At 73.1% G+C, this 40,907-nt stretch carries 32 protein-coding genes; 20 read left to right on the forward strand and 12 right to left on the reverse strand.

What is annotated here, in order from left to right; translation table 11 throughout:
* Positions 1 to 105 precede the first annotated feature (105 nt).
* Entirely contained in the window at positions 106 to 2,823 is a 2,718-nt protein-coding gene (gene polA, locus IG62_RS0131505) for a DNA polymerase I (RefSeq protein ID WP_030811101.1), read from the forward strand.
* An 82-nt stretch (positions 2,824 to 2,905) separates the two neighbouring features.
* On the opposite strand, the gene IG62_RS0131510 is transcribed toward polA, so the two are convergent.
* Positions 2,906 to 3,823, reverse strand: coding sequence for a DUF4184 family protein (locus IG62_RS0131510; RefSeq protein ID WP_030811104.1), 918 nt, complete (start codon positions 3,821 to 3,823; stop codon positions 2,906 to 2,908).
* Positions 3,824 to 3,974: 151 nt separating this feature from the next.
* On the opposite strand from IG62_RS0131510, the gene IG62_RS0131515 reads away from it, so the two are divergent.
* From IG62_RS0131515 to IG62_RS0131525, 3 genes are all read left to right on the forward strand, one after another.
* On the forward strand, positions 3,975 to 5,783 hold the full coding sequence (locus IG62_RS0131515; RefSeq protein WP_037839773.1) for a lytic transglycosylase: 1,809 nt from the start codon (positions 3,975 to 3,977) through the stop codon (positions 5,781 to 5,783).
* A gap of 181 nt (positions 5,784 to 5,964) precedes the next feature.
* Complete coding sequence (locus IG62_RS46700) at positions 5,965 to 6,099, forward strand: SPW_0924 family protein (RefSeq protein WP_107052680.1); 135 nt, start codon at positions 5,965 to 5,967, stop codon at positions 6,097 to 6,099.
* A gap of 18 nt (positions 6,100 to 6,117) precedes the next feature.
* Positions 6,118 to 7,104: a DUF3068 domain-containing protein gene (locus IG62_RS0131525; RefSeq protein WP_030811111.1), complete on the forward strand. Its 987-nt coding sequence runs from the start codon at positions 6,118 to 6,120 to the stop codon at positions 7,102 to 7,104.
* On the opposite strand, the gene hrpB is transcribed toward IG62_RS0131525, so the two are convergent.
* On the reverse strand, positions 7,091 to 9,649 hold the full coding sequence (gene hrpB / locus IG62_RS0131530; protein WP_030811114.1) for an ATP-dependent helicase HrpB: 2,559 nt from the start codon (positions 9,647 to 9,649) through the stop codon (positions 7,091 to 7,093). The two genes, IG62_RS0131525 and hrpB, sit on opposite strands and share 14 nt — an antisense overlap.
* Before the next feature lie 81 nt (positions 9,650 to 9,730).
* Positions 9,731 to 10,573, reverse strand: coding sequence for a class I SAM-dependent methyltransferase (locus IG62_RS0131535; RefSeq protein ID WP_030811117.1), 843 nt, complete (start codon positions 10,571 to 10,573; stop codon positions 9,731 to 9,733).
* Positions 10,574 to 10,947: 374 nt separating this feature from the next.
* On the opposite strand from IG62_RS0131535, the gene rpsA reads away from it, so the two are divergent.
* Positions 10,948 to 12,468: a 30S ribosomal protein S1 gene (gene rpsA / locus IG62_RS0131540; RefSeq protein ID WP_030811120.1), complete on the forward strand. Its 1,521-nt coding sequence runs from the start codon at positions 10,948 to 10,950 to the stop codon at positions 12,466 to 12,468.
* A 293-nt stretch (positions 12,469 to 12,761) separates the two neighbouring features.
* Here rpsA and IG62_RS0131545 read toward each other — a convergent pair whose 3' ends face one another.
* On the reverse strand, positions 12,762 to 13,826 hold the full coding sequence (locus tag IG62_RS0131545; RefSeq protein ID WP_078872358.1) for a right-handed parallel beta-helix repeat-containing protein: 1,065 nt from the start codon (positions 13,824 to 13,826) through the stop codon (positions 12,762 to 12,764).
* A gap of 346 nt (positions 13,827 to 14,172) precedes the next feature.
* Between IG62_RS0131545 and IG62_RS0131550 the strand changes: the two genes are divergently transcribed.
* The 4 genes from IG62_RS0131550 to IG62_RS0131565 all read left to right on the forward strand — a co-directional run bounded on the left by IG62_RS0131550 (position 14,173) and on the right by IG62_RS0131565 (position 17,124).
* Positions 14,173 to 15,126: a PAC2 family protein gene (locus IG62_RS0131550; RefSeq protein WP_078872359.1), complete on the forward strand. Its 954-nt coding sequence runs from the start codon at positions 14,173 to 14,175 to the stop codon at positions 15,124 to 15,126.
* A gap of 127 nt (positions 15,127 to 15,253) precedes the next feature.
* Positions 15,254 to 15,844 (forward strand): dephospho-CoA kinase, encoded by a 591-nt coding sequence (gene coaE, locus IG62_RS0131555; protein ID WP_030811128.1) that lies wholly within the window; start codon positions 15,254 to 15,256, stop codon positions 15,842 to 15,844.
* Positions 15,845 to 16,017: 173 nt separating this feature from the next.
* Entirely contained in the window at positions 16,018 to 16,470 is a 453-nt protein-coding gene (locus tag IG62_RS0131560) for a cupin domain-containing protein (protein WP_234326819.1), read from the forward strand.
* 195 nt (positions 16,471 to 16,665) lie between these two features.
* A complete protein-coding gene (locus IG62_RS0131565) occupies positions 16,666 to 17,124 on the forward strand; it encodes a tetratricopeptide repeat protein (RefSeq protein ID WP_051798862.1) in 459 nt (152 codons plus the stop codon).
* A 191-nt stretch (positions 17,125 to 17,315) separates the two neighbouring features.
* On the opposite strand, the gene IG62_RS0131570 is transcribed toward IG62_RS0131565, so the two are convergent.
* Positions 17,316 to 17,651 carry a DUF6343 family protein gene (locus IG62_RS0131570; RefSeq protein ID WP_420711139.1) on the reverse strand — a complete coding sequence of 112 codons (336 nt, stop codon included), beginning with the start codon at positions 17,649 to 17,651 and terminating at the stop codon, positions 17,316 to 17,318.
* 30 nt (positions 17,652 to 17,681) lie between these two features.
* A complete protein-coding gene (locus IG62_RS0131575) occupies positions 17,682 to 19,238 on the reverse strand; it encodes a UvrD-helicase domain-containing protein (RefSeq protein ID WP_078872360.1) in 1,557 nt (518 codons plus the stop codon).
* A gap of 252 nt (positions 19,239 to 19,490) precedes the next feature.
* Between IG62_RS0131575 and IG62_RS0131580 the strand changes: the two genes are divergently transcribed.
* From IG62_RS0131580 to IG62_RS49705, 3 genes are read left to right on the forward strand one after another with little or no spacing between them, the layout of a single operon-like run.
* The gene (locus IG62_RS0131580; protein ID WP_030811142.1) at positions 19,491 to 22,346 is read left to right on the forward strand and encodes a DEAD/DEAH box helicase; all 2,856 of its coding nucleotides are present in this window, start codon (positions 19,491 to 19,493) and stop codon (positions 22,344 to 22,346) included.
* Positions 22,343 to 23,773 (forward strand): SWIM zinc finger family protein, encoded by a 1,431-nt coding sequence (locus IG62_RS49700; RefSeq protein WP_030811144.1) that lies wholly within the window; start codon positions 22,343 to 22,345, stop codon positions 23,771 to 23,773. Before IG62_RS0131580 ends, IG62_RS49700 begins: the two co-directional genes overlap by 4 nt.
* Positions 23,770 to 25,692, forward strand: a complete 1,923-nt coding sequence (locus tag IG62_RS49705; protein WP_030811146.1) for a helicase-associated domain-containing protein — start codon at positions 23,770 to 23,772, stop codon at positions 25,690 to 25,692. Before IG62_RS49700 ends, IG62_RS49705 begins: the two co-directional genes overlap by 4 nt.
* A gap of 56 nt (positions 25,693 to 25,748) precedes the next feature.
* On the opposite strand, the gene IG62_RS0131595 is transcribed toward IG62_RS49705, so the two are convergent.
* Complete coding sequence (locus IG62_RS0131595; protein ID WP_030811148.1) at positions 25,749 to 26,825, reverse strand: RNA ligase (ATP); 1,077 nt, start codon at positions 26,823 to 26,825, stop codon at positions 25,749 to 25,751.
* A 132-nt stretch (positions 26,826 to 26,957) separates the two neighbouring features.
* The gene (locus tag IG62_RS42530; RefSeq protein WP_030811150.1) at positions 26,958 to 28,538 is read right to left on the reverse strand and encodes an FAD-dependent monooxygenase; all 1,581 of its coding nucleotides are present in this window, start codon (positions 28,536 to 28,538) and stop codon (positions 26,958 to 26,960) included.
* Between the two features lie 723 nt (positions 28,539 to 29,261).
* Between IG62_RS42530 and IG62_RS0131605 the strand changes: the two genes are divergently transcribed.
* From IG62_RS0131605 to IG62_RS0131620, 4 genes are all read left to right on the forward strand, one after another.
* Positions 29,262 to 30,206: a quinone oxidoreductase family protein gene (locus IG62_RS0131605; protein WP_030811153.1), complete on the forward strand. Its 945-nt coding sequence runs from the start codon at positions 29,262 to 29,264 to the stop codon at positions 30,204 to 30,206.
* Between the two features lie 159 nt (positions 30,207 to 30,365).
* On the forward strand, positions 30,366 to 31,307 hold the full coding sequence (locus tag IG62_RS0131610) for an IclR family transcriptional regulator domain-containing protein (RefSeq protein ID WP_030811156.1): 942 nt from the start codon (positions 30,366 to 30,368) through the stop codon (positions 31,305 to 31,307).
* A 43-nt stretch (positions 31,308 to 31,350) separates the two neighbouring features.
* The gene (locus IG62_RS0131615; protein ID WP_037839775.1) at positions 31,351 to 31,803 is read left to right on the forward strand and encodes a hypothetical protein; all 453 of its coding nucleotides are present in this window, start codon (positions 31,351 to 31,353) and stop codon (positions 31,801 to 31,803) included.
* Positions 31,804 to 31,844: 41 nt separating this feature from the next.
* Entirely contained in the window at positions 31,845 to 32,483 is a 639-nt protein-coding gene (locus IG62_RS0131620; protein ID WP_030811161.1) for a uridine kinase, read from the forward strand.
* A 27-nt stretch (positions 32,484 to 32,510) separates the two neighbouring features.
* On the opposite strand, the gene IG62_RS0131625 is transcribed toward IG62_RS0131620, so the two are convergent.
* Complete coding sequence (locus tag IG62_RS0131625) at positions 32,511 to 33,941, reverse strand: WGR domain-containing protein (protein ID WP_030811164.1); 1,431 nt, start codon at positions 33,939 to 33,941, stop codon at positions 32,511 to 32,513.
* Between the two features lie 215 nt (positions 33,942 to 34,156).
* Between IG62_RS0131625 and IG62_RS0131630 the strand changes: the two genes are divergently transcribed.
* Positions 34,157 to 34,549, forward strand: a complete 393-nt coding sequence (locus IG62_RS0131630; RefSeq protein WP_078872362.1) for a type II toxin-antitoxin system PemK/MazF family toxin — start codon at positions 34,157 to 34,159, stop codon at positions 34,547 to 34,549.
* A gap of 21 nt (positions 34,550 to 34,570) precedes the next feature.
* On the opposite strand, the gene IG62_RS0131635 is transcribed toward IG62_RS0131630, so the two are convergent.
* The 3 genes from IG62_RS0131635 to IG62_RS0131645 all read right to left on the reverse strand — a co-directional run bounded on the left by IG62_RS0131635 (position 34,571) and on the right by IG62_RS0131645 (position 36,772).
* Positions 34,571 to 35,113, reverse strand: a complete 543-nt coding sequence (locus IG62_RS0131635; RefSeq protein WP_030811170.1) for a DUF1697 domain-containing protein — start codon at positions 35,111 to 35,113, stop codon at positions 34,571 to 34,573.
* A gap of 78 nt (positions 35,114 to 35,191) precedes the next feature.
* Positions 35,192 to 35,791, reverse strand: coding sequence for a methylated-DNA--[protein]-cysteine S-methyltransferase (locus IG62_RS0131640; RefSeq protein WP_030811173.1), 600 nt, complete (start codon positions 35,789 to 35,791; stop codon positions 35,192 to 35,194).
* Positions 35,792 to 35,881: 90 nt separating this feature from the next.
* Positions 35,882 to 36,772 carry a glycerophosphodiester phosphodiesterase gene (locus IG62_RS0131645; RefSeq protein ID WP_030811176.1) on the reverse strand — a complete coding sequence of 297 codons (891 nt, stop codon included), beginning with the start codon at positions 36,770 to 36,772 and terminating at the stop codon, positions 35,882 to 35,884.
* Between the two features lie 536 nt (positions 36,773 to 37,308).
* On the opposite strand from IG62_RS0131645, the gene uvrB reads away from it, so the two are divergent.
* The 3 genes from uvrB to IG62_RS0131660 form a co-directional block, all read left to right on the forward strand.
* Complete coding sequence (uvrB, locus tag IG62_RS0131650; RefSeq protein ID WP_030811179.1) at positions 37,309 to 39,441, forward strand: excinuclease ABC subunit UvrB; 2,133 nt, start codon at positions 37,309 to 37,311, stop codon at positions 39,439 to 39,441.
* A gap of 166 nt (positions 39,442 to 39,607) precedes the next feature.
* On the forward strand, positions 39,608 to 40,186 hold the full coding sequence (locus tag IG62_RS0131655; RefSeq protein WP_030811182.1) for a TerD family protein: 579 nt from the start codon (positions 39,608 to 39,610) through the stop codon (positions 40,184 to 40,186).
* 104 nt (positions 40,187 to 40,290) lie between these two features.
* On the forward strand, positions 40,291 to 40,907 hold a 617-nt coding region (locus IG62_RS0131660; protein WP_030811186.1), incomplete at its 3' end, for a TerD family protein.

Consider the following 40,907-nt stretch of genomic DNA (forward strand, 5'->3'; position numbering starts at 1 on the left):
GGCGAGGGGTGCCGGGGGCGTGCGGGGCGGGGGCGGGGGCCGTCGCGGCGGGGATTGTCAGTGGGCCGTGGCAGGATCGGGGGCGTGGCAGCAAAGGCAGCGAAGATGAGCGAAGCGACCGGCACCGAGGCGGCGGCGGGTGGTCGTCCCCGCCTGCTCCTCATGGACGGGCATTCCATGGCATACCGGGCGTATTTCGCCCTGCCCGTGGAGAATTTCACCACCGTCACCGGTCAACCGACCAATGCGATCTACGGCTTCGCGTCGATGCTCGCGAACACCCTGCGTGACGAGGCGCCCACGCATTTCGCGGTCGCCTTCGACGTCTCGCGCAAGACCTGGCGCTCCGAGGAGTATCCGGAGTACAAGGCGAACCGTTCCAAGACCCCCGACGAGTTCAAGGGCCAGGTCGAGCTGATCGGCGAGCTGCTCGACACGATGCGGGTCAAGCGCTTCGCGGTGGACGGCTTCGAGGCCGACGACGTCATCGCGACGCTCACCGAGCAGGCCGTCGCCCAGGGCTTCCACGTCTCCATCGTCACCGGCGACCGGGACTCCTTCCAGCTGGTCTCCGACGACGTCACGGTCCTCTACCCCACCAAGGGCGTCTCGGAGCTGACCCGGTTCACTCCCGAGAAGGTCTTCGAGAAGTACGGCCTGACCCCCGCCCAGTACCCGGACTTCGCCGCGCTGCGCGGCGACCCGTCCGACAACCTCCCCGGCATCCCGGGCGTCGGCGAGAAGACCGCCACGAAGTGGATCAACCAGTTCGGTTCGTTCGCGGAACTGGTGGAGCGGGCCGACGAGATCAAGGGCAAGGCCGGGCAGAACCTCCGCGATCATCTGGAGTCGGTGAAGCGCAACCGCGTGCTGACGGAGATGGTGCGCGATGTGAAGCTGCCGTGCGGCCCCGCGGAGCTGACCCGCGAGGCGTACGACCGCGAGGCCCTCAAGGTGTTCCTCAACGCCCTGGAGATCCGCAACCAGGGCCTGCGCGACCGGCTGCACGCCGTCGACCCCGGCTCCGTGGAGACCGCCGAGGAGGCCGCGCCGGCCCCGGGCGTCGAGGTGGACGGCACGGTCCTGGCCACCGGCGAGCTCGCCCCGTGGCTGGCCGAACACGCCACCGGACCGCTGGGCGTGTCCACCGTCGACGTCTGGACGCTGGGCAGCGGCAGCGTGGCCGAGGTGGCGCTCGCCACCCCGCAGGGGCCGGCCGCCTGGTTCGACCCGGCGCAGCTGGACGAGGCCGACGAGCAGGCGTTCGCCGCCTGGAGCGCCGACCCCGAGCGCCCGAAGGTGATGCACAACGCCAAGGGCCTGATGCGGGTCTTCGGCGAGCACGGCTGGCGCATCGAGGGTGTGACGATGGACACCGCCCTCGCCGCCTATCTGGTCAAGCCCGGCCGCCGCTCCTTCGCGCTGGACGCGCTCTCCATCGAGTACCTCGGCCGGGACCTCGCCCCGGCCGCGGCCGGCGACGGCCAGCTGGCGTTCGGCGCGGACGAGCAGGCCGAGGCGGACGCCCTGATGGCGCAGGCCCGTACGGTCCTCGACCTGGGGACGGCGTTCCAGGCGAAGCTCGCCGAGGTCGGCGCGGCCGATCTGCTGCGCAATGTGGAGCTGCCGACCAGCGATCTGCTGGCCCGGATGGAGCGGGCCGGGATCGCCGCCGACCGGGGCTGGCTGGAGCGGATGGAGCAGCAGTTCGCCGGGGCGGTCGCGCAGGCCGTCAAGGAGGCGCACGCCGCCGCGGGCCATGAGTTCAACCTCGGCTCGCCCAAGCAGCTCCAGGAGGTCCTCTTCGGCGAGCTGGGCCTGCCGAAGACCAAGAAGACCAAGACCGGTTACACCACCGATGCCGACGCCCTGGCCTGGCTGGCCGCGCAGACCGACAACGAACTCCCGGTGATCATGCTCCGCCACCGGGAGCAGGCCAAGCTGCGCACGACCGTCGAGGGCCTGATCAAGACCATCGGTGCGGACGGCCGGATCCACACCACCTTCAACCAGACCGTCGCCGCCACCGGCCGGCTGTCGTCCACCGACCCCAACCTGCAGAACATCCCGGTGCGGACGGACGAGGGCCGGGCGATCCGCCGCGGCTTCGTCGTCGGCGAGGGCTTCGAGTCGCTGCTGACCGCCGACTACAGCCAGATCGAACTGCGCGTGATGGCCCATCTCTCCGAGGACGAGGGCCTGATCGAGGCGTTCACCTCCGGCGAGGACCTGCACACCACCGTCGCCTCCCAGGTCTTCTCGGTCGACAAGACCGCGGTCGACCCGGAGATGCGCCGCAAGATCAAGGCGATGTCCTACGGCCTGGCATACGGGCTGTCGGCGTTCGGCCTCTCCCAGCAGCTGGGCATCCAGCCCGACGAGGCCCGCAAGCTCATGGACACCTACTTCGAGCGGTTCGGCGGGGTGCGCGACTACCTCCGCCGCGCCGTGGAGGAGGCCCGCGCCACCGGCTACACGGAGACGATGCTCGGTCGCCGCCGCTATCTGCCGGACCTCAACAGCGACAACCGCCAGCGCCGCGAGATGGCCGAGCGGATGGCGCTGAACGCCCCGATCCAGGGCACCGCCGCCGACATCGTCAAGATCGCGATGCTGCGGGTCGACACCGCCCTGCGGGCCGCGGAGCTCAAGTCCCGGATGCTGCTCCAGGTCCATGACGAAATCGTCGTCGAGGTGGCCCCCGGCGAACGCAAGCAGGTCGAGGAGCTGGTCCGCCGCGAGATGGCCGACGCCGTCGAGCTGAGCGCCCCGCTGGACGTCTCGGTCGGCTCGGGCAAGGACTGGGAGTCGGCGGCGCACTGACGGGAGCGCGGCGGGGCGCACCGACCGGACGCGGCGGGGCGGAGCCGCGGCGGGCCGGGGCCCGGTGCCGCGCGGACCTGCCTCAGTCGGTGGCGCGCACCGCCTCCCGCGGATCCGCCGCCGCACCGGTCCGCGCGGCGGGCAGCGGGCCATCGGCCGGCCGCCCGCGGCGCGCCCGCCGGTCCAGCAGGCGTACCGCCAGGCCGTGGAGCAACAGCCCGACGGTGAGGCCGGCGCCCGCGCCGAAGAGTGCGGACGGCAGATAGTCGAACCACACCGCCGCGTCCCCGTAGTCGGCGCGCGCCCGCAGGACACGGTCCACCGCGCCGGCCAGCACGCACGCCGACAGCGTCAGGACGAGCAGCAGCCGCAGCCGTACGGACAGCGTGGGCACGGCGGCCGCGGCGGCGGCCCGGACCGCCGGGTCGGCGGCCCCGGCGGCCCGTAGCGCCGACCACCCGAAGCACACCAGCGCGGTCATCGCCAGCGCCGAGGTGCCGTACTGCAGATACGTCGGCACCGGCCACCCGCCCACGAACCGGTCCAGGCCGGGCACCAGCCGTGTCCCCCAGCGGCCCGGGTGGGTGAAGGCATCCCACACCACATGGGTCGCCGAGCCCAGCACCGCGGAGAGCACGAACCAACCGGTCAATGCGGCGAGTTCACGGGGTCCGCGCGCACGCCACGGGCGGCCCCGGAGGCACAGCGCCACCCGCCCCCGAAAGTCCCCCGGCACCAGCGCCAGCAGCGGGTCGCGCACCACCAGCCAGCCGCCGACCAGCGCCGCGGTGATCAGCACATCGACGGTCAGCACCCCGGACGGCGCATGGGTGACGGCGCCGAACTCCATCCCGCCCGGCACCAGCGTGTCCGCGTAGTACGTCATGTCCGGCGCGAACGACCCCGCCACCAGCGCCGAGGCGACCAGCCGGCCGCGGGCCGTGCCGGTCCGCCGGACGGCCGGCAACACGGCCGCGGCATGGCTGAGCGTGAACGGCATGGCAGCACCCCTCGATCGATTCAGATCATTATGTGTCCGATGAGGTGGTAGATGCCGGGCCCGAGTTGTCGTAGTGTCGCCTGAGTTGGAGCGCCGGGGAGCGCGACACCGCGTCAGAAAACGCGGTGCGTCAACGCGGAGGGGACCACGTATGGCAGCCACATTCCGGCGGCGGCTTCGCAGGGGAGCGGCCTCGACGGCCGTGGCGGCGTTCGTCCTCGCCGCCCTGACCGCCTCCCAGTCGCCGGACGCCACCGCGAAGGCGGCCAAGGAACAGGAACCCTCCCCGCCGGTCGACACCCCCATCGACGGCGGCACGACGTACTACCCCGACCTGCCGCCGCACAACAGCCCTGCGCCGCCCCGCCGTTCGTCCCACTCCCACCCCGACGGCGGCACCCGCGTCATCACCGGGCCCGCCCAGGCCGGCATCCCCGCCACCGTCCTGGCCGCCTACAAGAAGGCCCAGTCCCGCGTCGACGCCGAGGACCCCGGCTGCCGGCTGCCCTGGCAACTGCTCGCCGGTATCGGCAAGGTCGAATCCGGCCAGGCCGGCGGCGGCGCGGTCGACGCCGAGGGCACCACCCTCCGGCCGATCCTCGGCCCGCAGCTCAACGGCCACGGCTTCGCCCGCATCCTCGACACCGACGGCGGCCGCTACGACGGCGACACCACCCACGACCGCGCCGTCGGCCCGATGCAGTTCATCCCCTCCACCTGGTCCGAGGGCGGCCCGCAGTACGGCGGTTGGGGCGCCGACGGCAACGGCGACGGCAAGAAGGACCCCAACAACGTCTACGACGCCGCGCTCGCCGCCGGCCGCTACCTCTGCGCCGACGGCCGCGACCTGTCGGACCCGCGCGACCTGGACCGCGCCGTCCTCGGCTACAACAACTCCGCCGACTACCTGCGCACCGTGCTGTCCTGGTACACGTTCTACCGCAAGGGCACCTACGAGGTGCCCGACGGCCACGGCGTCCTCCCGGCACACCACCGCGGCAGCCACACCACCCACAACGGGCACGGAACCGGGCACGCAGGCGGCCGCCCCGGCGGTGAAAACGGCCAGGGCCGGTCCCACGGCAAGGGTTCCGGTACGCCCGCCAAGCCGCGGCCCGAGCCCAACGGGCCCGCCCGACCCGGCGGTTCCGGTTCCGGCCACACCCCGGGCACCCCCACCCCGAAGCCCACCCCCGGCACCCCCAGGCCCGGCACCCCGGCGCCCGCCGAGCCCGGCCCCGTCACCGCCCTCTCCCGCGTCGGCGACCAGGACCTGACCGCCACCGCCGGCACCGACTTCGCCACCGCGCCCCGGGTGCGCGCCAAGGACGCCGCGGGCAAGTCCGTCGCCGGCGCCCGGATCCGCTTCACCCTCCCCGCCGGCACCGACGCCCGCTTCCCCGGCCACGCCACCACCGCCACCGTCACCACCGGCAAGGACGGCCTGGCCACCGCGCCCACCCTGCACGCGGGCGAACAGGCCGGCGACTTCCGCCTCCGGGCGACGGCCGTCGGCCGCCCCCTGCCCGCCGTCACCTTCGACGCCACCGTCAAGGCCAAGCCGGCGCCGAAGGCCGACACCCTCACCCGCACCTCGGACAAGGAGCTGACGGCCACCGCCGGCCAGGCCTTCGCCGAGGACGCCGTCGAGATCAAGGCGAGCTACCAGGGCAAGATCGCGGCGGGAGTGCCGGTCACCGCGACCATGGTCACCGACGACCCCGACAAACCGGTGGAGAACGACCGGGGCCCCTACTTCAAGGACCCGAAGGCCACCGGCGACAACAAGGACAAGCCGGTCCGCACCCTCGCCGGACTGACCACGGACGCCGACGGCCTGCTGAAGCTCCCGAAGATCTACACCGACTCACACACCGGGACGTTCCTGCTGCGGCTGACCACCGACGACGGCGCCGTCCTCACCGTCAAGCTGAAGGTCGCCGCCCCGGCCGGCTCCTGACCACACCGGCGGCCGCAGCCCCCGGCCGCAGCCCCCGCCCGGCCCGCACCGCCGCCCTGCCCGCCGTCCCGGGCAGGGCGGCGGTGCCCCATGCGCTCGGGCGGCGCCTGTTCTCATCTCGGCCGCCCGTTGCTACGGTGCCCCCGCCCTGACGCCGTATCAGATGTGCCGGGAGGCGACCATGCGCGCCCTGATTGCCGCCGCGGCCGGACTGGCCGCCGCACTCGCCCTCGTCCTCACCGTCACGGCCGTCGGCGCCCCCAGCGGCACCACCTCACCCAAGCCGCTGCTCACCACCGTCCCCGCACATCCCTGAGGGAGGGACGCCCCCGCCATGCGCCGCACCGCCAGCCTGGTACTGCTCGCCTTCGCCGTCTTCTTCACCGCACTCTCCCCGCTGCTGCGGTGGTACGTCTTCCCGCGGCTCGCCAAGATCCCGCCCGGCCAGTACCAGGACATGGTCCTGGAGGCCCGGCCCGCCACCCTCATCGACTACGGCACCATGAAGGCCAGAACGGTCCCCAAGGTCACCATCGTCCAGACCCTCAAGGGCGACGTCGCCGCCTCCGACCGGATCGAGCGGACCGCCGGCCGCGACGTCGTCGTCTGGGACACCCTCTCCTACGTCGCCGGACCCGACGGCAAGATGGTCTCCGAGGTCCCCGAGCGCTACATCTTCGACGCCCACTCCCAGGAACCCGTGCACGCCACCGGCGAGACGGTCGACGGCGACCCCGTGCACCGCACCGGCATCGAGTACAAATGGCCGTTCCTCACCGAGAAACGCGACTACACCTACTTCGACGCCCAGACCCGCACCTCGGCCCCCATCCACTACAAGGGCACCCGCGCCTTCCGCGGCCTGGAGGTCTACTACTTCGAGCAGACCATCCCCTGGACCAAGGTCCCGCTGCCCAAGAAGATGCCGGTCAAAGGCATCACCCCGGCGGCCGTCGAGAAGATGGGCACCACCCGCTGGTACACCACCAAGCGGATGTTCTGGATCGAACCGGTCACCGGCGCCCCCGTCAACGGCGAGGAGATCCACCGGGAAGAGCTGCGCGGCGGCGACCTCCTGCCCGGCGGCGGCAAGGTCACCGCCTTCGCCGGCCACGTCAGGATGCGCGCCGACTACGTCGACGCAACCGTCGCCCTGGTGACGTCCCAGCGCACCCTCGTCCTGCTCCTGACCAGCTACCTCCCCTGGGGGTTCCTGACCCTCGGCGCCGCACTGCTCGCCCTGAGCCTCCACCTCGAAGCCCGCAGCCGCCGCCCGGCCGCCCCGAAGGCGGACCCGGAACCCGCCCTCAGCCCCGCCTGAGCCGCGCGGTGGTGTGCCGGGTCGGCTCGGCCGCCGAAGGGTCCTCCGGCCAGGGATGCTTGGGATACCGGCCGCGCAACTCCGCGCGCACGGCGCGGTACCCGTCCCGCCAGAACGACGCCAGATCGGCCGTGACGGCGGCCGGGCGCCCCGCCGGCGAGAGCAGATGCACCAGCACCGGCACCCGCCCGCCGGCTATCCGCGGCGACTCCTGCCAGCCGAACAGCTCCTGCAGCTTCACCGCCAGCACCGGCTGCTCCCCGCCGTAGTCCACCCGCACCCGGGAACCGCTCGGCACCTCGATGCGCTCCGGCGCCAGTTCGTCGAACCGGGCCGCGTCACCGGTCGCCCAGGGCAGCAGCCGGGCCAGCGCCGCCGCCGTGTCGGCCCGCTCCAGATCGGCCCGCCGCCGCGCCCGGCCCAGCTCGACCCCGAGCCAGTCCTCCACCCGCGCGAGCAACGCCGCGTCCGAGACGTCCGGCCAGGGCGCGCCCAGCTCGCGGTGCAGGAACGCCATCCGCTGCCGCACCGCCACCGCGCTCGCCGGCCACCGCAGCAGCCCGAGCCCTTCCCGGCGCAGCCCCGCCACCACCGCCTCCCGCACCAGCTCCGGGTCCGGCGCCGACAGCGGCCGCACCGCCAGCTCGATCGCCCCCAGCCGCTCCACCCGCCGCGCCACCACGTCCCCGTCCGACCAGCGCACCTCCTCACCCGAGGAATACAGCGCCCGCGCCGCCGCACACGCCGTGTCCTCGTCGATCACCGCCGCCAGCCGCACCCGCGCCGACGCCGCGGCCACCGGCCGGTCCGCCACCGCGACCGCCAGCCACCGCGCGTCCCGCAGCCGCGAACCCTCCCCGCCCGGCTCGGCACCGGTGCCCGACGCCATCAGATAGCTGCCGGCCCCGCGCGCCCGGGCCACCCGCTCCGGGAACGCCAGCGCGGCCACCAGCCCCGCCACCGCGTCGTCCGGCGCGCCCCGCCCCGGGCCAGCGCCACGGGGCGCCTCCCCGGCCCCGGCCGCGCCGGGCTCACCGACCGCCCCCGCCAACCGCTGCGCCTCCTGCCGCCACCTGGCGGCATAGCCGTCCCCACCCCGGCGCGCGGTGCGCCAGGCCTCCGCCAGATCGTCCCCGTACGCCCGCGGCGGCTCCTCGCTCAGCAGGGCGACCACCTCGGCCGCCCGCCGCACCCCGACCTCGGCGGAGCCGTCCAGCAGCGCCCGCGCCAGCCGGGGATGCACGCCCATCCGCGCCATCCGAAGGCCCCGCGGCGTCGCCCGGCCCTCCGCGTCCACCGCCCCGACCGCCGTCAGCACCTCCCGGGCCGCGGCCAGCGCCCCGGCCGGCGGCGCGTCCAGCAGCGCCAGACCGCTCGCGTCCGGATCGCCCCAGCACGCCGCCTGCAACGCGAACGCGGTCAGATCGGCCACCCTGATCTCCGGATCGGGGAAGGCCGGCAGCCGCCCGTCCTCGCCCTCCGCCCAACAGCGGTAGACCACACCCGGCGCCTCCCGCCCGGCCCGGCCCGCCCGCTGCCGGGCCGCCGCCCGGGACGCCCGTACGGTCGTCAGCGCGCTCAGCCCCCGTGCATGGTCCATCCGCGGCACCCGCGCCAGCCCGCTGTCGACCACCACCCGTACTCCCGGCACGGTCAGGCTGGACTCCGCCACCGAGGTGGCCAGCACCACCCTGCGGACGCCGTCCGCGCCCGCCAGCACGGCGTCCTGCACCTCGGCCGGCGCCCGGCCGTGCACCTGCAGCACCTCGGCGTCCACCCCGGCCAGTTCCCCGGCGACCCGCCCGATCTCCCCGACACCGGGCAGGAAGCACAGCACATCGCCGGTCCGCTCGCGCAGCGCCCGCCGCACCACGCCCGCCACATGCGTCAGCAGCGCCGGATCGACCCGCAGGCCGTGCGCCGGCCGCACCGGCCGCTCCGGCGGCGCCCACACCGTCTCCACCGGATGCGACACGCCCGCCGCCTCCACCACCGGGGCCGGCCCCGACGACCCGCCCAGCAGCCCGGCCCACCCCTCGGCGTCCGTCGTCGCCGACGCCGCCACCAGCCGCAGCTCCGGGCGGAGCGTCTCCCGCACGTCCAGCAGGAACGCCGCGGAGGTGTCGGCGTCCAGATGCCGCTCATGGCACTCGTCGAGCACCACGACATCCACCCCGGCCAGCTCCGGATCGCGCTGCAGCCGCTGCAGCAGCACGCCGGTCGTCACGACCTCCACGGCCGTACGCGGCCCGGCCCGCCGCTCGCCGCGCACCGTGAACCCCACCCGGTCACCCACCTGCTCACCCAGCAGCCAGGCCATCCGGCGCGCCGCGGCCCGGGCCGCGATCCGCCGCGGCTCGGCGACCAACACCCGCCGGCGCGGCCCGGCGCCGGTCAGCCCGGCCAGGTCCAGCGGCACCAGCGTCGTCTTGCCGGTGCCCGGCGGGGCGCACAGCACCGCGCTGCCGGCCCCGTCGAGGGCGGCGCGCAGCGCGGGCAGGGCGGTCCGTACGGGCAGCTGGGCGAGGGCGTCACGGGCGATCACAACCCCCAGTCTGCCGCCCGCCACCGACAACGCCGCCGGCCGCCGGCGACGCCGCAGCGCCCCGGCCGCCGGAAGGGGCGGCTACGCCTCCGCCTCGCACACGAAGATCGCCGTGCCCGGGATCAGCTGCCCGCGCAGCGGGGACCAGCCGCCCCACTCCTGGGTGTTCCACTCCGGCCATTCCGGCTCGACGAGGTCCAGCAGCCGGAACCCGGCCGCGACCACGTCCCGCACCCGGTCGCCCAGCGTCCGGTGGTGCTCCACATACACCGCCCGCCCGGTCCCGTCCTGCTCGACGTACGGGGTGCGGTCGAAGTAGGAGCCCGCCACCGACAGCCCCTCGGGCCCCGGCTCGTCCGGGAAGGCCCAGCGGATGGGGTGGGTGACGGAGAAGACGAACCGCCCGCCCGGCTGCAACACCCGGCGCACCTCGCGCAGCACCTGTACGGGATCGGCGACGAACGGCAGCGCCCCGTACGCCGAACAGGCGAGATCGAAACTGCCGTCGCGGAAGGGAAGCGCCCCGGCGTCCGCCTCCACCAGCTCGGGGGCCGTGACCCCCGGCGTCCCCGGTGTCCCCGGCGCGGCATCGGCGATCCGCAGCGCGTGCTGGAGCTGCCGGTGGGAGAGGTCCAGCGCCACCGGGCGCGCGCCCTGCGCCGCCAGCCAGCGGGAGCACTGCGCCGCGCCGGCCCCGATCTCCAGGATCCGGCGGTCCTTCAGCTCGGCGACCGGCCCGAGCAGCGCCGCCTCCGCCTCGTCCAGCCCCTCAGGACCCCATACGAACCGGTCGTCCCCCAGGAACGCGCCGTGCTCGCTCTGGTACTCGTCCGCGTTACGGTCCCACCAGCCCCGATTGGCCCGGCTGCTCTCGGTGTCCGAGGCGTCACGGCGGGTCGCCTCCGGCTCCTGGTCTTGGTTCATCGCGCCCGTCGTCGTAGTCTTCGCTCTGCTTGTTGCTGCAGGGACTGTGAGGCCATTCGGCCTCGCGGAACATCGCGTGTGCCGGTTTTGGGGTGCTCTGCCCCGGGTGTGCGCGTTCGCGCATTGACCGTGTCCGGCTGCCCCCGTATGCTACAAGTTGCGCTGCGGGCTTGCGCGCCTCAGACGGAGCAGGCCGCGCTCGCATCTGTATGCACCCCTCGGTTTTGAGGCGTTTCGGGCGGCTCCGGATGCTCTGGCATCCACGAGCCTCACAGAAAACGTCTCTGACACTGTCCGGCTTATGCAGAGGCGATACGGGCTCTCGGCGTAGCAGTACCTACGACTTCAATGTCCGTACCGGAGCCCTTTCCCACATGACGAGCAGCACCGAGACCACCGCCACCACCCCGCAGGTTGCGGTCAACGACATCGGTAACGAGGAAGCTTTCCTCGCCGCGATCGACGAGACGATCAAGTACTTCAACGACGGCGACATCGTCGACGGCGTCATCGTGAAGGTCGACCGGGACGAGGTCCTGCTCGACATTGGTTACAAGACCGAAGGCGTCATCCCGAGCCGCGAGCTCTCGATCAAGCACGACGTCGACCCCAACGAGGTCGTCGCCGTCGGTGACGAGATCGAGGCCCTCGTCCTCCAGAAGGAGGACAAGGAAGGCCGCCTGATCCTCTCGAAGAAGCGCGCCCAGTACGAGCGTGCCTGGGGCACCATCGAGAAGATCAAGGAAGAAGACGGCATCGTCACCGGTACCGTCATCGAGGTCGTCAAGGGTGGTCTCATCCTCGACATCGGCCTCCGTGGCTTCCTTCCGGCTTCCCTGGTCGAGATGCGCCGCGTCCGCGACCTTCAGCCCTACGTGGGCAAGGAGCTCGAGGCCAAGATCATCGAGCTGGACAAGAACCGCAACAACGTGGTCCTGTCCCGCCGCGCCTGGCTGGAGCAGACCCAGAGCGAGGTCCGCCAGACCTTCCTCACCACCCTCCAGAAGGGTCAGGTGCGCTCCGGCGTCGTCTCCTCCATCGTCAACTTCGGTGCCTTCGTGGACCTGGGCGGCGTCGACGGTCTCGTCCACGTCTCCGAGCTGTCCTGGAAGCACATCGACCACCCCTCCGAGGTCGTCGAGGTCGGCCAGGAGGTCACGGTCGAGGTCCTGGACGTCGACATGGACCGCGAGCGCGTGTCCCTGTCGCTCAAGGCGACCCAGGAAGACCCGTGGCAGCAGTTCGCCCGGACCCACCAGATCGGTCAGGTCGTCCCGGGTAAGGTCACCAAGCTCGTTCCCTTCGGTGCGTTCGTGCGCGTCGACGAGGGCATCGAGGGCCTGGTCCACATCTCCGAGCTGGCCGAGCGCCACGTCGAGATCCCGGAGCAGGTCGTCCAGGTCAACGACGAGATCTTCGTCAAGGTCATCGACATCGACCTCGAGCGCCGTCGCATCAGCCTCTCGCTGAAGCAGGCCAACGAGTCCTTCGGTGCCGACCCGACGGCGGTCGAGTTCGACCCGACCCTGTACGGCATGGCCGCGTCCTACGACGACCAGGGCAACTACATCTACCCCGAGGGCTTCGACCCGGAGACCAACGACTGGCTGGAGGGCTACGAGGCCCAGCGCGAGGCGTGGGAGCAGCAGTACGCCGAGGCGCAGCAGCGCTTCGAGCAGCACCAGGCCCAGGTCATCAAGTCCCGCGAGGCCGACGAGCAGGCTGCGGCCGAGGGCGCTGCGGCGCCGGCGGCGCAGGGTGGCGGCCAGGCCGGCGGCGGCAACGCCGGTGGCGGCGGCTCCTACTCCTCGGAGTCGGCGGACAACTCCGGCGCCCTGGCGTCGGACGAGGCCCTTGCCGCGCTCCGCGAGAAGCTGGCCGGCGGCCAGAGCTGAGCTCGCGCCGGTAGGCAGTAGCTGATCGACGAAGGCCCGTTCCCCTCGGGGAGCGGGCCTTCGCCGTGCCGCCGTGCCGCCGTGCCGCCGTGCCACCGTGCCGCCGTGCCGCCGTACCGCCGTGCCGCCGTGCCGCCGTGCCGCCGTGCCCTCGTGTTGTCCTGTCGCCGTGGTTTCGCGGTTTCGCGGTTTCGCGGTTTCGTGGTTCCGCGGTTCCGCGGTTTCAGGGTGTTGGCTGGGGGCGTGCTCCGGCCACGGCATCCGGCGCGTCAGCTGGCGCGTCAGCTGGCGCGTCAGCCCACGGGGACGCCCGGATTGGTGACGCCACGGCCGCCGGTGACGGTGTTGTCCCCCGCGATGGTGACCGGGCAACCGGAGGCGTCGTAGTTGGTGATGTTGAAGCCGTAGCGGCCGGATCCGGTGGCGCCGCTCAGATCGGACCGGTTGCCCCGGAAGACCGTGCCGCAGCCCCAGCCCGGCTGCTGGCTGTGGGTCTCGTAGCCGTTGTTGCTGGTGTGCCTGCCGGTGTTGTTCTCGACGAGCACCTTGTTGCCCTTGATGTCGACCCATGAGTCGTCGAAATGGGCGCCGGTCAGCCCGCTCCCGTCGAAGGTGTTGCCGCTGATCTTCGCGCCGGTGGTGCCCTCCTTGATGTCGATGTTCTCGCCGCCGACACCGGGGCCGATGGTGTTGCCGAGGATCTGCACGTTGTCGCTCTTGTCGTCGGTGCCGCCCGCACTGCCGACGTAGACGCCCTCGCCCATCCCGCTGCCGTTCTTGCCGGTGTCCCGGATGGTCGAGTTCTTGATGACGCCGTTCTTGCTGGAATTCCGGAAGTGCACGCCCTCCATGGCCAGGTCGCGCACGGTGACGGAATCGATGACGACCCCGCTCGCGGCGTCCATCACGATCCCCTTCTGGCCGCCGGTGACGGTGATCCCCTTGACGGTCCAGTAGGAGGCGCCGTTCACATACAGCCCGTAGCCGCCGCTCGCGGTGAGCACGGCCCGGGGCGAACCGGTCAATGTGATGTGGGAGGCGGAGGTCCCGGCGGCGGTGGTCCGGAAGTTGCCGCGGTAGGTGCCGTCGGCCAGCCGAATGGTGTCCCCGGGCCGCGCGGCGGCGAGCGCGTCCTTGAGCTCCCCGGCCGTCGAGACCTCGACGACGCGGGCGGTCGCGGCCGGCCCGGGCCCGGCCAGCGGGCCGGCGACGGCCGGGGCGGCCAGCGGGACCAACGAGGAGGCGCTCAGCAGTACGGCTCCGGTTCCGCCGAACACACGGACACGTGCGCCGCTCGAACGCCGGGGCGGCAGGCTCCTCGGGGGCGGGTCGGTGCGCAACTCACTCGGTATCTGCATGGGCCCCAACTTTCTTCCCGTATGTGAACGTTGAGCGTCCTTATGAACTTCGGTTGGCGGGGCCGACGGTAGAGGTGAGGGGTGGGTGCGTCAAGGCATCGGTCGAGGGGAGGAAGGTGGCTCAAGTCGCGTGTGGAGCAGGTCAGTTGGGGTCACATTCATGGATGGCGAGAGGGAACAGGCCGGGCCATCCCGAAGTGGGACACGGCAGGGGGGCCTGCCACGAAACGGTGGGATTCGGCGGTGGCGGGAACTGTCCGGTACGGGACCGGGTCATATCCACGGGCGGGAATGCCGGCGGCCGAGTGCACGTTGCCGTTCATGAGAACGAGGAGGAGCGGTCACTGTGTTGGATCCCCAGGGTATGTACGAATGGGAGCCGAGCGGGCTCGCGGAGGTCGAGGCGCTGGCCTCCAGGGACTCCGCCGGACTGGTGCTGCTGTACCACTTCGACGGGTACATCGACGCCGGTGAGACCGGCGATCAGATCGTCCGTCGGCTGCTGGACGGCCTGCCGCACCGGGTCGTGGCGCGCTTCGACCACGACCGCCTCATCGACTACCGCGCCCGCCGCCCGCTGCTCACCTTCGAGCGCAACCGCTGGAGCGCCTACGAGACGCCGAGCATCGAGCTGAAGCTGGTGCGCGACACCACCGATGCGCCGTTCCTGCTGCTCTCCGGCCCGGAGCCGGACGTCGAGTGGGAGCGCTTCGCGGCCGCCGTGAAGGGGATCGTCGAGCGGCTCGGGGTGCGTCTCTCGGTCAACTTCCACGGCATCCCCATGGGCGTCCCGCACACCCGCCCGGTCGGCATCACGCCCCACGGCAACCGCACCGACCTGATGCCCGGGCACGCCAGTTTCTTCGACGAGGCCCAGGTGCCGGGCAGCGCGGAGGCGCTGATCGAATACCGCCTGGCGGAGGCGGGGCACGATGTGCTCGGCGTCGCGGCGCATGTGCCGCACTACCTCGCCCGCTCCGCGTACCCGGACGCCGCGCTGACGGTCCTGGAGGCCGTGACGGGGGCGACCGGCCTGGTGCTGCCCGGCCCGGCGCATGCGTTGCGTACGGAGGCACTGCGCACCCAGGAGGAGATCGAGCGGCAGATCTCCGAGGGTGACGAGGAGCTGGTCGCGCTGGTCAGCGGGCTGGAGCACCAGTACGACGCGGTGGCCGGGGCCGAGACCCGCGGCAGCCTGGTGGCCGAACCGGTGGAGCTCCCCTCGGCCGACGAGATCGGCCGGGAATTCGAGCGCTTCCTGGCAGAACGGGAGGGCGACGGCGGCGGGTCAGGTGCCTGACGCCCCGCTCCCCGGCTCCCTCCGCGTCTCCGGGCCCTTTCCCGGTCCTCCCCAGGCATCCCCGGGCCCGTCCCGGATGTCGCTTCCCGCGCAGCGGCCCGCTCCGGGCACCGTATAGCGTGGGCCCATGGTGAAGGTGGGGCTGACCGGCGGCATCGGCGCGGGCAAGAGCGAGGTTTCACGACTGCTGGCGTCGTACGGCGCGGTCATCGTGGACGCGGACAAGATCGCACGCGAGGTCGTCGAGCCGGGCACGCCCGGATTCGCGGCGGTGGTCGAGGAGTTCGGGGAGGACGTCCTCGCACCGGACGGCACGCTTGACCGCCCCAAGCTGGGCGGCATCGTGTTCGCCGACCCCGGGAAGCTCAAGGCGCTCAACTCGATCGTGCACCCCCTGGTGGGTGCGCGATCGGCGGAACTCGAGGCATCGGCGGGCCCGGACGCGGTGGTCGTGCACGACGTCCCCCTGCTCACGGAGAACGGCCTGGCGCCGCTCTACGACCTGGTGGTGGTGATCGACGCCGCCCCCGAAACCCAGCTGGACCGCCTGGTACGGCTCCGCGGTATGGCCGAGGACGAGGCGAAGTCCCGGATGGCCGCCCAGGCCACCCGCGAACAGCGACTCGCGATCGCCGACCTCGTCATCGACAACGACGGCCCCCTGGAGGCCCTGGAACCCCAGGTCCGCAAGGTATGGGAACGCCTGCACAACGCTTGAGCCCACCGCAGTCACGGGCCCGGAGGCCGCAGGGGAGATGGGCGCGGGGCCAGCTGGGGGACCGGTGTCGGGGCGGCGGACGGGAGCGGGTACCGGCGCCGCTGGGGGGCGGGTCCCGGCGGGGCGGGGGAGTGGCTGCCGGGCTCGAACGGGTGGGCGGTACCCTCGCCGCCATGACTGCTGCTTCCGATCTTGACGCCAAGGCCCCGGCCGACGAGCCGGTGGCTGGGCTGGTGGCCGAGCCCGACTCCTCACCTTCCGCCGCCGAATCGGCACCTCCTTCCTTCGTCGTGAACATCCCTGGCATCGCGGACGCCGACCTGGAGCCGGATCCGCTGGATCCCTCGCAGATTGTCTCCGGTGCTCCCGAGGTGACGGGGAAGGTGCTGTGGGAGTCTCCGGACGGCCGGCAGATCCGCGGTATCTGGCAGATCACGCCGGGTGTGGTGACCGACACCGAGGCCAATGAGCTGTTCGTTGTCGTCAGCGGACGCGCCACCATCGAGGTGGAAGGCGGCTCGGTCCTCGAGGTGGGCCCCGGTGACGCCTGCATCCTCCGCGAGGGTGACCGGACCCGCTGGACCGTCCACGAGACGCTCCGCAAGGCGTACCACATCAGCCTCTAGCGGCCCTCTGGCGGCATGGCCATGGGGGAGCGGAGGGGGTGCTCCCGGGCGAGCGTCCCCGAGGGGCTGGCTCGGCTCCGCCGGCACCGGGGAATGCCGTGAGCGGCAGGGTTGTTGTGGCCCCTGGTAACGCCGTACGGTCCCTGGCGGACGGATGCCTGCACCGACGGCGACGCCGGTGGAGAGGAGTAGGCCGTGCCCGAGAGCAGCCCCGAGACACACGTCATCGACTTCCGTGCCGCGGAACAGTTGCTGGCTGCCCGCGATCCCCGCGGCGCGATCCGGTTGCTGGACTCGGTCATCTCCGCGCACCCGGAGAACACCGCGGCCCGCCTGTTGCGCGCCCGTGCCTTTTTCCTCGCCGCCCAACTACGGCCGGCGGAGCTCGAGTTCCAGATCGTGCTGGAGCGCGAGCCCGACAACGCCTTCGCGCACTTCGCACTCGCCCGCACCCTGGAGCGTGCTGCCCGTCCTGACGAGGCGCTCCGACACTTCCGGCTGGCGGCTGCCCTGGACCCCCGCCCGGAGTTCATCCAGGCGGCCCGCTTCGCCCGGGACGCCACGGACGCCACGGACAACGGTGACCGGGCTCCTGGTGACACGGCTCCGAAGAACGCTCCCGGCCGGCCGGACGGCGACGCGGGACCGGAGTAGGTAGGGATCCGATCGGGACCGAGTAGGCAGGCACGGAACCGGAGGAGGGGACGCCGGCCCCCCGCCGGCAGCGACGTTCGGCTGCCCCGCCTCCTCACGTACGGCTTGCGACCGACCGCCTCGCTGCGACCGCTCCTCTTGCAACCGACCTCTTCCCGACGGCTGCCTGCCGCGTCACACCGGCTGCCGTGTCACGGCCTGCTTCCCCGTCGGTGGTCCCTGTCGGTGCGTATGCCGAAGGCGTCGTTCCGGCCCCGGTCGGGCTCGTACGGGGGCACGTCCTTGCCCGGTTGGTAGTGCGGTCCCTGGCGGATGTGGCGGATGACCATGATCAGGTCTGCTGCCGCCACCATGGCGAGTGCGGCACACGCGGCCGCCCATTCCGGCCGCCCGAAGTCGGCGAAGGCCACGGCCCCGGCGACGGCCCACAGCAGTCCCCACAGCGCCAGTCCGCAGCGTATTTTCAGCGGGCTGCGTGCCTGCAGGGGCTCATTTCCCGTACGCATCGGCATCATCTCCCACTTCACCCTCCAGGATCCTCCTGATCCGTGAGTCAGTCACTGGTCTTCCTCTCCTTGACAGGTCTTCGTCTCCTTGCAGGTCTTCGTCTGCGTGGTCGTCCTGTCGGTGGGGCGGGGATCGCCTGCCGGGTGGCCGTTGATCCAGGACAGCCCGCCGATGTCGAGCTGTGAACGGGCGCGGGTCACGGCCACGTACGCCAGGCGTGCCTCGTCCACGTCGATGGATCCGGGGAGCGGCCGGCCGGTTTCGTCGCACTCGTCGAGGTCATCGGGGCCCGTGAAGTCGTCCGCGATGCGTACGCTCGGCCACTCCCGGCCCTTGGCCCGATGGGCCGTGGACACCGTCACCTCGGCGGAGTCCTCGGGTGAGAGCCGGTCCAGGGCCTGAAGCACGGCGTCCGTGCCGTGCTCGTCGACGAGTTCCACCAGTGGCAGGAGGTCCCGTCCGGCCGGATCGAACTCCGCGTACTCGCGCAGCTCGGCCCAGGTCTCGAAGAGCGTCAGCTCCGGATGGCTGGTCCGGCGTCCGGCTTCGAGGTCGTGAACGGCACGAGCCAGGGCGCTCAAGGTCTCGCCGCCACCCGCGAGGGTCACCCGGCGGTCCGCCTCCAGCTGTCGTATCACCTCCACCATCGCTCCCACGTTGGTCCGGCACAGAATGGCCTCGGGGGAGCGGACCGGGCACAGCTCCGTCTTCCGGTCCGGCGAGCCTCTGAGCCGGATCGGTGCGTCGACGATCGTGAGCCAGCGGTTGGCCTCGGCCGCCAGCGCGGGTCCGAAGCGGAACGAATGGGAGAGGGTGAGCTGGCTGCCGTCGAAGCCGGTCATCACGTCGCGGGCACCGCGCCAGCCGTAGATGGCCTGGGCGGAGTCGCCGACCAGCACCAGCTGGGCGTGGTCGCGCTGCGCGGTGAAGACCTGCTCGACGACGGGGTTGGTGTCCTGGGCCTCGTCCAGGAGCAGGAAGTCGGCCGGAATGACGGGCTCGGTCAGGGCCCACATCTTGAGGTAGTGGTCGTGCTCGAAGCGGACCACGCCGTGATCGGGGCGCTGCAGATCGGCCCACGCCTTGCGGGCGTACGGCAGAACGACCTCGGCGAGGTGGGCGTGCAGCGGCGGGGATTCGGCGCCGCGCAGGGGCGGGACGTGCCGGGCGCGGATCTCGCGGTCGGCCGAGTGGCAGAAGCGGGTCACGGTGCGCAGGGCCGTATAGGAAAGTGCCTTGTGGGTGACCGTGCGCGCACCGATGCGTAAGGACATGCCGTCCTCGATGCCCAGGGCTGCGCCGGTGCGCCAGCCCGCTTGCCGTGGGGCGTTCATCCGGGACCGATAGCGCCTGCCCACGGCGGTGTAGGCGAGGGCGTGGGCGGTTCCGCAGGCGACCTCGCTGGGGAACGTCCGGGCGGCGTGGCGGGCGACGGCCCTGTTGAAGGCGATATAGCGGCCAAGCCGGCCCTGCCGTCGCGCGGAGCGCGCGAGCATTCCCAGCGTCGTCGTCTTGCCGGTGCCGGCACCGGCCTGGATGACGAGGTGGGCGCCCGTCGGAAAGACCTCGGCGGCGGCGCGTTGTTCGGGAGTCGGAGTGTGGTGCATCGGGCTGCCTTTCGGTGTGGGTGGGGGCGGAGACGGGAGGGCCGTCCACCAATCGTCATTTCTCGATCACTGAGAGTGATGATGTAACTGACTGTAGCCGATCGCGGCGGATCCGCGACGAGATTTTTTCTGCCTGTGGATAACTCCGCCCGCCCAGCGCCGGCCGTCCCCGCCGGCCGTCGGCGTTGTCAGTGCCGTCTGCTTTCATCGGGAGACGGCAGGAGCCGGAGGATTCGGACGTCAGGAGACGGCATGAGCGAGCGGTGGGAGGACGGCGGGTATGCCGCCGCGGCCTGCTGTGCCGCGGTCTTCCTGCCCGCGCAGCCGCCCCGCGCCGGACGGATCGCGCTCTGGCGGCCCGACGGCGGGCCGCTCCCGGAGCCCGGCACCGATGCCCGCGGCGACGGCGCGCAGCAGACGGTCGCAGAGGTGACGCAGCTGACCGTGGCCCGCCGTCACGGCAGCGGCGCCCGGGCGCGTACGGTGCCGGCCGTGCTGCTGCCGGTGGCCGAGGCCGTCCCTTTGCTCGTCCGCGCCCGGCACGATCCGGCCGCGGATCCGGCGGCCGCCTGTTGGGGAGCTGCCACCCTGCACGCGCTGCATCTCGCCGCGCGCGGGCGGCTGCTGCCGGGGCTGACGTCCGAGGACACCGACGCCTGGCGGGCCGGCCCGCTCGACCCGGACGACATCGCGCACCTCCGGGCGATCGCCGCCGCCATGCCCGCCGAGGCCTACGCCGTCCCCCTCCCCGGCAGCCGCCCGCTGTACCTGCCCGACCCCGTGGACCTGGTGCGGCGCTATGTGGACGCGGTGGTGGACGCGCTGCCCCGTACCCCCGCCGCCGAGCTGGTGGCCGGCGCCCCCTTCGCCGCGTACGCACCGCAGCGCCTCCCCGGTGCGCGCGACTGGGCCGCCGAGGTCGCGGCCGGCGTCGATGCGGGGGTACGGCTGTCCCTGCGGCTCGATCTCGCGCCGGACCGGCTCTTCGACGTCACGGGGGAGAGCGAAGACGGCGGCGAGGGGAGTGCGGCGGTGGTGCTGCAGGTGCAGAGCCTCACGGACCCGACGCTGATCGCCGACGCCCGGCAGTTGTGGGACGGCGAGGGACCCGACCACTTCGGTCCGCGCTCCCGCGTCGACACCCTGCTCGCGCTGCGCCGTGCCGCCCGTGTCTGGGCCCCGCTGACCCGCCTCCTGGAGCTCCCGGTCCCCGACGTACTCCCCCTCGGGGAGGACGAGTTGTACGAGCTGCTGGGCGATGCCGCGCCCCGGCTCGGCGCCGCGGGCATCGCCGTCCACTGGCCCAGGGAACTGGCCCGCGGGCTGACCGCGGCCGCGGTGCTGCGCCCGGCGCCGGGCTCCGCCGCGGACGGCTTCGGGTTCTTCGACACCGGCCAACTGCTGCAGTTCCGCTGGCAGCTGGCGATGGACGGGCTCCCGCTGACCGAGGCCGAGATGGACGAGCTCGCCGACGCGCACCGGCCCGTCGTCCGGCTGCGCGACCAGTGGGTCCTGGTGGACCCCGGGCTCGTGCGCAAGGCCCGTAAGCGGGAACTGGGCTACCTGGAGCCGGCCGACGCCCTCGTCGCGACGCTCAACGGCACCGCCGAGGTGGACGGGGAGCAGGTCGAGGTGGTGCCTCTGGGGGCGCTCGCCGCGCTGCGCGGCCGCCTCACCTCCGAAGCGCACCCCCTGCCCCAGCCGTCCGGGCTGCGCGCGACCCTCCGCGACTACCAACTACGGGGCATGACCTGGCTCGACACCATGACCACCCTCGGCCTCGGCGGCTGCCTGGCCGACGACATGGGCCTGGGCAAGACCATCACCGTCATCGCCCTCCACCTGCACCGGCGCCCCACCGACCCCGTCCTGGTGGTCTGCCCGGCCTCCCTCCTCGGCAACTGGCAGCGCGAGATCGAGCGCTTCGCCCCCGGCACGCCCGTACGGCGCTTCCACGGCACCGGCCGCAGCCTGGAGGGCCTGACGGGCGGCTTCGTGCTGACGACGTACGGCACGATGCGCAGCAGCGCCGCCCAACTGGCCGCCCGGCGCTGGGCCTGGGTCGTCGCCGACGAGGCGCAGCACGTGAAGAACCCCCGCTCGTCCACGGCCAAGGCGCTGCGCGGCATCAAGGCGCCGGCCCGGATCGCGCTCACGGGCACGCCGGTCGAGAACAACCTCTCCGAGCTGTGGGCGCTCCTCGACTGGACCACGCCCGGCCTGCTCGGCCCGCTGAAGACGTTCCGGGCCCTGCACGCCCGCGAGGTCGAGGGCGGCCAGGATCCACAGGCCGCCGAGCGGTTGGCGCGACTGGTGCGCCCGTTCGTCCTGCGCCGCAAGAAGTCCGACCCGGGGATCGCCCCCGAGCTCCCGCCCAAGACGGAGACCGACCACCCGGTCGCCCTCGGACGCGAACAGGCCGCCCTGTACCAGGCCGTGGTTCGCGAAACCCTCGCCCGGATCGAGACCGCCGAGGGCATGACCCGCCGCGGCCTGGTCATGAAGCTGCTCACGGCCCTCAAGCAGATCTGCAACCACCCCGCGCAGTACCTCAAGGAGACCGCCCCGGGCCTGGCCGCCCGCTCCGGGAAGCTCGAACTCCTCGACGAGCTCCTGGAGACGATCCTCGCCGAGGGCGGCTCCACCCTGGTCTTCACTCAGTACGTGAGCATGGCCCGGCTCCTCGAACGCCATCTGGCCGCCCGCGGCATCCCCGCGCAGTTGCTGCACGGCGGAACCCCCGTCGCCGAACGGGAGAAGATGGTCGACCGGTTCCAGTCGGGGCACGCCCCGGTCTTCCTGCTGTCGTTGAAGGCCGCGGGCACCGGGCTGAACCTGACCCGCGCCGGACATGTGATCCACTACGACCGCTGGTGGAACCCGGCGGTGGAGGAGCAGGCCACCGACCGCGCCTACCGCATCGGCCAGACCCAGCCCGTACAGGTCCACCGGCTGATCACCGAAGGCACCGTGGAGGACAACATCGCCCAACTCCTCGCCGCCAAAAGGGCACTGGCCGACGCCGTGCTCTCCGGAGGGGAGACCGCGTTCACCGAGCTTTCCGATGCCGAGCTGGCCGATCTGGTCTCCCTGAGGAGGGCCGGATGATCCCCCGTCGCCCCTCGGGGCGCGCCGCCGCGGACCGGCTGGCCCGCGCCGACCGCACGCGCACCTTCCCGCCGCTGCCGCCCCGGCCCGGCGCCCGCGGCCTGTTCGCCGAATCCTGGTGGGGCAGCGCCTGGCTGGCCGCACTGGAGACCACCGCGCTCGACAGCGCCCGGCTCGCCCGTGGGCGGACCTACGCCCGCGACGGCCATGTCGACACCATCAATGTCACCCCGGGCCGCATCCTCGCCACCGTACGGGGCAGCAGGCCCCGCCCCTACAGCGCCGAGATCCGCCTGCGCACCCTCAGCGACCACCAATGGGACGGCCTCCTGGACGCCGTCGCCGCGGAACCGGACCAGCTCGCCGCCCTGCTGGCCAAAAAGCTCCCGCGGACCCTGGCCGAGGGCGAGGTGCGCCTCCTTCCCGGGCCGGGCGATCTCGTCCCCCGCTGCTCGTGCCCCGACCACGGCAGGCCCTGCAAACACGCCGCCGCGCTCTGCTTCCAGGTGGCCAGGCTGCTGGACGCCGACCCGTTCGTGCTGCTGCTGATGCGCGGCCGCGGTGAGCGTGAACTCCTCGACGCGCTCTCCCGCCGTAACACCGCCCTCACCGCCGGGGAGGCCCGCACCCGGACACCGGACGGCACGGCACCGCCCACCATCAGCAGTGACGCGGCTGACCCGAGGTCGTTCGGGTCCTCCGGGCGCCCCGGTGCCACCGGCGAGGACCCGGCCGCAGCCGTGCCGGGGACGCCCGCGCCGCGCCCCCTCCTCGCCCGCGCCGCCCTCGCCGACCGCCACCGGCCGGCCCTCCCGCCGCCCCTGCCCGCGCCGCCGCAGCCCGGCCGGCCGCATGTCCTTCCCGAGGGCGACGGCCTGCCCTTCGACCCCGCCACCCTCGAACTGCTCGCCGCCGACGCCGCGGCCCGCGCCCACGCCTGCATCACCGCAGCCCCGGATCCCGGCGGACGGCCTGCCCCCACCGGCCCCTTCCCGGAACTCCCGCCCTGGGAGGACGCCGTACGCCTCGCCGTCACGGCCCACCCCACCGCCGGACTGACCTCCGCCACCCGCACCCTCTACCGCGATCTCGCCGCGGCGACCGGACGCACCCCCACGGACGTGGCCCGCTCCGTCGCCGCCTGGCGCCAGGGCGGACCCGAAGGACTCGCCCTCCTCCACAGCACCTGGAACCCTCCGGCCGGCGACTTCGACCGGGCCCGCAGCGCCCTCCGCGCCGCGGACCTCCCGGCCCTCCGCCCCCACCACAACCACCTCACCGACCCGGCACGCGGCATCCAGCTCCGCTTCGGCCACGACCACCGCTGGTACCCGTACGAAGCCGAACCGGGCACCGAGGACTGGTGGCCCGCCGGCCCCGCCGACCCCGACCCCGTAGGCGCCCTCACCACCCTGCTCGCACGATGACTAACCTCAAGGCCGTGGAAGGTCTCGACACACTCACCCGCTCCCTCGCCCGCCGCACCCCCGAGCAGCTCGCCGCACTCCTCACCCGCCACGCCGAGCCGCTCGCCCGCCGCCCCGCCCCAACCGAACTCCGGGGCCTGGCAACGGCGTTGTGGTCCTACGAAACCCTCCATCACCTGGTACTGCACCTCGACCACCCCCGGCTCCAGGTACTCGCCACCACCGCCCGGCTCAGCCAAGAACGCACCGGACGCACCGCTCCCGCGCCCGGCGCCGACTACCAGTCCCTGATGGCGCACCGGCTCTCCTTCGCCCACCTGGCAGACGCACCGGTCCCGCCCCAGGACGTGTTCGCAGCGCTCGGCGCGGACCGGCCCGGACCGGCGCGTTCCGCCGCCGAGGCGGCCCTGCGCGCCCTCTACGACGACGGCCTCGCCGCGCCCACCGAAGACGGCGCCGTCGTCGTCCCGCCGCGCGTCCCCCAACTCCTCGGCGCCCACGACCTCGGCCCGTTCCGCCCCGACGCCCCACGGCTCGCCCCGGACCCGAGCGCCGACCCCGGCATGCCCGCCGCACCGGTGCCGGCGACCTCGCCGTACGACGAGTCCCGGGCCGCCGCGGCCGCCTTCGCCGCCACCCTGGAGCGCCTGCTGGCGTCTCTGGCCACCCAGCCCGCCGCCCTCCGCAAGTCCGGCGGGCTGGCCGTACGGGAGATCAAACGGCTGGCCAAGGCCGCCGGCGCCACCGAACCGCACGTCCGCCTGCTCCTCGACCTCGCCCTGGCCGCCGAGCTGATCGCCCTCACGCGCACCCCGGCGGGCATCACCGCGCTCCCCACCGGCGCCTACGACGACTGGCTGGAGCGCCCGCCCGGCGCCCGCCTCGCCCCCGTCCTCGCCGCCTGGTCCGCCCTGTGGGCCGTCCCCACCCACACGCCGTTCGGAGAGACCCCGAGCGCCCTCGTCCGCGGCAGCGACCGGCACGCCCCCGCCCTCCGGCATGCCCTCCTCGCCGCCCTGGACACCGTCCCCTCCGGCGCCGGAGCGCCCCTGCCGGCCACGGGAGCGTCGGAGCAACGGGAGCCCGTCGAGGGGCCGTTGGCGGACCTCCTCCGGGCGGCGGACTGGTACCGCCCGCTCGCCGTCACCCGGCAGCCGATGGCCGAGGAACGCGCCGTCCACACCCTCCACGAAGCGGCCTACCTGGGCCTCGTCGCGCACGGCACCCTCACCCCCCTCGGGCGGGCCCTGCTCAACGGCCCGGACGCCCTCGCCGAGCCGCTCGGCGACCTGCTGCCGCCACCGCTCGAACAAGCCCACTTCCAGGCCGACCTGACCGCCGTCGTACCCGGCCGCCCGTCCACCGCGCTCGCCGGGCTGCTCGCCTCCGCCGCCGACCGGGAATCCGAGGAACACGCCGTGACCTGGCGGTTCACCCCCGCATCGGTCCGCCGCGCGCTGGACGCCGGACACTCCGCCGACACCCTCCTGACACAGCTCACCGGGGCCTCGGCGACCGGCGGCCTGCCGCAGCCGCTCCACTACCTCGTCCGGGACGCCGCCCGCGCCCACGGGCGGATGCGGGTGCTGCCCGCCGCCTGCTGCATCCGCTCCGACGACGAAACACTCGTCCGGGAACTCGCCGGCCACCGCGCCCTGCGCGACCTCGGCCTGCGCGCCATCGCCCCGACCGTCCTGGTCAGCGGCCGGCCGCCGACCGCCACCCTGGACGCGCTGCGTGCCGCGGGCTACGCACCGGCCCTGGAGTCCGACACCGGTACGACCACCGTCGAACGCCTTCCCTCGCACCGCAGCCAGGCCCCCGCCCCGGCCCGCGACCCGCACGCCCCGCTCCACCTCGCCCGGCGCCTCCTGGGACAGGAGCAACCCCAGGAGGCGACCCTGAGCGGGCGGTCCTGACCGGGGGCGGAAGCGGGCCGCGGCGGACGGCGTACGAGAGTGGCTCGGGCGGCCGGCTACTCGTACTCCGTGCCGCCCTTGCGCGTCAGATAGGCGCCGCCGACCACCTTGGCCACGGCCCGGCCGCCCAGTTCCGCGCTGTAGCGGTCCCGGAGCGGGCGGACGACCACACCCTCCCGGATGTGCGCCGCGCGCCCCGACAGCGTCTCGCGGCCCTCGGCAAGCTCCATCACCGCGCGCGCCTCGTAGGGGCCGCGGTACAGCGTCGGCACCAACGGAAGCCGGCCGGCCAGCGCTCCGGTCAGCTCCTCGGGGTCCAGCCACCGCAGCTGCCCGCCGGCCTCCACGGCGACGTCGAACACCGCGTACCCCGGCTCCCCACGCCGGCTGTCCGCGCCGTAGCCGAGGTCCTGGACACCGGCGCCGTAGACCTCGCCGTACACCCCGATCCGCGACGCGCCCAGCTCACCGGCGAGCTCCGCGGCCACCCGCGCGACGTCATGGCCGCGCACCGCCCGCCAATACAGGTTCTTCGGGTCCTCCACCAGGGCGAGCCGCTGGGCGCCCAGCCCCTTGGACGTCACCTGGAGCCGCCCGCCCTCGGCGTGGTACGTCACACAGCAGGCCGTGCCGTGCACCTTCTCCGTCACCGCCACCGGCTCGCCGTCCGTGAACGCCGCCGGATGACGCTTGAGGTTCTCGATGTCGATCCACGGCAGCAGATCGGGTGCCGGCTCGACCTCCCCGCTCATCGAAACCGGGACCGGCGGAACCCACTTCACGATCCCCAGCTCCGCCGCGAAGTCGACGCCGTCCGCCCGCGCCTTCGCCAGATCCACCCCGTCCAGCGCCGTCGGGCGGCAGACGATGCCCTGCGACAGTTCGCCCCGCAGCCGGATCGCCTTGACCCGGTTGGCCGCCGAGCCGGCCAGCTTCCCCGTCAGCCCCAGCTCGGCCACCAACTCCCCGGGCAGCACGGCCTGTTCCGGTATGTAGACCGCCAGATCGCCCGTCCGGTAGACGCCCTTGGCGACCACCGCGCGATACAGGCCCACCTGGGCGAGCTCCAGCGCATCGGCCTGCGGATGCTCGTGGATGGTCAGTTCCTCGGCGGTGACGCGCAGCGTCGACATACCGTTCCCCGTTCCTGGCATTGCGGCGGGCGGCGCCCGGTGCGCCGCCCCGCCCCACTGTGATCGACCCCGAGGTCGCCGGGCGACCGAATTTCCCCCTGGCCGGGTACGTCCCTGCGGGCGGCCGCGGGATCAGCCCTCGGCCGGTTTGCGGTGCCCCGTACCGCCGGTGCGGCGCAGTGCCGTCGGCCGGAAGCCGCGCGGGCGGGGGAGGCGTCGGGTGGCGGGGGCGGCCGAGACCGAGGACGGTGCGGCGGCCGCGGCCGGCGAGACCTCGGGCGGGGCGCCGGACGCGGTGGGCGCGGCGGGCGGAACGGGCAGCGGGGGCGCCTCCCAGTCCGTGGCGCCGGTGACCGGACGGGCCCGGGCCGTGTCCCGCAGCATGGCGAGAGCGGCCGGGCCGCGCAGGAACGGTGCCGGACGCGGGCCGCCGGTGACGACGTCGATGTAGGCGCGGCAGACGGTGGTCCGGCCGGCGGCGGGGGAGTGGCCGGGCGCACCGGTGGCCACGGACCAGAGCTCGTCGACGAGGCGCCCGATGGTGCGCTGGACCCTCCGGGCGAGCGCCGGATCGTCCATGCCGTACCGGCCCAGCGCCTCGCGCAGCGCGGCGGCGCCGTGGGCGGCGAGCGACAGGCCCTGGCCGAAATCGGGGCTGAGCGCGGCCACCGCGCCGCCGAGCGCGAGGAATCCCGAGGGCCAGGACGGCAGTTGTTCGAAGCGCCGCCGCCGGTTGACCGTCTCGCGGGACAGCCGCACCTCGCTCAGCGGCTCGGCCTCGGCGATGAGGTCGCCGATGCGGGGGTCCCCCGCACGCCGGGCGAACGGCACGAACCGGCCGGCGTGCTGGGTCGGCCGGTCCTCGCCGGTGCCGGTGAGCGTGACCAGCCAGCGGCCGCCCTCGATCGGCACCAGCGTCGCCGTCCGCTCCGGGACGGCCCGCACCCGGAAGGCACGCCCGGCGACGTTACGGGCGGCGCCGGAACGACCGGGCGGCGGCGCGACAAGGCCTGAACGGGAGGTCAGCACCGGGAAGTTGTCGCCGCCCTCGGGGGCGCGGAAGATCCGGGTCGCCGAGACGGTCGCGGAGTCCGCGAGGTCCTCGGCGACCCGCGGCAGTCCCAGGGCGAAGAGGCGCGCCCGGCTGGTGGAGTGGCGGCCGGTGGCGTCGACGACCAGATCGGCGTCGAGCCGATACGTTTCGCCGGTCGTGGTGTCGCGGACCCGTACCCCGGTGACGTGCTCCGCGGTGCCGGTCAGCTCCTCCGCTTCGGTGCCGTCGATGACGGCGACCCCGGGGCGGGCGGGTACCTGTTGGCGGACGACCCGGTCGAGCAGGTCGCGGGAACAGGCGATCAGATGCGGCGGACAGCGCCGGTCCGACCGGCCCAGCGGGCCGCGGCCGGCCAGCTCCGCCGGCACCGGAACCCGGCGGGCGCCCTCCGCCAGCCAGCGCTCGATGCTGCCGGGCACCAGGGCCTCGACCATCCGGGCACCGTCCGCGGCCAGCAGATGCGCGTGCCGGGCGTGTGGCAGGTCGGTCGGCAGCGCCGGGGTCCGCGGCAGCCGCTCCCGCTCGACGACGATGACCTCGGCGTACTCGGACAGCGCCGCCGCGGCGAGCATGCCCGTGAAGCCGCCGCCGAGCACCACGGCGAGGTAGGGGTGGGTGAACTGCAGCCCGGTGCCGGGCGTACTGCTGGAGGCGTTCATGGGCAGTCCCGTTCTCGTCGGCGGCGCACGGTCCCCCGGCGGGGGCGGGACGCGTCCAGGTAGAGCGGTGCCGCGTACGGCCGGGAGTGGCGGCGCGCGGCGGCGATGACGGCATCCGTGGCAGCCGCGACGGTGGCCGTCAGCGAGGGCGGCAAGGACGCGGATGCGGTCCGCAGCAGGCGGAGAGGTGCCGGTGGAAGTGGCAGTGCGCGTTGTGGGTCCCGGCAGGCCGGCGCATACGCCGGCCTGCCGCCCCCCGATTTCCCCATCATGATTCCCCCTCAGGCCGTGCCCGCGCTGCCCTGCAGGCGGCCAGGCCCTCCGCCACCCGCCCGTATCACCGGGTGCGGTGGGCGAGCAGCGCTGCCTCGCGGAGCGTGCTCGGCCCCAGGGGACGCGGCCGTCACCAGTGGTCAACGGCGGACACAATTCGGGATCGTAGGCGGCGGCGATCACATCCGGTAGCCGAGTTTGAGCGAGGGATGCGAGGCAGCCACCTCGGCCGTACCGCTGGGTATATCCACAGCAAAACGACGCAATGGGTGGAAAACGCGCTGGCATTTTCTCGCGTCGCGAGAAAGCGGGCGGGAAAATCTCGTCAGAAGAAAGGCAAGGGCGGTCCGAACCTCTCATGGTTGGCGCGAAATGATCGGGTATCCGCCCGACAACGGACGCCCCGCCTACCCTGTGCGGGCACCGCACTTGTGAACCTGAGGGAGAGTCGTGCGCGCGATTGTGATGCGAGAATTCGGCGGTCCGGACGTGCTGCGGCTGGAGGACGTGCCCGAGCCCGCACCCCGCGGCGGCCACTCGCTGGTGCGGGTGACCCTGGCCGGCGTCAACTACGCGGACGTCCATGTCCGGGGGGACTCCTACCTCGCGCCCGTGGAGCTGCCGTACATACCCGGCAACGAGGTCGTGGGGACCGTGGACGGCGGCCGCCGGGTCGTCGGGCTGTGCCGCGGCGGGGGCTACGCGGAACGGGCCCTGCTGCACCGCCGCGTCACCTGGGACGTACCCGACGCCGTCAGCGACGAACAGGCCGTCGCACTGGCCCTCCAGGGCAACAGCGCCTGGCACCTGCTGTTCACCGTACTGCGGATCACCAAGGGCGAGACCCTCGTGGTGCCGGCCGCGGCCGGGGGCGTCGGCTCGCTGGCCGTCCAGCTCGCCGCGCACGCCGGGGCCAGGGTCATCGGCCTCGCGGGCTCGGCCGAGAAGCGCGAACTGGCCACCGAACTGGGCGCCGAGGCCGTCATCGACTCGCACGCCGACGACCTGACGGAGCGCATCCTGGACGCCGCCGGCGGCCCCGTCGACGCCGCTCTGGAGATGACCGGCGGCGCCACCTTCACCCGCACCCTCGCCGCCGTCGCACCGCGCGGCCGGCTCGCCGTCTACGGCTTCGCCGGCGGCGACCTGGCGAACGTCCCGACCCGGGACCTGATGGAGCGCTCCCTGACCGTTTCCGGCTTCTGGCTGCCGCAGCTCTACGCGGACCGTACGGCACTGCCGACGTCCATGCGGGCGCTGTTCGACGCCGTCGCCGACGGCACCCTCAAGCCGCTCACCGGCGCGGCCTACCCGCTCGGTGAGGCGGCCCGGGCGCACCACGACCTCGCCGCCCGCACACCGACCGGGAAACTCGCCCTCGACGTCACCCGATAATGCGGGTGACCCGGGGCCGCGGGCGGGCAGAACGGCTCCGGGAGCACTCCCGGGCGCCGACTGCCGGAGGGTGCGGCCGCGGATGACGGGGGCGTCGGCTTCCACCGGACACGCCGGGCGCCTTCGGGCGCGGAACACTGCCAGGGGAGAGAGCACACGATGGGCAACAGCACCACAGCACCGGGTTCGCCGGCCTCGGCCGCCACGCCCGCCTCCGCTTCGGGCACCGCCGTCACGGCGCCGGGCTCCCCGGGGCGCAAGAGCGGACGCCGGACGGCCAGGAACGGTCCCTCGGCGGGCACCCGGGCATCGGGATCCAGCCATGCCGAGCGGGTTTTCCTCGTCCAGACCGCCTTCGCCGAACTCGGCGGATCGGCCCACGGCCCCGGCGAGATAGCCGAGTTCACCGGCCTGGACGACTCCGTCGTCTACCGCATCCTGCAGTCCGGCATCTACCAGCGCATCTTCGAACGGGTCGACCGCGGCCTGTACCGCCTGTGCACCTCCGCCGCCCAACTCGCCTTCACCGCGCTCGACCACCGCCTCGACGGCACGGTCACCCAGACCGTGCTGCAGGAACTGCGGAGGGCCACCGACGGCGGCCTGGCCTTCCTCTACATGGTGGCGCCCTTCTCCGGCGCCCAACGGCAGTGCGTGGACATGGCCGTCGGCGACTCCGACCTGGCCGAACTCGGTATGACGCCGCGCGATGTGCTGTCCGTGACGCGCTCCCTGCGGACCGGCGCCTCCGGGCGGACGATCCTGGCCTACCTGCCGGAGGTGCTTCAGCAGCGGGTCCTGGCCGAGCCCGTACCGGACCAGGCCGGACCGGGCGTCTACCGGGACAACGACGCGCTGGTGGCCTCCCTCGCGGAGGTCCGCGACCTCGGCCACGCGCTCGGCTACGAGGAGTGCATGGCCGGATGGAACTCCTGCGCCGCGCCCATCATGTGGGACGGCTCCATCATGGGGGCCGTCCTGCTGCTCAAGCTCAAGTCCGTGATGCCGGTGGCCCCCGAGAACGTCATCGAGGCGACGAAGGAGGCGGCGGCCGAACTCAGCCGCTACGGCGCCGCCGGCCCGGAAGCGGGCCAGGCCTGAACCACAGCCGGACGGAACCACACCCGACACCCGAGGGGGACCGATGGAAGCGGAGTTGGTGGCACTCGCCGCGACAGGGGCGACCACGCTCGTACAGCAGATGGCGACGGATGGCTGGGCCGGCGTCCGGCGCCGCATGGCGGCCTTCCTCGCCCGTCGCCGGGGCGCCGGGGACGAGGCCGCGCTGGAGGGCGAGCTGGACGACTCGCGCGCCGATCTCGTCGTGGCACAGGAGGAGGACGACCAGGACGGGGTGGCGGGCGTGACCGCGGCCTGGCGGCTGCGGCTGCGCCGGCTGCTCAGCGAGGACCCGGCCGCCGCGGCCGAACTCCGCGCCCTGCTCGACGAGGTCGCGCCCGAAGCGGACCGCGGGACCGTGCCGGAGGTGCACAACACCATCAGCGGCGGGGTCCAGCACGGCGCGGTCATCCAGGCCGGCGTCGTCTCCGGCGGCCTCACTTTCCACGCCCCGCCCGGCGGGCCCTTCCCCGGCTGATGCCCCGCGCGCCGCGCCCCGCCGCCCGGCACAATGGCGGGGTGCGGCTCGAAGCGATCACCTGGGAACGGCTCACCGACGCGCTCGCCGAGCGGATCCTCACCACGGAGGCCGAGGACGGCAGCCCCTGGCGGAGAGTCGCCCTCGACGGAGCGCCCGCCGCCGCACCCGGGGAGCTGGCCGGGCGGCTCGCCGAGGCACTGCGGCTCCGCGGCCGGGCGGTGCACAAGGCCGGCGCCTTCGGCTTCCTGCGTCCCGCCTCGCTGCGGCTGGAATACGGCCGGGAGGACCCCGACGCCTACCACGACGAGTGGTTCGACCGGCAGGCGCTGTGGCGCGAGGTCTTCCAGCCGCTCGACCCGGGCGGCACCGGACGCGTCCTGGCGGACCTCTGGGACCCGGTGGCCGACCGGGCCACCCGCAGCGCGTATGTGACGCTGCCGCCCGGCGGTGTCCTGCTGCTGCACGGTCCCCTCCTGCTCGGTCACTGGTTCCCCTTCGATCTCACCGTCCACCTCACGCTGTCGCCGGCCGCGCTCGCTCGCCGCACCCCGCAGCACGAGCACTGGACGCTGCCCGCCTTCGCGCGCTACGAGGCCGAGACCCGGCCCGAGGAGGCCGCGGACATCGTCGTACGGGCCGACGACCCGCGCCGGCCGGCCTGGAGCGGACCCGCCTGATCGGGGCCGCAGAACGGTCCGGCGGCCTCAGACGAGCTGCCGGATCTCGCCGCGCACGCGGTAGAACCCGCCCGCGGCCGCCGAGAGGTCGTCGACGACATACCGCGCCCCGGGCTGCCGTATGTGACGGGGGAACTGAACGTTCCAGGACGGCTCATAGCCCGCGGAGACCACATGGACCCGCAGCCGGCCGCCCTCCTGGACGCACTCCACCACGACCCCCGAGGCGGCCGCGGAGGCCACCGTCCGCACCGTGGCCGACGGCGTGTACGTCGGCAGCGCGGCGGCCGACTTCACATCCCGGGCCACCGGCACCGTGCCCGCCCGGGCGGCGGCCACGGCCGCCTCGCTCGCGTCCACGCACACCAGCGATCCGTCGGTGGTGACCATGTAGAGCTTCTCGTCCAGATACTGCATCGACAGCGCCGAGCCCCCGCCCGTGCCCAGCTTCCACAGGCGGGTGCCGTCGGCGGCGAAGCAGTACACCGAAGAGGCCGAGTCGCCGGCGAAGACGTAGCGGCCGCCCGGTGCCGTCGCGCAGGAGTAGACGACCGTGTCGCAGGCGTAGGTCGCCTCCAGCGCCCCGGAGTCCTTCGCCAGCCGCTGGACCACCCGCCGGTCGGTACCGGCGTACACCGAGTCGTCCTCCTGCCAGCCGAACAGCACCGCGCCCTGGGTCGGCGTGTGCCACAACTCGCCGCTGCCGTCGGTGGAATAGGCCGTCACGCCGCGGCGGTGGCCGTGGTAGACGGCGCGCTCGTCCCGCCGCACCATCCAGGCGTGGTCGCCGGTGCTGCGCCGCGACCACTGGTACTCGTCCTCGTGGTCGATGACCGTCAGACCGCCGTTGCGGTCCGCGACGTTGAGGATCCCCTCGCGGATGTCCAGCCAGAAGATGTCGACGTCGGGGGCGATGTCGTAGGCGGCGAACGGGAGCTTCGAGGAGAGGTCGTAGACCGTGCCGTCGTCACAGCCGGCGTAGATCCAGAAGTCGTCCGCCACCAGGCACTTGACGCCGGCCGGCAGCCGGTAGTGCGCCAGCACCTCGCCGTCGTGGCCGAGGGCGTGCACATCGCCGTTCTGGTTGGCGACCCAAGCGCGGTCCTCGTCGATGTGGATGCCGAACGCCGCGGCGCCCGTGCGGAACCGCCACAGCACCGGCGCGACCGCGCGGGCCGTCGACGGCGCCGAGGACACCTGACGGCGCGTCACCGGGCGTGCGGTGCGCTGCCCCTGGACGGCCGGGGCGTAGCCCTTACGGACCTTCTCGCCGATCTTCTTCGCCGCCGCGGCCTGCGCCTTGTCCCGCGTCGGGAACGTCGAGGTCTGCTGCTGGCCGGCCGCGCCGATCCGGCCGTAGCGCACCGAGACGACCGTGTCCCGCACCGTCACCTCGTAGAACTTGTGGGCGCCGCCGCCCTCTTGGGACAGTTCCAGATACGTCGTGGTCTCGGACATGGTGCTCCCCCTCCCGGGCGGCCCCGACGGCCGTCCCCCGCTGTGAAAAACCGTACGGCCGACCACTGACAACGGGCCGTGGAGCGCGGCTCGGGGCCGCTGAACGCCCTGCTCAGGGCGGCGGTTAGCGTGGGGGCGTGACCTCTTCCTTCACCGCATCAGACCCCTCCGGCGCGGCCGACGCGCTGCCCGGCAGCCAGGGACCCACCGCAACCATGGAAGCCCGCCCGGGCTCCGTCGGCACCGTCAGGATGACCTACGCGCCCGACCCGGACGGCGACCCGGACCCGGGCGAGATCGTCTGGACCTGGGTGCCCTACGAGGAGAACGACGGCCGGGGCAAGGACCGGCCGGTACTGGTCGTCGCCCGGGAGACCGGCGGCACGCTGCTGGCGGTCCAGCTGTCCAGCAAGCGGCACAGCGGCGACCGGGAGTGGGTGGCCATAGGCGCAGGACCCTGGGACCGAGCGGGCCGCGACTCCTGGGTGGCGCTCGACCGGGTCCTGCGGGTGCACCCCGAGGGCATGCGGCGCGAGGCGTGCGCCCTGGACCGGGGCCGCTTCAACCTCGTCGCCAACCGGCTGCGGGAGTTCCACGGCTGGCGCTGAACGCCCGGGGCCCGGGCGGCGTCAGGCGTCCGCCAGCGCCAGGAGCTTGGTGACGGTGTTCCAGTTACGGGCGGTGGCCGTCACCCCGAGCGGGATGCGGCTCACCAGCGCGGCGAGCTTGGAGCGGCCGATGCCGTCCGGGCAGCACAGATACAGTTCGCGTCCGGCCAGCCGGAACCGGTCGGGCGCGAACGCCGCCTGGTCGATCGCCTCCAGGCGCGAGGTGTCGGCCGGCACCTCCGACAGGAACGTCAGGTGCAGGCTCTTGGGCTCCGCCTCGGCCTCGGGAAACGGATTCGCGGCGACGGCGGCGGCCAGCTCGTCGCGGGTGCGCACGACCACCGGCACCGTGAGGCCGAGGTCGGCGGCGATCCGGTCCTCGATCCTCCGGGCCGTCTCGCCGGGCGGGGTGCCCGGATCGGCGAAGACGAGGTTGCCGGTCTGCAGCAGCACCGTGACGTCCTTCAGGCCCAGTGACTCCGCCAGCTCCCGCTGCTGGGCCTTGGGGAAGGAGTTGTGGCCTCCGACGTTGATGCCGCGGAGCAGGGCGATCTGACGGGACATGGCACTGCCCTTCGGGGAGCCGGCCTCGGTGAGGACGGACGACGGACGGAACCGGGAGCCGGAACCGGAGGGACGGGATCAGAAGAGCGGCGCGGGCAGCACGCCTTCGAGCGCGAGCAGCTGCCGTTTGGTCTCCAGGCCGCCGCCGAAGCCGCCGATCCCGCCGTCACTGGCGACGACACGATGGCAGGGCACGACGACCGGCAGCGGATTGGACCCCATGGCCGCACCCACCGCGCGGGCGGCCCCCGGCTCCCCGACCCGGTCGGCGAGGTCCTGATAGCCGACCACGTCGCCGTAGCGGACACCGGAGGCCAGGGCCTGCAGGACCCGGGCGTGGAAACCGGACGACAGCGACCAGTCCAGGGGGACGGTGAAGGTCCGCAGCTCCCCGGCGAAATAGGCGGTGAGCTCGGCCGCGGCCGTCGTCAGATGGGGTATCTCCGCGAGCGGCGGCCCGCCGAAGAACTGCTCCAGCCGGGTCAGCGCCCGGCGGGCCGTCCGCTCGTCGGCATGGAAGGCGACCTGCACCAGACCGTCCCGCGTCGCGGCGAGCAGCAGCGGACCGATGGGGGTGGCAAGGCGGGTCCACGCCCAGTCGCGCCGCGCGGCGGACCCGGTCTTCGGCGGCGCGTCCGCCCGGGCCGCCGGCCCCGGAACCTGCTCGGAATTCGTCACCTGATCAGGGTAGGACGCCCCACTGACAACGCGGCGGGAAACGGCCCCGCGACGGCCTCCCGCCGGGCCGTTCCCGCAGGTCCGCGGCGCTCAGCCGGAGTGGTCGGGGCCCTCCACGGCCTCCCGCACCACGTCCGGCTTGTTCGTGATGATGCCGTCGACGCCCAGACCGGCGACCTTCACCGCGGTGGCCGCGTCGTCGACGGTCCAGGTGTACAGGTCCAGCGCCCGCCGGTGCGGCCCACGAAGCCCGTGCACGGCGGCGATGTACTCCGGGGTGACCGCCGTGTGGACCGGATTGATCTGGTCGCAGTACTTCGCGTACTTCGGCAGGTCGGCCAGCGACGGGTTCCCGAGGAAGCCGGTCCTGATGTCGGGGCGGAGGGTGTGCACGGTCTTGATGGCGTCGGCGTTGAAGCTCTGGATGATCAGCCGGTGCCGGACGTGGTCCCTGTCCAGCCAGCCGGCCCGGCGCAGCTCCCTGAGGGTCTGCAGCTCGATGCCCGGATAGAGCTCCGGGGACTTCAGCTCCATCAGCAGGCTCTGGTCGTTCTCCTCGACCTCGTCCATGTAGTCCTCGAGGGTCGGCACCCGCTCGCCCTCGAACTTCGGTCCGAACCAGCTGCCCGCGTCCAGCTTCTCGATCTCCTTGAGGGTGAAGTCCGAGACGTTCCAGGGGGAGCGCTCGGGGAAGACCTTCTTGACGTTGGTGGTCCGTGCGAGCGAGTTGTCATGGAGGATGACCAGCTCACCGTCCTTGGTGCGCTGGACGTCGTTCTCGACCCATTCGAAGCCGAGCCGGGCGGCTTCGTCGATGGAGGCCAGGGTGTTCTCGGGGGCGTACGACGAGGCGCCGCGGTGGGCGACCGTCACCGGGGCGTTCCGGTGGGGTGCGGCCGTGGCGGCGGCAGGGGAGAGGACGAGCGCGGACAGACCCATGAGCGCACCGGCGACGACGGTGGCGACGGGGCGAATACGCATACGGACTCCTCGTGACGTCGTTGAGGTGAGCTGACGAGAACGGACGGGAACCGGAGGGACGGAGAGAGGCTCGCAGCCGGGCCGTAGCGGGAGGCGGTCGTGTGGTGGCCGGGCGCTGAACGAGACGTGACCGGTGTGCCGTGTGGAGCGTCGCGCAATTGCAGGATGCCCGGATCTGTCATGCAACAGACGTACGCTTCCGCCGCCGTCCAACTTGCCGGAGCCGGGGCGTCCGCGCATCTTGGCCGATGATGCGTCACCCGTCGCGCTTCTGACCGGTTTTGGTCATACGGACAGAAAAGCGGGCCGCGAGGACCGCCCCGCGCGGGGGCTCGGGCGATCATGGAGCCGGCGCCGTCGGGCCGGCGGACGGCGATCAGCGGGGCGCGGCGCGCCGGCGGCCCCACCGCGTCCCGCCGGCGGCGCCCGCACCCCGCCGCGCCGGCAGCACCGCCGGCCCGCCGGGCCCGCTCCGAAATCGCAGGTCGGAGCAATTGCCACGTCGATTGTCAGTGGCGGGTCGTACGGTGGATCCCATGCGGCCCGTATCAAAGATCGAACGCACGGTGGCACCTTTCGAGGTCGTCAGCCCGTACCAGCCCAGTGGTGACCAGCCGGCGGCCATCGCCGAGCTGGAGCAGCGCATCCGCGGGGGTGAGAAGGACGTCGTCCTGCTGGGCGCGACCGGTACCGGCAAGTCGGCGACCACCGCGTGGATGATCGAGAAGCTGCAGCGCCCGACCCTCGTGATGGCGCCCAACAAGACCCTCGCGGCCCAGCTCGCCAACGAGTTCCGCGAGCTGCTGCCGAACAACGCCGTCGAGTACTTCGTCTCCTACTACGACTACTACCAGCCCGAGGCGTACGTCCCGCAGTCCGATACGTACATCGAGAAGGACTCCTCCATCAACGAGGAGGTCGAACGGCTGCGCCACTCCGCCACGAACTCCCTGCTCACCCGGCGTGACGTCGTCGTGGTCGCCTCGGTGTCCTGCATCTACGGCCTGGGCACACCCCAGGAGTACGTCGACCGGATGGTGCCGCTCAAGGTCGGCGACGAGATCGACCGCGACCAGCTGTTGCGGCGCTTCGTCGAGATCCAGTACAGCCGCAACGACCTGGCCTTCACCCGCGGCACGTTCCGGGTGCGCGGCGACACCATCGAGATCTTTCCGGTCTACGAGGAGCTGGCCGTCCGGATCGAGATGTTCGGCGACGAGATCGAGGCGCTCTCCACCCTCCACCCGCTCACCGGCGAGGTGATCAGCGACGACCAGCAGCTGTACATCTTCCCCGCCAGCCACTACATCGCCGGTCCCGAGCGCATGGAGCGGGCCATCGCCGGCATCGAGGCCGAGCTGGCCGACCGGCTCAGCACCCTGGAGAAGCAGGGCAAGCTGCTGGAGGCCCAGCGGCTGCGGATGCGCACGACGTACGACATCGAGATGATGCGCCAGATCGGCTCCTGTTCCGGCATCGAGAACTACTCCATGCACATGGACGGCCGTGAGCCCGGCTCGGCGCCCAACACCCTCATCGACTACTTCCCGGAGGACTTCCTCCTGGTCATCGACGAGTCGCACGTCACCGTCCCGCAGATCGGCGCCATGTACGAGGGCGACGCCTCCCGCAAGCGCACCCTCGTCGACCACGGCTTCCGGCTGCCGTCCGCGCTGGACAACCGGCCGCTGAAGTGGGAGGAGTTCCTGGACCGCATCGGGCAGACCGTCTACCTGTCCGCGACCCCCGGACCGTACGAGCTGGCCCGGAGCGACGGCTTCGTGGAGCAGATCATCCGCCCCACCGGCCTGGTCGACCCGGAGGTCGTGGTCAAGCCCACCGACGGGCAGATCGACGACCTGGTGCACGAGATCCGCACCCGCACCGAGAAGAACGAGCGCGTCCTGGTCACCACGCTCACCAAGAAGATGGCCGAGGACCTCGCCGACTACTTCCTGGAACTCGGCATCCAGGTCCGCTACCTGCACAGCGACGTCGACACCCTGCGGCGCGTCGAGCTGCTCCGCGAGCTGCGCTCCGGGGAGTACGACGTCCTGGTCGGCATCAACCTGCTGCGGGAGGGCCTCGACCTGCCCGAGGTGTCCCTGGTGGCCATCCTGGACGCCGACAAGGAAGGCTTCCTGCGCTCCGGGACCTCGCTGATCCAGACCATCGGCCGCGCCGCGCGCAACGTCTCCGGTCAGGTGCACATGTACGCCGACAAGGTCACCCCGGCGATGGAGAAGGCCATCGACGAGACCAACCGCCGCCGGGAGAAGCAGCTGGCGTACAACAAGGAGCACGGCATCGACCCGCAGCCGCTCCGCAAGAAGATCGGTGACATCGTCGCCACCATCGCCCGCGAGGAGATCGACACCCGGGAGCTGCTGGGCAGCGGCTACCGCAAGGCGGGCGACGCCAAGGACACCAAGGGAAAGGCGCCGGTCCCGGCGCTCGGCGCCAAGGCGACGAAGGGCAAGGGCGCCAAGGCGGAGGCCCCGCTGACGGACCGTCCGGCGGCCGAACTCGCCGAGCTCATCGAGGAGATGACGGAGCGGATGCGGGCCGCCGCGGCCGAGCTGCAGTTCGAGATCGCCGCCCGACTGCGCGACGAGGTCGGCGAGCTCAAGAAGGAGCTGCGGCAGATGAGGGAGGCCGGCGTGAAGTAGTGGGGGCCGGGCGGGTGGCGCACTCACCAGGACGGGTGGCGCGCCCGCCCTGGTGTTGCAGAAACGCCACAAACACGGGCCCGCGACGCCCCGGGCCCGTCGTCGTGCGTAGGGTCGAAGCTGCCGCCGGAGACGTGGGCGGGACGGTACAGAGAGGGGACGGCGCGTGTCGGTCAATTTGTCCAAGGGACAGGGCATCAGCCTGCAGAAGTCCGACGGGGGGACGCTGACCGCGGTCCGGATGGGGCTCGGGTGGCGCTCGGCGCCGCGCCGCGGACTGTTCGGCCGGCGGACCAAGGAGATCGACCTCGACGCCTCGGCGGTGCTGTTCGCCGGCAAGCAGCCGATCGACGTCGTCTTCTTCCAGCACCTGGTCAGCGACGACGGCGCGGTCCGGCACACCGGTGACAACCTGGTCGGCGGCGCCGGCCAGGGCGGCGACGACGAGGCGATCCTGGTCGACCTGGCGCGGCTGCCGGTCCACATCGACCAGATCGTCTTCACCGTCAACTCCTTCACCGGGCAGACCTTCACCGAGGTGGAGGACGCCTTCTGCCGGCTGGTCGACGAGACCACCGGCCAGGAGCTGGCCCGCTACACCCTCACGGGCGGCGGCAACTACACCGCACAGGTCATGGCCAAGGTGCACCGCGTCGGCGACGGCTGGAAGATGACCGCCATCGGCGAGCCCTCCGTCGGCCGCACCTTCCAGGACCTGGTCCCGGCGATCGTCCCGCACCTGTAAACCACCGCAGCACCACGGCAGCGCGCACCCGGGCCGTGCCGCCGTGCGCCCCGGGCAGCCGCCCGGGGCGGGCCCGGGACGAGTGACAACCAGGGGGAAGAACGATGACGGCCGAGCTGGTCCGGGGCCAGAACCATCCACTGGACCGGAGCCGGGTGGAGATCCGGATCGCGGCGGGCGTCCCCGTCGTGGCCGGGGTGACGCTCGGCGACGAGCAGGGCGGACTGCCGGGCGCCGAAGCCGTGGTCCACCCGGGTGCGCCCCGCCGTCCCGGCGTCGAGGTGCCCGGCCGGGCGGCGGCCGAGCACCGCATCACGGTGGACCTCGACGCGCTGCCCGCGGCCGTCCACCGCGTCAGCGTGCTGCTGGCGCTCGCTCCCGGGAGCGGCGCGCCGGCCACCTTCGGCGCGGCCCCGGCACCGTCCGTACGGCTCACCGCCGTCGACGGCACGGGCCTGGCCGGCTACACCCTCACCGGACTGACCGCCGAGACGGCCGTCGTCGCCGTCGAGCTGTACCGCCGACAGGACGCCTGGAAGGTACGGGCGGTGGGCCAGGGATACGCCGACGGCCTGGCCGCGCTGCTGCACGACCAGGGGCTGTCCCGGCCGGCCGAACTCACCGCCGAGATCGAGGCGGCGGCCGCACCGGACCCGACCCGAGAGGCCCCGACCCGAGAGGCCCCGACCCGAGAGGCCCCGGCCCGAGAGGCCCCGGCCCG

It is taken from the genome of Streptomyces sp. NRRL S-337 (assembly GCF_000720175.1).
Classification (GTDB): Bacteria; Actinomycetota; Actinomycetes; order Streptomycetales; family Streptomycetaceae; genus Streptomyces; species Streptomyces siderophoricus.

Bases quoted from the DNA above. Each gene is read 5' to 3' on its own strand.
- IG62_RS42530 (WP_030811150.1), bottom strand. From the start codon at position 28,538: ATGAACGCCTCCAGCAGTACGCCCGGCACCGGGCTGCAGTTCACCCAC.
- IG62_RS0131575 (WP_078872360.1), bottom strand. From the start codon at position 19,238: ATGCACCACACTCCGACTCCCGAACAACGCGCCGCCGCCGAGGTCTTT.
- IG62_RS0131545 (WP_078872358.1), bottom strand. From the start codon at position 13,826: ATGCAGATACCGAGTGAGTTGCGCACCGACCCGCCCCCGAGGAGCCTG.
- rpsA (WP_030811120.1), top strand. From the start codon at position 10,948: ATGACGAGCAGCACCGAGACCACCGCCACCACCCCGCAGGTTGCGGTC.
- coaE (WP_030811128.1), top strand. From the start codon at position 15,254: ATGGTGAAGGTGGGGCTGACCGGCGGCATCGGCGCGGGCAAGAGCGAG.
- IG62_RS0131580 (WP_030811142.1), top strand. From the start codon at position 19,491: ATGAGCGAGCGGTGGGAGGACGGCGGGTATGCCGCCGCGGCCTGCTGT.
- IG62_RS0131645 (WP_030811176.1), bottom strand. From the start codon at position 36,772: ATGCGTATTCGCCCCGTCGCCACCGTCGTCGCCGGTGCGCTCATGGGT.
- uvrB (WP_030811179.1), top strand. From the start codon at position 37,309: ATGCGGCCCGTATCAAAGATCGAACGCACGGTGGCACCTTTCGAGGTC.
- IG62_RS0131635 (WP_030811170.1), bottom strand. From the start codon at position 35,113: ATGTCCCGTCAGATCGCCCTGCTCCGCGGCATCAACGTCGGAGGCCAC.
- IG62_RS0131610 (WP_030811156.1), top strand. From the start codon at position 30,366: ATGGGCAACAGCACCACAGCACCGGGTTCGCCGGCCTCGGCCGCCACG.
- IG62_RS0131630 (WP_078872362.1), top strand. From the start codon at position 34,157: ATGGAAGCCCGCCCGGGCTCCGTCGGCACCGTCAGGATGACCTACGCG.
- IG62_RS49700 (WP_030811144.1), top strand. From the start codon at position 22,343: ATGATCCCCCGTCGCCCCTCGGGGCGCGCCGCCGCGGACCGGCTGGCC.
- IG62_RS0131560 (WP_234326819.1), top strand. From the start codon at position 16,018: ATGACTGCTGCTTCCGATCTTGACGCCAAGGCCCCGGCCGACGAGCCG.
- polA (WP_030811101.1), top strand. From the start codon at position 106: ATGAGCGAAGCGACCGGCACCGAGGCGGCGGCGGGTGGTCGTCCCCGC.
- IG62_RS0131510 (WP_030811104.1), bottom strand. From the start codon at position 3,823: ATGCCGTTCACGCTCAGCCATGCCGCGGCCGTGTTGCCGGCCGTCCGG.
- IG62_RS0131625 (WP_030811164.1), bottom strand. From the start codon at position 33,941: ATGTCCGAGACCACGACGTATCTGGAACTGTCCCAAGAGGGCGGCGGC.
- IG62_RS0131615 (WP_037839775.1), top strand. From the start codon at position 31,351: ATGGAAGCGGAGTTGGTGGCACTCGCCGCGACAGGGGCGACCACGCTC.
- IG62_RS0131535 (WP_030811117.1), bottom strand. From the start codon at position 10,573: ATGAACCAAGACCAGGAGCCGGAGGCGACCCGCCGTGACGCCTCGGAC.
- IG62_RS46700 (WP_107052680.1), top strand. From the start codon at position 5,965: ATGCGCGCCCTGATTGCCGCCGCGGCCGGACTGGCCGCCGCACTCGCC.
- IG62_RS0131595 (WP_030811148.1), bottom strand. From the start codon at position 26,825: ATGTCGACGCTGCGCGTCACCGCCGAGGAACTGACCATCCACGAGCAT.
- IG62_RS0131515 (WP_037839773.1), top strand. From the start codon at position 3,975: ATGGCAGCCACATTCCGGCGGCGGCTTCGCAGGGGAGCGGCCTCGACG.
- IG62_RS0131525 (WP_030811111.1), top strand. From the start codon at position 6,118: ATGCGCCGCACCGCCAGCCTGGTACTGCTCGCCTTCGCCGTCTTCTTC.
- IG62_RS49705 (WP_030811146.1), top strand. From the start codon at position 23,770: ATGACTAACCTCAAGGCCGTGGAAGGTCTCGACACACTCACCCGCTCC.